Here is a 56581-nt window from a genome sequence, read left to right as displayed (position 1 = left end):
GCGCCGCTCTTGATCCCCACCGGCTCTGTTGGATAATGCGCGCCTTGTCAGCGTTCACGATCTTGCAGGTGCGGTGATGAGTCGGGGGAACAAGGAGCCGCTGTCCGATCGCGTCGCCAGGGCGGCCGAGGCAGTGCTGGCCGAACAACACTATGTCAGCGTCGCCGACCTGTTCTGTGGCCTCGGCTGGCTCGATGCGAGCTTGCTGGAGCAGTGGCGGCGCGGGCAGGTCGGCTCGCTGGAGGAGGTCACGCGCTCCGGTCTCCCGCGCATCAAGGAGGCGATGACGCATGTTCGTGCCTGGGCGCTCGCCAAGGGGCTGAGCCCGAGCGAGACCGCCTATGTCGCACAGACGCCACGCCGGCAGCCGCTGCGGTTCAGCCGCAGCAATGATCCGCAACTTGAAGAGCTGTTCCGGACGCACTGGGTCTCGCCGGCGCTCTCCGAGAAGAAGCGCGAGCGTGTGGCAGCGAAGGCGAGCCGGGTGCCGGAGCTGGTGGCGATCCTGCCGACGCGGGACGGTTGGAGCTGTCATCGCTGCGGCGGGACCGGCGATTTCCTGATGATGGAGGACGGTGGTCCGGCATGCCTCTCATGCGTTGGTCTCGGCGATCTCGTCTTTCTGCCCGCGGGCAACGCGCTGCTGTCGCGGCGGGCCAAGGCGAAGAGCAAGCGCCATGCGGTCGTGGTGCGCTTCAGCCGGACGCGTGGGCGATACGAGCGGCAGGGGCTGCTGGTCGAGCCGCAGGTGCTGGCCGAGCTGGGCAAGGACACCGCGTGAGCACGGCGCAGGACGCGCCGCCGATCGTCTCCATGATCCCGCCGTGCTACGATGCTCGTCCGGAGCGGGGCATCCGATGCGCCTGCTCCGGCGTTCTGCTGCGACAAATGAGGCCGCAATGTTCGTCGACTTGCCCGGTGGCTGGCCGCATGATCCGAAACCGGAGCCGCCGAAGCGGCGGCTGTCGCCGCGGCGTGAAAGGCTGCTGCTCGTGCTGATCGGCTTCAACATGATGCTGCTTATGGTCGCACCTATCGGCGGTGCCACGCTGATCCACTGGCTGGTCGCCGCACTCTCGCGCTGACGCGGCGCGAGCCGCCGAGCTGTCGAGGCCGGCCTACACCTTCATGTCGATCACGGTCCGGCTCATCTCGTCGCTCGCCTTCAGCACTTTTGCATTCGCGGCAAAGCTGTATTTGGCGACGAGCTGGCTGATCATCTCCTGCGCGAGATCGACATTGGGCGCCGCGACCAGGCCGTCCTTGTTGGCGAACGGCGCCGAGGGATCGTAGCTCGCTGTGGTCCCGGAGCCTGCACGGGTGATGGTCGTCTGCGTGCCGCCGCCGGCGACGTCGCTCTGCACCAGATCGAGCGGCACATAGGCTTTCGGGGCGCCCGCAGGCAGCGTGCCGTCGGCATTGGGCAGCGCGCCGGTGCTCCGCGCATTGGCGACGTTCGAGGCGGACACCTCGAGGCGGCGCGAAGCCGCGTTCATGCCGGAAACTGCGATGGTTGCGGTGGGGCTCATGGGACGCTTGCCGACGACGATGATCCCCGCAACTAAGCCCTGCGCGTGCCAAGCAAGCGTCAACATCGGCCGCGACATTCGATCGTTCGCGGCAAGGTTTCGTTGACCATCGGCCGGTCGCCAGCGGCGGCCGACGACGCTCAGGACGATCTGTTCTGATCGTCACGCAGCAGCGCCAGGGCGCCCGCCGCGTCGTCCGCGGCGGAGACGAGCACATATTCGCCGCGCGGACGCCGCCGGTGACGACGACCGCCCGCTTCGGGCACAGGCCGAAGCAGCTCGTCATGACGACGCGCGCGGGCTTCTCGCGGGGGCCACTGCCGCGCTCACGCTCTGATGTCAGCGCATGCTTGATCGCCTTCTTGATGGCCTTCTTGGTGGCCTTGGGGTCATCGCTGCGCTTCAGGCATTTGCGGCAGACGAGCACCGGCGCGGCGCGGTTGGGGCGGACGAGGGGAGGAACAGCCATGCCTCCCAGCTAAGCGGCCTCCCGAGACGCCGCATCCCTCATGGATGGGGAGCCGTCGTGCGGCCGGCGAGGTTCCGGGGCCAGCGCGCCGGTCGTTGCGCCGCAACCTGCCGAAGTTGGGCTATTGCCCATGGTCCGAGCATATGATCTGGTCTGGGCGAGGCTGCTGCGCCCGCCTGGGGATGGCGGCGGGCTTCGGTTCCCGGCGCCGCGGCCGCCATGCCATAGTGCTGGCCGATCCGCGTCGAGCCTCTGCTTGGCCGGGGTAGCAGCGACTGGAAGGAGACCGCGCGGCGTCATGGCGGGCAGCGACAGCGACAAATCACGGCTGGACGACGCCGCCCGCGCCGGCTGGCTGTATTTCATCGCCGGCCATACCCAGGACGAGATCGCCAGGATGCTGCAGGTGTCGCGCGCCTCGGCGCAGCGGCTGGTGTCGCTGTGTCTCGCCGAGCGACTGATCACCTTCCGGCTCGAGCACCCCATCGCGTCCTGCATGGCGCTCGCCGCCCAGCTCAAGGAGCGGTTTGCGCTGGTGCATTGCGAGGTGGTGCCGACCGACCCGGCTGCGCCCACCGGATCTGCAGGAATCGCCGAACGCTGCGCCAACCTGCTGGAGACGACGTTGCGGGCCGAGACGCCGGTCATCATCGCGCTCGGAACGGGGCGGGCGGTGCGGGCCGCGGTCGAGCGCGTCACGCCGATCGACCGCCCCGAGCACCAGATCGTCTCGCTGGTCGGCAACATCCTGGCCGACGGCTCGGCGAGCTTCTTCGACACCGTCGGCCGGCTCGCCGACCGCACCGGTGCGCGGCATTATCCGATGCCGCTGCCGTTCCTGATGGGCACCGAGGACGAGCGCGACCGCATGGTCCGGCTCGATGCCATTGCCAAGGTCAAGGCGGTGGCCGACAAGGCCGATCTCAAGCTGGTCGGCATCGGCCAGATGGACCAGAAGGCGCAGATGCATGTCGACGGCTTCGTCACCCGCGACGAGCTCACCGAGATGATGCGGCTCGGCGCCATCGGCGAGATCACCGGCTGGGCCTATGACGCCAAGGGCAAGGTAATCGTCGGCGGCACCAACCGCAGGCTCACCAGCATTCCACCCGAGGTGCCGGCGCGCGCCATGACCATCGCGGCGGCGCTCGGTCCGGCGAAGGTTCCGGCGATCCGCGCTGCGCTCAAGGGGCGGCTGATCAACGGCCTGATCACCGACGAGGCCACGGCGCGCGCCGTCCTGGCGTGATAGCCTTAGGCCTGCGCCGCTGACCTCTGCGGCAACGGCGGCTCTTTCAATCCAAGGTCATTTTCTTGTCGCGCCGCACAACCTGTGCGCGCCGGCGCACGCTTGACAAAGTCTGACCGGTGTTGTGAACATCAGCTCAGCCCGTGAGCATATGTTCACGCATCGCGGGATTGAGGGAGGACACCGTGAAGACCATCTTCACTCGGACGAGCATGCTTTGCGCGCTGGCAGGCGCTGCGCTCCTGACCGCGCCCGTCATGGCCGAGACCAGCCTGACCATCGCCACCGTCAATAATGGCGACATGATCCGGATGCAGGGCCTGACCAGCGAATTCACCAAGGCCAATCCCGACATCTCCGTGAAATGGGTGACCCTGGAAGAGAACGTGCTGCGCCAGCGCGTCACCACCGACATCGCCACCAAGGGCGGCCAGTTCGACATCCTCACCATCGGCACCTACGAGGTGCCGATCTGGGCCAAGAAGAACTGGCTGGTGCCGCTCGACAAGCTCGGCGCCGACTACGACGCGAACGACATCCTGCCCAAGATCAAGGATGCGGTCTCCGTCGACGGCAAGCTCTACGCCGCGCCGTTCTACGGCGAGAGCTCGATGGCGATGTATCGCACCGACCTGTTCGACAAGGCCGGGCTGAAGATGCCGGAGAGCCCGACCTGGGACTTCGTCATCGATGCCGCCAAGAAGCTCACCGACAAGCAGGGCGGCGTGTTCGGCATCTGCCTGCGCGGCAAGGCCGGCTGGGGCGAGAACATGGCGTTCCTGACCGCGATGTCGAACTCGTTCGGCGCGCGCTGGTTCGACGAGAAATGGCAGCCGCAGTTCAACACGCCGGAATGGAAGAAGACGCTGTCGACCTATGTCGAGCTGATGAAGGAGGCCGGCCCTCCCGGCGCCAGCTCGAACGGCTTCAACGAGAACCTGGCGCTGTTCAACTCCGGCAAATGCGCGATGTGGATCGATGCCACCGTGGCGGCCTCGTTCGTGACCAACCCGAAGGAATCCAAGGTCGCCGACAAGGTCGGCTTCGCGCTGGCGCCGAACACCGGCCTCGGCAAGAACGCCAACTGGCTGTGGGCGTGGAGCCTCGCAGTGCCTGCCGGCTCGCAGAAGGTCGAGGCGGCCGAGAAGTTCATCGCCTGGGCGACCAGCAAGGACTATCTCAAGCTCGTCGCCTCCAAGGACGGCTGGGCCAACGTGCCGCCGGGCACGCGCACCTCGCTCTACAAGAACGAGGAGTATCTGAAGGTCGCGCCGTTCGCCAAGCTGACCCTGGCCTCGATCGATGCCGCCGATCCGAACAAGCCGACGGTGAAGCCGGTGCCGTATGTCGGCGTGCAATACGCCGCCATTCCGGAATTCCAGGGCATCGGCACCGCGGTGGGACAGCAGTTCTCGGCGGCACTCGCCGGCTCGATGACCGTCGATGCGGCGCTGGCGGCGGCGCAATCGTCCACCGAACGCGAGATGAAGCGCGCCGGCTACATCAAATAGGCGCGCCACGTCCATCAGCTCGAAGCCAAAACTCCTCCCGAGCTGATCACTGGCGGCCATCCCTCCCCACAGGGATGGCCGCATTTTTTCTCTGCTCGAACGCGACATGCGAGACCCGTAGGGTGGGCAAAGCGAAGCGTGCCCACCGTCGGGCCGCGAACCGTGAAGACGGTGGGCACGGCGCTCCGCGCCTTTGCCCACCCTACGGCTAGCCATCAGCTCGTCATTGCGAGGAGCCGAAGGCGACGAAGCAATCCAGAGTCCCGCCCGTGTTCGGGATTGCTTCGCTTCGCTCGCAATGACAGCAATATCTGTCGAGCGAACAAGGAACGGCGGTCATGGCCACCAGACAGACGCAAATCCTCGCCCGCGCGCTGCTGTCGCCCGCGGTCATCCTGCTGTTCATCTGGATGATCGTGCCGCTGGCGCTGACGGTCTACTTCTCGACCCTGCATTACAGCCTGCTCGATCCCGGCTCGGAGAGCTTCGTCGGCCTCGAAAACTTCGAATATTTCCTCACCGACCCCGCCTTCCTCGCCTCGCTGCAGAATACGCTGGTGCTGGTCGGCTCGGTGCTGCTGCTGACGATCGGCCTCGGCATTCCCCTGGCGCTGCTGCTCGACCAGCCCGTGATCGGGCGCAACATCATCCGGCTGATGGTGATCGCGCCGTTCTTCGTGATGCCGACCGTCAGCGCGCTGGTGTGGAAGAACCTGCTGATGCACCCGGTGTCCGGCCTGTTCGCCTGGATCGCGACCTCGCTCGGGATGACGCCGATCGACTGGTTCACCGACGCGCCGCTGCTCGCGGTGATCTTCATCGTCGCCTGGCAATGGCTGCCGTTCGCCACCCTCATCCTGCTGACCGCGCTGCAGTCGCTCGACGAGGAGCAGAAGGAGGCCGCCGAGATGGACGGCGCCGGCGCGGTGTCGCGCTTCATTTATCTCACGGTGCCGCACCTGGCGCGCCCGATCACGGTGGTGATCCTGATCGAGACCATCTTCCTGCTCACGGTGTTCGCGGAGATCTTCGTCACCACCGGCGGCGGACCGGGCCTGCAGACCACCAACATCGCCTTCCTGGTCTATTCTCAGGCGCTGATCCAGTTCGATGTCGGCACCGCCTCGGCCGGCGGCCTGGTCGCCGTGGTCATCGCCAACATCGTCGCCTTCTTCCTGGTCCGCATCGTCGGCCGCAATCTGGAGGCGTGACACCATGGCGCGCAAGGTCACCGGACGTCATGTCGCAATCTCCACCGTGGCCGCATGGCTCGCCGGGTTCGTGATCTTCTTCCCCATCCTGTGGATGGTGCTGGCGAGTTTCAAGACCGAGCTGGAGGCGTTCGCGACGCCGCCGTCGTTCCTGTTCTTCCACTGGACAACCGAAAACTACGCCACGGTGCAGGAGCGCAGCGACTATCTGCACCACGCGCTGAACTCGCTGATCATCGCCGGCGGCTCGACCTTGATCGCGATGCTGATCGCCATTCCCGCGGCGTGGTCGATGGCGTTTGCGCCGACCACGCGCACCAAGGACATCCTGCTCTGGATGCTCTCGACCAAGATGATGCCGCCGGTCGGCGTGCTCGTGCCGATCTACCTGATCTACAAGAACTTCGGTCTGCTCGACACCCGCACCGGGCTGGTCTTCATCCTCTGCCTCGGCAACCTGCCGATCGTGATCTGGATGCTGTTCACCTACTTCAAGGAGATCCCGAAGGACATCCTGGAAGCGGCGCGGATGGACGGCGCCACGATCGGGCGCGAGCTGATCTACGTGCTGACGCCGATGGCGATCCCAGGCCTCGCCTCGACGCTGCTGCTCAATCTCATCCTCGCCTGGAACGAGGCGTTCTGGACCTTGAACCTGTCGACTCTGAATGCGGCGCCGCTGACGACCTTCATCGCCTCCTATTCGAGCCCGGAAGGCCTGTTCTGGGCGCGGCTGTCGGCGGCCTCCACGCTCGCGATCGCGCCGATCCTGATCATCGGCTGGTTCAGCCAGAAGCAGCTCGTGCGCGGGCTGACCTTCGGCGCAGTGAAGTAACGAAAGGCTGGGATCATGGGACGGATCACGCTGGAAGGTGTGCAGAAATCGTTCGGGCCGGTCCACATCATCAAGGGCGCCGATCTCGACATCCCCGACGGCGCCTTCGTGGTGTTCGTCGGCCCCTCCGGCTGCGGCAAGACCACGCTGCTGCGCCTGATCGCGGGGCTGGAGGACGTCTCCGGCGGCCGCATCCTGATCGACGGCAACAATGTCGTCGACGTGCCGCCGGCCAAGCGCGGGCTGTCGATGGTGTTCCAATCCTACGCGCTCTATCCGCATATGAGCGTGCGCGGCAACATCGCTTTCGGCTTGAAGATGGCCGGGCTGCCCAAGGCCGAGATCACCCAGAAGGTCGAGGCGGCCGCCGCGACCTTGAACCTCACGCCCTATCTCGACCGCAAGCCGCGCGAGCTCTCGGGCGGCCAGCGCCAGCGCGTCGCGATCGGCCGCGCCATCGTGCGCGAGCCCAAGGCGTTCCTGTTCGACGAGCCGCTGTCCAATCTCGATGCCGCGCTGCGGGTGCAGATGCGGCTCGAGGTGACGCGGCTGCAGAAGCAGCTCGGCACCACCGCGATCTATGTGACCCACGACCAGGTCGAGGCCATGACCATGGCCGACAAGATCGTGGTGCTGAACGCCGGCCGCATCGAGCAGTACGGCTCGCCGATCGAGCTCTATCAGCGCCCGGCCAATCTGTTCGTCGCCGGCTTCATTGGCTCGCCGAAGATGAACCTCATCACCGGCCCGGAAGCGGACAAGCACAAGGCGACCACGATCGGCGTGCGGCCGGAGCATGTCACGGTCGTCGACGAGGGCGGCGAGGGCTGGCCCGGCAAGGTCGTGATCGCCGAGCATCTCGGCAGCGACACGTTTCTCTATGTCGATGCCGGCGCGCTCGGCACGCTCACGGTGCGCGTCGTCGGCGAAAAGCGCCTCAGTGCCGGCGACGCCGTGACGCTGCGGCCGGAGCCGAACCGCATCTATCGCTTCGATGCCAACGGCAATTCGATCTTCGCATGAGAGGCGACGTCCCCTCCGGGCGTCAATGACAACAACGGACCACGACGATGTATCTGGAGAAATTCAAGCTGAACGGCAAGACCGCGCTGATCACCGGCGGCGGGCAGGGCATCGGGCTCGCCTGCGTCGAGGCGCTGGCGGAGGCGGGCGCGCATGTCGTGATCGCCGATCGCGACGCCAAGGCGGCGGCGGACGGGCAGGCGGCGATGAAGGCCAAGGGCTATGACACCGAGACCGCGCTGATGGACGTCACCAACTCGGCGCAGGTGACGAAGATTGCCGACGATCTGGTCGCGCGCTACGGCGGCCTCGACATCCTCGTCAACAATGCCGGAATCGCGCGCAGCGAGACGCCGGCCGAGACGGTCACCGACGAGCACTGGCTCAACGTGCTCGACGTCAACCTCAACGGCACCTTCTGGTGCTGCCGCGCCTTCGGCAGGCACATGCTGGCGGCGAAGAGCGGCACCATCGTCAATATCGGCTCGATGTCCGGCTTCATCGTCAACAAGCCGCAGGAGCAGTGTTTCTATAACGCCTCCAAGGCCGCAGTGCATCATCTGACCAAGTCGCTGGCAGCCGAATGGGGCGCGCGCGGCATCCGGGTCAACGCGGTCGCGCCGACCTATATCGAGACGCCGCTGAATGCCTTCGTGAAGAGTAATCCGCGCATGTACGACGCCTGGATCGGCGGAACCCCGATGGGCCGCATGGGGCAGGTCGAGGAGATCGCGTCGGTCGTCCTGTTCCTGGCCTCGGAAGCGGCAAGTTTGATGACCGGCAGCGTCGTCGTTGTCGATGGCGGCTACACTTGCTGGTAAGCTCGCGTCAAAATTGACGGGAGCGAAACATGCGGCAGGCTTTTGTCGGTGTCGATGTCGGCACAACCAGCACGCGCGCCGGGATTTTCGACTGTAACGGCCGCCTGCTTGCCGCGGCGCGGCATCCGATCCAGACTTGGCACGAGGCCGGCGACGTCGTCGAGCAGTCGTCCGACGACATCTGGCGTGCCTGCTGCGCCTCGGTCAAAGCCGCGCTGGCGGAAGCGGCTGTCGCGCCGGAGCTGATCAAGGGCGTCGGCTTCGATGCCACCTGCTCGCTGGTGGCGCTGGACCCATCGGGTGCTCCCGTCACCGTCAGCAGCTCCGGTGAGTCCGCCCGCAACGTCATCGTCTGGATGGATCATCGCGCGCTGATGGAGGCGCGCGACATCAATGCGACCAGAGACGAGGTGCTGCGCTATGTCGGCGGCTCGATCTCCCCGGAAATGGAGATGCCGAAGCTGCTGTGGCTGAAGCGGTATCTGCGCAAGAGTTTCGATGCGGCAGGCCACTTCTTCGATCTCGCCGACTTCCTGACCTGGCGTGCGTCAGGCTCTTTGGCGCGCTCGATGTGCACCGTCACCTGCAAATGGAATTATCTCGCGCATGAGACGCGCTGGAGCGCGGCCTACTTTCGCCGCATCGGGCTGGAGGATTTCGTCGCAGAAGATTTCGCGCGGATCGGCACCGAGATCGTTGCGCCTGGCACGCCGCTCGGCCGTGGGCTGTCGCAGGACGCGGCCGAAGAACTCGGACTGGTTGCAGGCACACCGGTCGGCGCGGCGCTGATCGACGCCCATGCCGGCGGCATCGGCGCGATCGGCGGCCGCGCGGCTGAGCGCAGCGAGGTCGATGTCTGCGATCGCCTCGCCTACATCATGGGGACTTCGGCCTGCATCATGGCGACGACGCGCGCTCCGTCCTTCGTGCCTGGCGTATGGGGACCGTACTATCAGGGCATGGTGCCGGAGTTCTGGCTCAACGAGGGTGGCCAGTCCGCTGCGGGGGCTGCGATCGATCACCTGCTGCGCTCGCACCCGGCGTCTGCCGAGGCCACGGCCGCCGCGCGTGCCGAAGGGCTCGACGTCATCAGCTTTCTGGAGAAGCGGATCATGGCGCGAGTGCCGAATGCCGGCGCCACTGCGCTGCTGGCGCAGGATCTCCACATCCTCCCTGAGTTTCTCGGCAACCGTTCGCCCTATGCCGATCCCGACTCGCGCGCCGTCATCGCCGGCCTCGATCTCGCTACCGATATCTCAGCGATGGAGCGGCTGTTCGTCGCAGGATTGTGCGGGCTCGCCTATGGCTTGGCCGACGTGATCGATGCCTTCGCCGCCAACGGCGTCAGCAGCCGGACGCTGGTGATGGCCGGCGGCGCCTCGAGCAGTCCGCTGGTGCGCCAGATCATGGCGGACACGACGGGGTTGACGGTGGCCTTGCCCGGCACCCAGGAGCCCGTGTTGCTCGGCGCGGCCATGCTCGGCGCGGTGGCGAGCGGCGGCTTTCGCTCGATCGGCGAAACGATGGCGTCGATGTCCTCGCTCGGCCGCCTCAGCGATCCGACCGATCCGGACGTCGCGGCCTTCCATCGCCGCAAGCGCCGCATCCACGGCCTGCTGCGGACGCTTGATCGCGAGAGCCGTTCCGTGATGCATGGGGTCGACGGGGAGGCATGACCATGATCCTGAGCTGCGGCGATGCGCTGATCGATTTCGTTCCGGCCAGATCGGCCGACGGCCGCGATGCCTTGCGGCCGGTGGTCGGCGGCTCGTGCCTGAACGTCGCCGTCGGCGTGGCGCGGCTCGGTGCGCCCACGGGCTTCGTCGGCGGCATCTCGACCGACCTGTTCGGCACCATGATCGCGGCGCATGCGCAAGGCTCGAACGTCGACCTCGGCTACGCGACGCGCAGCCCTGACCAGACCACGCTCGCTTTCGTGCGCCATGTCGGCAGCGAGGCGCAGTATGCCTTCTACGACGCCGAGACCGCCGCGCGGAAATGGACGTTCCGGCCGGGCAGCATCCCCTTTGCCGACATTGATGCCATCCATGTCGGCTCGACCACGCTGATCCACGATCTCGGCGCCGCGCAGACCCGTGCGCTGATCGCCGCCACGCAGGGCGCGGTGACGATCTCCTTCGACCCGAACTGCCGTCCGAATCTGGTGACTGATAAGGCCGGCTATCGCGCTGACATGGATGGGTTTGCCGCAAGCGCCGACCTGATCAAGATGTCGGATGTCGATTTCGACTATCTGCATGGCCACGACGATTACGCTGCGCGGGCCGATGCGCTGCTGGCGCGCGGCACCGGCCTGGTCGTCGTCACGCGGGGTCCCAAGGGGGCGCTCGGCTGGCATGCGCAAGCCGGCGCGGTCGAAGTCGCGGTCCCCCAGGTCGAGGTGGTCGATACGATCGGGGCCGGCGACACATTCCAGGCGGGGCTCTTGTTCGCGCTGCGCAAGCTCGGCCGCATCGGCCGGGAGGCCCTGAGGGGATTGAGCCAGACCGAATTGCGCAAGGTGCTCGCCTTTGCCGGGGCGTGTGCGGCCGTCACCTGCACCCGCGAGGGCGCCGACCCGCCGCGCTGGGACGACGTGGCTGCAACCTGGGATCGCCTGGGCTGAAGCACCCCATTGCACTCGTCATTGGGAACTGGTTGGCTGTTCCCTCGTCATATGTGAGTACCGGGAGACGGAGCGCGATCGCGAGACGCCCCTGTCCGGGCCGCGGAATTCTTGACGCGACAACGAGTTGCAGGGAGGAGAACCATGGCACCCGCCGCACGGACCGAGCCGCTGTCTCGTCACGCGCTGGCCTTCGTGTTGGCCGGCGGACGCGGCAGCCGGCTGCTGGAGTTGACCGACCGGCGCGCCAAGCCCGCCGTCTATTTCGGCGGCAAGTCGCGCATCATCGATTTCGCGCTGTCGAACGCCGTGAACTCCGGCATCCGTCGCATCGCGGTGGCGACGCAGTACAAGGCGCACAGCCTGATCCGGCATCTGCAGATGGGCTGGAACTTCTTCCGTCCCGAGCGTAACGAGAGCTTCGACATCCTGCCCGCCAGCCAGCGCGTCTCGGAGACGATGTGGTACGTCGGAACGGCCGACGCCGTGTACCAGAACATCGACATCCTCGAGACCTACAATACCAAATACATCGTCGTGCTGGCCGGCGACCACATCTACAAGATGGACTACGAGCTGATGCTGCAGCAGCATGTCGACCAGCGCGCCGACGTCACCGTCGGCTGCCTGGAGATGCCGCGCGAGGAATCCTCAGGCTTCGGCGTCATGCACATCAATGAGGACGACACGATCCGCGACTTCATCGAGAAGCCGGCCGATCCGCCGCCGATGCCGGGCAAGCCCGACAGGTCGCTCGCGAGCATGGGCATCTACGTGTTCGACGCCAAATTCCTGTTCGAGGAGCTGAAGCGCGACGCCGCGGACCCGAATTCCAACCATGATTTCGGCCGCGACATCATTCCCTACATCGTCAGGAACGGCCGCGCCGTGGCGCACCAGTTCTCGCGCTCCTGTGTCCGCGCCGCCCACGATCAGGGCAGCTACTGGCGCGACGTTGGAACGGTGGACGCCTATTGGGCGGCCAATCTGGATCTGACGGACGTCGTGCCCGAGCTCGATCTCTACGATCGCTCCTGGCCGCTCTGGACCTATTCGGAGATCACGCCGCCGGCCAAGTTCGTCCATGACACGGATGGCCGTCGCGGCGAGGCGACGTGCTCGCTGGTGTCCGGGGGCTGCATCGTCTCCGGTGCCCAGGTGCAGCGCTCGCTGCTGTTCACCGGCGCTCATCTGCATTCCTATGCCAAGCTGCAGAACGCGGTGCTGCTGCCCTACGTCAACGTCGCGCGCCATGCGCGCCTCACCAACGTGGTGGTCGATCGCGGCGTGCAGATTCCGGAGGGGCTCGTGGTCGGCGAGGATCCGGAGTTCGACGCCAAGCGGTTCAGGACAACGGAGAACGGCGTGACCTTGATTACCCAGCCGATGATCGATGGGCTCAATTCATGACGCCACTGCGCGTTCTGTCGGTTGCCTCCGAGGTCTATCCCATCGTCAAGACGGGCGGCCTCGCCGATGTCGTCGGCGCCTTGCCGTGGGCGCTGATGGCGGAGGACGTCGAGGTCCGCACGCTGATCCCGGGTTACCCCGCAGTCATGACCGCGCTGGAGCAGGCCAGCGAGATCAGCTCGCTGCCGAACTTCTTCGGCGGCAATGCCCGGCTGCTCGGCGGCAGCCATGGTGCACTCGATCTGTTCGTGCTCGATGCGCCGCATCTCTATGACCGCGAGGGCAATCCGTATTTGGGACCCGACGGCAAGGACTGGCCGGACAATGCGTTCCGCTTCGCGGCGCTGGCGCGAGCGGCGTCCTATATCGGCCTCGGCGCGGTGCCGGCCTTCGTGCCCGACATCGTCCACGGCCACGACTGGCAGGCCGGGCTCGTGCCGGCCTATCTGCTCTACAGCCACCGGCCGCATCCGGGCACGGTCATGACCGTGCATAATCTCGCCTTCCAGGGCCGCTTTCCGCGTCACTTCCTGCCGCCCCTCGGCCTGCCGCCGGAATCCTTCTCGATCTACGGCCTCGAATATTACGGCGACATCAGCTTCCTCAAGGCGGGACTGCAATTCGCCGACAAGATCACGACGGTGTCGCCGACCTACGCACGGGAGATCCAGAGCGACGAGCAGGGCATGGGCCTCGGCGGCCTGCTGCGCCAGCGCGCGTCCGACCTCGTCGGCATCCTCAACGGCATCGATACGGCGGTGTGGGATCCCGGCAGCGATTCGGCCATCCCATCGCATTTCGGCATCGAGCGGATCGAGGCGCGGGCACCGAACAAGGCGGCGCTGCAGACGCGCATGGGCCTGCAGGTCGCGCCGGAGACGTTCCTGCTCGGTGTCGTCAGCCGGCTGACGTCGCAGAAGGGATTGGACCTGCTGCTATCCTGCCTGCCGACCTTGACCGGTAGCGGGATTCAACTGGCCCTGCTTGGCGACGGCGAGGCCGAACTGCGCGACGCATTCCGCGCAGCCGCCGCCCACCATCCAGGACAGATCGGCGTCATCATCGGCTATGACGAGAGCCTGGCGCATCTCATTCAGGCCGGCTGCGACGCGCTGGTCGTGCCGTCGCGGTTCGAGCCGTGCGGCCTGACGCAGCTCTGCGCCCTGCGCTATGGCGCGCTGCCGATCGTCACCGCCGTGGGCGGCCTCGCCGACACCGTCATCGACGAGACCGAAGCCGGCGTCGCCGCAACGGGGTTCAAGTGCGCCTCCGTGACGGCGGAGGCGCTCGATCAGACCCTGCGCCGTGCCGCTGCGGCCTTCTACGCCTCGCGCAGCAACGCCGCGAACTGGACCCGCATGCAGCTCAATGCGATGCTGACCGACGTGTCGTGGCGGCACCGCGCCGGCCGTTATGCCGAACTCTACCGGCAGATCGTCGCGCAGCGGCGGCCGGCGGGTTGAAGGACGACTGCGTTACGACCACCGTCATTCCGGGGCAAGGCCGCGGGCCTTGAACCCGGAATCTCGATGTTGTCTTGCGTCCGTTCCTGAAATCTCGGGATTCCGGTTTCAATCGTCAACGTGTTGCCGCATCGCGGCTGCGCATTGACGATTGCCCCGGAATGACGGTGACATCGCGCTCCTTGTTGACGCAGTGCCAGCGGTCGCGGGGCTTGCAGCCCAGCCCAGCGCGCACCTCATGCCGATCCCGCTGGACGCCCAGAGGCGTGCAGCGGATAGTCCCGCCAGCTCCGATCAATATCCCTGCGCGAGACCTCATGACCGATACCCAGCCTTCCTCCGACTCCTTCGACCTGATCATCCGCGGCGGCACCGTCATCGACGGCACGCGCGCGCCACGTTTCGAGGCCGATGTCGGCATCAAGGACGGCCGCATCGCTGCCATCGGCGAGCTTGGTGGCCGCAAGGCTGCACGCATGATCGACGCCACCGGACGCATCGTTGCGCCGGGCTTCATCGACTCCCACACCCATGACGACAGCGCGGTGCTGGTCGATCCCGACATGATCTGCAAGGTCTCGCAGGGCGTGACCTCCGTCGTGACCGGCAATTGCGGCGTCAGCATCGCGCCGCTGAAGCCGGGCTCGCCGCGGCCGATGCCGCTCGGCCTGCTGTCGCCCGGCGACGGCCGGGTCGCAGAGTACGCCTCGTTTGCGGACTACGTGGCTGCGCTGCGCGCGGCACCGGCCGCCGTCAACGTTGCGCCGATGGTCGGCCACACCGCGCTGCGCGCCTCGGTCGTGAGCGACCTCGGCCGGGCCGCGACCGATGCGGAGATCGCCGAGATGCGCGCGCATGTGCAGGAGGCGCTCGACGCCGGCGCCATCGGCGTCTCGACCGGGACGTTCTATCCGCCGGCGGAGGCGGCGCCGACCGAGGAGATCATCGAGGTGTGCCGTCCGCTCACAGGCAGCGGCGGCGTCTATGCCACGCATATGCGCAACGAGGCGAACGAGGTGATCCAGTCGCTGGAGGAGAGCTTTGCCATCGGCAAGGCGCTCGACGTCCAGGTCGTGATCTCGCATCACAAGGTGGTGGGGCCAGCGAATTTCGGCCGCACCAGGGAGACGCTGCCGCTGATCACGAAGGCGATGAGCTGCCAATGCGTCGCACTCGACTGCTATCCCTACAACGCCTCGTCGACCATGCTGCACACCGACCCGGCCAAGCTGCAGGTCAAGGTCGTCGTCGCGGCCTCCGGACCCCATCCGGAAATGGCGGGTCGGGATCTCGCCGACATCGCCGCTGGCTGGGGCGTCGACCGGCTCGAAGCGGCAAAGCGGCTGCAGCCGGCGTCGGCGATCTACTTCGCGATGGACGAGGCCGACGTGCAGACCATCCTCGCCTTCGAGCCCACCATGATCGGCTCCGACGGCCTGCCGTTCGGCGAGCGTCCGCATCCGCGGCTCTGGGGCACGTTCCCGCGCGTGCTCGGCTACTACTGCCGCGAGCTCGAGCTGTTCTCGCTGGAGACCGCGGTGTGGAAGATGAGCGGGCTGACCGCGCAGAATTTCGGCATCAAGGGACGCGGCACGATCGCGGTCGGCAACCACGCTGACATCACGATCTTCGATGCGGCCAGCGTGCGTGACAGCGCGACCTATGATGACGCCTGCGTGCCGGCCGCCGGCATCGATGCCGTCATCGTCAACGGCGCGCTGACCTGGTGGCAGGGGGCGCACCAGAAGGCGCATGCGGGGCAGGTGATCACGCGCGGATCACTGCAGTGATCTACGCGGCCGGAGTCATCGCGCGCGCGAATTCCGGATAGCATTCGGCGAGCTCGTCGAGGATCCGGCCGCGGATCAGCTCGACCGTCGCCCGGTCCGGCGCGGGCGTCGGCGGCACGATCTCCGGCACCGCATAATCGAATCCGGTACGATCGCGCATGTCGTCGGCGGAGTAGCCCGGGTGCACCGAGCGCAGCCGGAAGCCGCCGCGATCGCGGTCGAAATCGAACAGCGCCAGATTGGTCAGCAGCGCATGCGGTCCGCCGCGGCGCTTCACCTCGGGCGTGGTCGCAGCGGCGCTGACGAAATCCACCTTCGGCACCAGCACGCGCGGCGAATGCTCCTCGCGAAACAGGATCACCCGCGGAATGAGATGGTAGAGATAGGCCGAGCCGAACGAGCCCGGCCAGCGCACATCCATCCGCGGATAGTCGCCGGTGCCGACCAGGTTGATGTTCCCGGCGCCGTCGATCTGGCCGCCGCCGAGAAAGAACGCGTCGACGCGGCCCTGCGCGGCGCAGTCGAACAGCTCGACGCCGCCATTGGTGAAGAAATTGTGCCGGCTCGAGCCGAGGATCGAGATGCGGACAGGCGGCTTGCCCTGTTGCGCGTTGCGTGCGCGCAGCAGCATTGCGCCGGCCGCCGGGATCGGCGACGAGGCGCCGACGGCGACATGGCGGATGCCATCGAGCAGGTCGGCGATGACGGTGATCAGCAGTTCTTTGCGTGCGCGCTCGTCGTGCATGGTCATGCCACCTCCTTGCAGCGGGTCAGGAAGGCGGAGAGATAGCTGCGAAAGCCCTCGTCGGTGCGCGCCATCGCGGCGTAGTGCGCCAGCTCGGCGCCATCGGTCTCGTACTCGTCCCACAGCGGCAGCGGCCAGGCCCCGTTCGCGGCCACCGCGATGGCATCGACATAGAGCGCCGGCAGCACGCCGGCGGCCGAGTCCTCGGTCGCCATCAAATCGCGATCGACGATACGCTCGACGGTGACCAGCGTGCGCTTCGCCGCATAGGCCATCGTCGCCAGCTCACGGTAGCGGCCGATGCGGACATTGCCGAAGCGGTCAGCCTCGGGGGCATGAAGCAGCGCCACGTCGGGCGTGATCGCCGGCACCACGACCACCTTGCCGGGCTCGCCGACCGGACTGTCGATCACCTTCCAATCGGGGCGGACCCGCAGCAGATCGCTGCCGATGATGCCGGCGATCGGCATGAACGGCACGCCCTTCTGCCCGGCCAGCAGGCCGGCATGGATCGCAGGGCAGGTGGCATCGCGCAGGCGGATGCTGCCGTCGCGCACGGCCGCGACGAAGCGCGGTGCGCCGCCGGCCTCGCCGAGCGAGACGGCGCTGGTTTCCACCACCGCGGCCACGCCGGCGCCGATCAGCAGATCGGCCTGGAGGCCTGATATCGGCACGCAGACGAGATGCAGCCCGGTGAGGCCGGCCTCGATCATGGCCGCCGTCGCCGCCATCGAGACGCCGGCACGGTCGACGGGGATTGCGATCGATTGTCCCGGTGCGATGGATGCGACGAGCGCCTCCAGGCCGACCATCTCCGTCATCGGCGTATCCTCCCGTTGTTGCTTTGCCGCGCAGTGTAGCGATGCCCCGCGGACGTGTCAGTGCTCGTATGCGATCGTCGAGCCGCGGATGATGAGCTCCGGCGCCAATACGATGTGGTCGGTCGCTGCCTCGCGCCCGGCAAGGCGGTCGAGCAGCAGCCGCGCCGCGGCTTCCCCCATGTCGCGCTGGGCGATCCGCACCGTGGTCAGCGGCGGCGCGACCATGTCGACGAACGGCATGTCGTTGTGGCCGACCACGGAGATATCACCGGGGCAGGTCAGGCCGCGCGCGGCGAGCGCGTCATAGACGCCGAGCGCCAGCAGATCATTGGCGGCGACGATTGCGGTTGGGCGCGTCCGCCGCGCGAGCAGGCGCAGCGCAGCCTCGCGACCCGCCGCACGCGTATAGGTTTCGACGGCTTCGACCGGCGTATGGCGGGCCGACAGTCCCGCAGCCCTGATGCTGGCCTCGAAGCCGGCGCGGCGGCGTGCGCCGGTCGAGATGTGCTGCGGGCCCGCGACGTGACCGATGCGCCGGTGGCCGAGCGCGACGAGATGCTGGACGGCGAGACGCATGCCGGCGGCATCGTCGCTGGCTGCCGAGGGCAGGAGTCCGGCGGCATCGACGCGATTGACAAGCACCACCGGCAGCGCTGCATCCAGGCAGTGCTTCACGACGTCGTCACGCAAGCTCACCGTCGCCAGTACCAGACCGTCGACGCCGCGCGCGATCAGCCGGTCGACGAGATCCCGCTCCGACCCCTCTGTGCCGGCGTCGGCCACGATCGTTGCATAACCCTGCGCGTGGAGATGATCGGCGATGCCGGACAGCATCGGCGGAAAGCCGGGGTCGGCGATATCCGGCGCGAGCACGCCGATCAGGCCGCTGCGTCCGGTGCGCAGGCCCTTGGCGGCCATGTTCAGCCGGTAGCCGAGCGCGTTGGCTGCGGCTTGGATCTTGTCCGCGACATCGGCAGCGACGAGGTGCTTCATCGCCGGGCTGAGCGCGCGCGAGACCGTCGAGGGATGCACACCGCAACGGGCGGCGACGTCCTTGATCGTCGGGCGCGAGGACGACGCATGCAGGCCTGCTGCCGGTCGCAATGTTCGTTTCATTCCCAGCCTCTGATGTCGCCGCGCAACGACGTTTTGATCATGCTATACCTTGACACGCTTTGCGTGTATGCAATAAATTCGGCTTTGCAATCGATTGCAATAGAACAATGGGAAACGTCCACATGACAGCGAGCGCGCTGAAGCCGCATCTGGTCAGCCCGGAGCATCTCGATCCGCATTGGCGCTGGGGGCGGGCGATTCCGTCGCATGGCCATGTCTCGGTGGATTTCGAGCGCCGCGTCGATTTCGACAGGTTGCGGCGCTACCGGCTGGCGCGGGCGCGCGCGGCGCTGAAGGCGTCGGGCTATGGTGCGCTGCTGCTGTTCGACGTCAACAACATTCGCTACGTGTCCGGCACCAAGATCGGCGAATGGGAGCGCGACAAGCTGTGCCGTTTCGCGCTGCTGGCCGGCGACGGCGAGCCGATCGTGTGGGATTTCGGCTCGGCGGCCGTCCACCATCGTCTGTTCTGTGACTGGCTGGCGCCGGAGAATTGCCGCGCCGGCATGCTCGGGATGCGCGGCACCGTGCCGCCGGCGGTCGGGCTGATGAAGGCGCATGCCGAGGAGGTCATGAGCCTTTTGCGCGCCGCAGGCGTTGCCGACATGCCTGTCGGCGTCGACCTTGCGGAAACGGCGATGTTCTTCGAGCTGCAGAAGGCCGGCATGAAGGTGGTCGATGGCCAGCAGGTCATGCTGGACGCGCGCGAGATCAAGAACATCGACGAGATCATGCTGCTCAACCAGGCCGCGGCCATGGTCGACGGTGTCTATCATTCGATCTACGAGCACCTGAAGCCGGGCGTGCGCGAGAACGACATCGTCGCGCTCGCCAACAAGATGCTCTACGAGATGGGCTCCGACGACGTCGAGGCGATCAACGCCATCTCCGGTGAGCGCTGCAATCCGCATCCGCACAATTTCACCGACCGCATCCTGCGTCCGGGCGACCAGGCGTTCTTCGACATCCTGCAGTCCTATCAGGGCTACCGGACCTGCTACTACCGCACTTTCAACGTCGGCCGCGCCACGCCGGCGCAGCACGACGCCTACAAGCAGTGCCGCGAATGGCTCGACAATGCGATCGCGCTGATCAAGCCGGGCGTCTCGACCGACACCGTGGCCAAGGTCTGGCCTAAGGCCGAGGAGTTCGGCTTTCCCTCGGAGATGGCGGCCTTCGGCTTGCAGTTCGGCCACGGCCTCGGGCTCGCTCTGCATGAGCGCCCGATCATCTCGCGGCTGGTCTCGCTGGACAATCCGATGGAGATCAAGACCGGCATGGTGTTCGCGCTCGAGACCTACTGTCCGGCGACCGACGGCTTCTCGGCTGCGCGTATCGAGGAGGAGGTGGTGGTCACCGACAAGGGCTGTCAGGTGATCACGCTGTTCCCGGCCGAGGAATTGCCGATCGCCAACCGCTACTAAGCGAAGCAGGTCAAAGGGAGTGACGCAAATGGCAGCGACGCATTCGCTCGGCTGGATCGGCATGGGGCGCATGGGCTATCCGATGGCTGAGCGCCTGCTCAAGGCCGGCCACAAGGTGTCGATCTTCAATCGCACCCGCGCCAAGGCCGAGCCGCTGGCGGCGAAAGGAGGCGTCATCGTCGATCATCCCCGCGATCTCGCCGCGTGCGACATCGTGTTCACGATGGTGTCGACGGGCAAGGATCTCGAGCAGGTCTATTTCGGCGACAACGGCCTGGTGGCCGCCAGTTCTGGATCGCGTCCCCGGATCCTGGTGGATTGCTCCTCGATCGGCATCGAGCAGTCGGAGGCGATCGCCGCCAAGCTCGTTCGACTGGGCTGTGAGTTCGTGCGGGCGCCGGTGTCCGGCAACGGCAAATGCGTCAAGGCCGGCAAGCTGTCGTCGGTGGTCTCGGGCCCCAAGGCCGCGTTCGAGGTCATCGAACCGTATCTGGCGAAGATCGCCGTCTCCGGCGTGTCCTATGTCGGCGAGGGCGAGCTCGCCCGCATCTGCAAGATCGCGCACAACGTGTTCCTCGGCGTCGTGATCCAGAACCTGGCCGAGATCACCATCCTGGCGCAGAAGGCCGGCGTGCCGCGCCATGCCTTCCTGAACTTCATGAACGCCAGCGTCATGGGGTCGACCTTCACCAGGTACAAGAGCAACGCGCTGGTCAATCTCGACTGGACCACGACCTTCACGCCGCCGCTGCTGCGCAAGGATCTCGATCTCGGCCTGTCGGCGGCGCGCCAGCTCGACGTCGCGATGCCGGTGACAGCCGCGACGCGCGAGGCATTGCAGGCCCATGTCGGCGCCGCCTCGCTGCAACCGGATCCCGCCGGCTATCTGGAGAAGGACTTTGCGGCGCTGCTGGAGACCGTCGCGCTCGCGGCGGGTCTCAAGCTGCAGCCCGAGAACGTGCCGATGCCGACGGGATTGGAGACGGAGGGATAACGTCCGTCAAACCGTCAGCGCCCGCCAGCGCGTGTCGCGCGCGGAGGGGCGGCGGTGCAGGCGGGCATCGAGCAGGTCGCGTGCCTGGGCCAGCGCGCCGCTGCGGATCAGCGCCAGGATGTAGGTGTCCTCGATCACCTCGCGCTGCGCGTGGCTGCCGCCGATGCGGGGGAGATCGCCGATGACGGGCGCAAGCTCGCGCGCGCATCCGCGCCAATTGTCATCGGCGAACGCACGCAGCGCCCGCAACATGTGCGGCACGATGCGCCCGGCCGGCAGTCTGCCCTCGGCCTGCCGCCGCTCGATCGCGGCAAGGCGTCCCTTGAGCGCGGCGCTGTCATGCGTCGCTGCCGCGATCATCACCAGATGCATCTCGGCGAAGGCCAGGGTCGAACCCGTGAAGCGCGTGCTCGCATAGGCCGCCGTGTCGGCCCATGCGTTGGGCGGCACCGGTTGCTCGTCAGCCATCAGCCGCCACAGCAGCGAGGCGCAGTCGGACAGGGTGTTGAGCGGCGGCGCCGAGTCCATCGTCGGCACCAGCACGTCGGTATAGACCGCCAGCGCCTTGTCGGCATCGCCCCGGTCCAGCGCGCCGAGCGCCTGGTGCCAGCAGATATGGCCATGCAGCATTCCGGTGCGGTCATAGTCGCCGATCCACCCCTCGACGAGCGCATCGGCCTCGTCCACCGCGCCGTCCTCGAACATCGCATGCAGCAGCGCATGCACGGCGTAGGCGTTGTGCCGGCGCAGCGCGAAGCTGCGCTCGGTGACGGCGCGGCCCTTCGCCAACTCGCCGGCCTCGGTCAGGGCCCAGCCATGGTTGGACATGAACCACCAGTCCTCGCCATAATCAGCGGCGAAGCGGTCGCAGAGGTCGCGGCGGGCGGCATCGTGATCGGCGCGGCCGGAGAAGGCGAGCAGGCCGAAAGCGCCGAGCGGGAGCGCCATGATCATGGCGTCCCGCGGCCAGTTCGCCAGATGCGCCAGGGTCGATGTCAGCGCGTCAGTGCCGCGTCCCTCGATGGCGAGCACCAGGGTCGCGACATGGCTCTGCTCGCGCGGGGTGCCGCGCTTGGCAGCGAGGTCGCGGGCCCGTGCGATGGTCTGCAGCGCCGCCTCGCGCTGCATGTAGATCGCGTGGATGCGGGCACGCGCCGCGTGCGCCAGCGCGAACTCCGGATCGAGCATGATCGCCCGCTCGAACGCGTCAGTGGCCCCGGGCCAGAATGCGAGCAGCAGATCCATGCCCTCGCGATAGGCTGCGGCCGCGTCAGTGGAGGCGGTCGACAGCGGCAGGCCGTAGCGATCCTCCTCCATCTCAGCCCACCCGCGGCCTGCGGCCCTCGATCGGATAGGCCGGATCGTTGTAGCCGGGCGTCGAGGCGTGGCCGGTCACGACCAGCCGGTCGATCAGCGCCTCGTCGTCGGCGGCAAAGGGATAGTCGAGCGCGCGGATGTAGTCGTCCCATTGCGCCTCGGTGCGCGGACCCGCGATCACGGAGCTGATGAAGCCGGAGTTGAGCACCCAGGACACGGCGAACTGTCCCGGCGTGAAGCCCTTCGTCTCGGCGTGACGCTTGATCTCCTGCGCCAGCTTCAACGATTCGGGCCGCCACTCGGTCTGCATCATTCGCGTATCGTTGCGGCCGGCGCGGGTGTCCGTGTCCGGCGGTGCATCGGGGCTGTACTTTCCGGTGAGCACGCCGCGCGCCAGCGGGCTGTAGGGCACGACGCCGAGGCCGTAATAGCCGCAGGCCGGCAGGTGCTCGACCTCGGGCATCCGGTTCATCGCATTGTAGTAGGGCTGGCTGACGACGGGGCGGTCGATGCCGCCTGCGTCGCAGAGATTGCAGATCTCGGCGAGCCGCCAGGCGCGGTAGTTGGAGACGCCGAAATAGCGGATCTTGCCCGCACGCATGAGATCGCCGATCGCGCGCACGGTTTCCTCGAGCGGCGTCGCGTGATCTTCCTTGTGCAGGTAGTAGAGGTCGATGTGCCCGGTGCCGAGCCGCCGCAGGCTTTCGTCCGCGGCCTGCAGCACCCAGCGCCGCGACAGGCCGGCGCGGTTGGGATCGTCGCCCATCGGATTGGCGAGCTTGGTGGCGACGATCCAGCGGTCGCGCTCGCGCGCGATGGCGCGGCCGACCACCTCTTCCGAGACGCCCTTGTTGTAGGCATCGGCGGTGTCGATGAAGTTGATGCCGGCGTCGCGCGCCTTGGCGATGATGCGGGCGGATGTCGGCTCGTCGGTGGGACCGCCGAACATCATCGTCCCCAGGCAGATCGGCGACACCTTCAGGCCGGAACGGCCGAGCTGGCGATATTGCATTCTTGCCTCATTTCAAACCTGCACCACCGCGGGCGAAGGGGATACGATAACTCTCTCAGCGCGTCATTGCGAGCGCAGCGACGCAATCCAGGGCCGGGTCGGGACTCTGGATCGCTTCGTCGCGACGCTCCTCGCAATGACGGAGAGGCGAGAGCACGGCTCACTCGCTCTTCAGAATCTTGAACACGCCCGAGGCCATCGCGATCACGCGATGTCCGGCCATGACCTCCGTGGTGATGAACACCAGGCTGCGGGTGATCCGCACCACATGCGGCCGCGACACCAGGGTCTCGCCGATCTTGCCGGACTCGACGAAATGCGTGTCGAACTGGATCGTCGCCATGTGCTCCTTGCCCGCGGCGTAGCGGGCCGTCATGCCGCAGCTGCGGTCGGCGAGCGTCATGATCACGCCGCCCTGAACCAGGCCGCGGCGGTTGTGGTGCTTGTCCTCGGTGACGATGGCGTACTCGTGGACACCGCCGACGACCCGCTGCCACAGCGGGCCGATCAGATGCAGGAAACCGGAGGTGTCGACGATCTCCCAGCCGTCGGACGTCATCCTGGCCGCGGCCGATTTCGTCATCGCTGAAGACCCTTCCCGTTGTGGCCCGAGCCGGCCTGGAGATCGTTTCATCTGTCGCCGGCCTGGTGTAGTCAAGCTGCATGCCGATGCCGTTCGACGATGCCACGAGGCGGAAAATCGCAAGCTGCTGTGCCGGTTTCGTGCGGCTGGAGGCGGCTGCGGCCTCGCTGAAGCGCGCCGCGGTGGTGATCGCGCTGGCGCCGCACCACGAGACCGGCGACACGGCGCTGCTGCTCACTCTGCGCGCTGCAGGGCTGCGCAGCCATGGCGGGCAATGGGCGCTGCCGGGCGGACGCTGCGACGCCGGCGAAACGACGGTCGCGGCCGCGCTGCGCGAGCTCGCAGAGGAGCTCGGGCTGATCCTGGCGCCGGATGCGGTGCTGGGTCTGCTCGACGACTATCCGACACGGTCGGGCTATCTGATTACCCCCGTCGTCGTATGGGCGGCCAATGGCCGCACGCTGCGGCCGAATCCGGACGAGGTCTCCTCGGTGCACCGGATCGGCCTCGACGCGATCACGGCGGATGACGCGTTCGATTTCACCGCGATCCCCGAGAGCACGCGGCGCGTCATCCGTTTTCACGCCCGCGAGGGTCTCATTCACGCGCCCACCGCAGCGCTGATCTATCAGTTCCGCGAGGTCCTGTCCGGCCGCGACACCCGGGTGCACGAGCTGGAGCAGCCGGTGTTCGCCTGGAAGTAGCCGCCGTTTCGGCTACAAGGGCGGCATGCTGCATCAGCCGATTCGCACCCTTGCCCTGATTCTCGCCTGCGCCGTTTCCGGCGCGCCGCCTTTGCTGGCCGCGGAACCCGGCTCACCGGTCGCGCCCCGCGAAGCTTTGGCGCAGATGGCATCGCCGGCTGCGATTGCGGAGTATCAGCGCAAACTCGCCGAATATCAGCAGGCGCGGGCGGAGTTTGACCAGGAGGCGGGCGCCTATTGGAAGGCGATCGCCGACAAGCGCCGTGCGCGCAATGCCAAGCGCCGCGACCGCCAGCCGATCGGGCTCGACGACTATGTGCTGGAGCAGCCGCCGGTCTACACCGGGCCGAAGCGGCCGGTGAACCCCGAGCCGGAACCTGAGGGTGAGCCGCGCGAGCGCAAGTACATCCCTGTGGTCGCCGACCTCGTGAAGGCGGCACAGGAGCATTTCCAATGGTCGCCGCAGCGCCCCACCAACGACATCGATTTCAAGCGCGCCTATGCGCGCTTCGCCGCGGCGTCGGGACTGACGCGCGAGCAGGCGGTGCGCGTCTATGCCTTCGAGACCGGCGGCAACGGCAAGCATGACTCGCAATCGGGCTTCAAGGGCAACCGCGCGATCTCGACGGCGATCGGCTACAATCAGCTATTGACCACCAACAGCGTCGAGCTTCTGGCCGAGCAGGGCCCGCTGTTCATCCGCCTGCTCGGCGAACGCGTGGCGCAGACGTCCGGCCCGGCGCGGGGCGCGATGGAGCACAAGCTCGCGGTCCTGAAGAAGATGGTCGCGATTGCGCGCTCCGTGCCGGACGACTGGTCGGCGCATGAGAAGATCGGCAATACGCCGCAGGGGTGGGCCATGCATGCGATGGTGCTCGACATCGACGTCGGGCCGATGCTGCAGACCCACAAGCTCTTGACCTCGGTGCTGTTCGCGCGCGCCAAGGGCTACACCCGGCCGCTTTCCGCCGCCGAGCTCGAGATGATGAATCTCACCGGGGACGGCACCGGCTTCGACATGGTGACGATGCCGCTCGAGATGCGCGATCAGGTTCCGACCGCCAACTTCTTCCAGCGCGGCGGCTACGAGCGCAATCCGGTCGCCGTTCGCCACAACACCGTGGCAAAGCTGCTTGCGGTGACGGATGCCAGGATGGACTCGCTCAGCGGCCTGCCCGGCGCCAAGGAGCTGGCGGCGGCGTTCTGAGGCTGCGCTCGCTCGCCTTCACTCATCCGCGCCGAACGAGAAGCTGCCGTCGCCGTCGAGATAGGGGGCCGTCCGCATGTAGAGCTGACCGTTCTGGCCGACGAAGAACAGCGTGCCCTTCGGCACCTTCTTGGCGCCCTTGAGCAGCATGTCGGCGTTCTTGGTGCCCATCTTGTAGGCGAGCGTCTTGCCATCCTTGCCATAGGCGTAGCCCATGTCGGGCTTCAGCTCCCACGGCTCCGGCGGTGCCGCGGGCGCCGCGCTGGCCAGTGCGCCCAGCGCACCGAGGGCGATAAGGGCTTTCAGAACCGGGCTCTTCATGTCCTCCTCCAATCGATGTCGTCTCGAACAAATCACGAACGCCGAGGCAGCGTCAACGTCGCCCCGTCGCAGCGCGGTGATCGTTGGCGGATTTTTAAATTCGCCGATCTCGCGATTATCCTGCAGCGTGGTTTAGAAACATAGGCCAAGAAAACACTTTGGGGATGATTCGGATGAGCCTCGTCACGAAGATCGGTTGGGTTGCGGCGTTGTCGCTGGTGACGTTGGCGTCCGCCCGGGCCGACGACTTCAAGCTGTCCAACAACCAACGCATCGCCTGCAGCCGCGGTCTCTCCGCCGGCAAGCTCAATACGGCCGTCTGCAAGTCCTACGCCTACCTCTTCAACGTGAAGACCTCGGAATATTTCCGCTGCCAGGTCTCACTGTCGCTGACCCGGGACAACAAGGAGGTCATCAACGTCCAGACCGACGGCGGCTGTACCAGGAAGCCGCGCGTGTTCGACACTGATTCCAAATATGAGTTCGACGCCACCGAGACCGAGCCGGCGAACACCAACTCCTTCTTCGGCAATGGCGGCTACTCGATCTGGGTGGCGGATGCGACCCAGCAGAAGGTGCGCGGCTGCATCACGATCTCGTCCGGGCTCGGCTCGGACATCTCCAAATGCCTCGACATGACGTTCCAATGATCGGTGGCCCCGCGAGGGAGGCGGCCCGCCGCATTGGGCTGCACCTGCGGTTCAAGCTGGTGATACTGTCAATGTAAGATTGAACGCGGGGCGCATCGGTCCCGGCCTTGCGCCGTGGGAGCGGGAGCGGCCGGTGCGCCAGTCTTTCGGATGGGTTGACCCAGCGCCCGCAGCCGTCCAATTTGCGGCAAAATCAATGGGAGGATCCATGCGTTTCTCGACATTCTCTGGCGCTGCAACCGGTTTCATTCTGGCAGCCGCCTGCCTGCTCGCGGCGCCTGCGGCGCAGGCGCAGAGCTTCATCAACGTGCTCACCGGCGGCACGTCGGGCGTCTACTATCCGCTCGGTGTCGCGATCGGGAAGATCTACGGCGACAAGATCCCCAATGTGAAGACCCAGGTGCAGGCGACCAAGGCCTCGGTCGAGAACCTGATCCTGCTGCAGCAAGGACGCGGCGAGCTCGCCTTCGCGCTCGGCGACTCCCTGAAGGCCGCCTGGAACGGCGAGGAGGAGGCCGGCTTCAAGACTAAGCTGGACAAGCTGCGCACGATCGGCGCGATCTATCCGAACTACATCCAGATCGTCGCGACGGCCGAGTCCGGCATCAAGACGCTGGCCGATCTCAAGGGCAAGAGCCTGTCGGTCGGCGCGCCGAAGTCCGGCACCGAGCTCAACTCGCGCGCGATCCTCGCCGCCGCCGGCATGAGCTACAAGGATCTCGGCAAGGTGGAGTATCTGCCCTTCGCCGAATCCGTCGACCTGATGAAGAACCGGCAGCTCGGCGCCACCTTGCAGTCGGCTGGCCTCGGCGTCGCTTCGTTGAAGGATCTGTCGACCTCGTCGCCGATCACGGTGGTGTCGGTGCCGAAGGAGGTCGTCGACAAGATCGGTGCGCCGTTCGTGGCGGCGATCATCCCGGCCAACACCTATACCGGCCAGGACAAGGACGTGCCGACCGCGGCTGTGATCAATTATCTCGTCACCAGCTCGGCGGTATCCGACGATCTCGCCTACCAGATGACCAAGCTGATCTTTGATTCGCTGCCGGAGCTCGCCAATGCGCATGCCGCCGGCAAGGAGATCAAGCTGGAGACAGCGGCGCAGGACAGCCCGGTGCCGCTGCATCCGGGCGCGATCCGCTACTACAAGGAGAAGGGCATCCTGAAATAAGGAGCTGCTCGCCCGGCCTTCCTTGCAGGCCGGATCATTCGCAACCGGCTGCGCGGGAAGCCCTCCGCGCAGTCTTGTCGTTCAGGTGATTGCGGCCATGGTCAGCAGCGCCTGATGGGCGCGTTGGGGGGATCATGACGATCGAAGCCGTGAACATGGAAACGCCGGTCAAGGTCGAGTTCGACAATTTCGAGCACGGCTTTCCGGAAGGCTTCGGCCCCGGCCGCTGGGGCTATCTCGCCTACGGCATCGGGCTCGCCTTTGCGATATTCCAGCTCTATGTCGCCGCCTTCAACTATCTGCCGAGCCAGGTCGTCCGCGGCGTCCATGTCGGCTTCCTGCTGCTGCTGACCTTCGGCCTGATCGGCAACTTCACCGCCAAGACCGATGCGGGGCGCATCGCGGGCTGGACCATCGGCGCCATCGGCTTCCTCTGCGGCCTCTATCAGTGGATCTTCTATGCGGATCTGATCGCGCGCGACGGCGATCCGACGCGCACCGATCTCGTGGTCGGAACCCTGCTGGCGGTACTGATCTTCGAGGGCACGCGCCGGCTGATGGGACTCGCGCTGCCGCTGATGTGCGGCGCCTGCCTGTTGTACTGGTTCTTCGGCCAGTATCTGCCGGCGCCGCTCAATCATCGCGGCTATGATTTCGATCAGGTGATTACACACCTCTCCTTCGGCACGGAGGGCTTCTACGGCGTGCCGATCTACGTCTCGGCGACCTACATCTTCCTGTTCATCCTGTTCGGCTCGTTCCTCGAACATGCCGGCATGATCCAGCTGTTCACCGACGTCTCGCTCGGCCTGTTCGGTCGCACCCGCGGCGGTCCGGCCAAGGTCGCCGTGTTCGCCTCCGGCATGATGGGTACGATCTCGGGCTCGGGCGTTGCCAATGTGGTGACCGTCGGCCAGTTCACGATTCCGCTGATGATCCGGTTCGGCTACCGCCGCGCCTTCGCCGCCGGCGTCGAAGCCACCGCGTCGATGGGCGGCCAGATCATGCCGCCTGTCATGGGCGCGGTCGCCTTCATCATGGCCGAGACGCTGGGAGTCGACTACTCGGTCATCGTCAAGGCGGCCGTGATCCCGGCCATCCTCTATTTCGCCTCGGCGTTCTGGATGGTGCATCTGGAGGCCGGCAAGCACGGCCTGACCGGGATGAAGCCGTCGGAGATTCCGAGCGCCTGGAAGGCGCTGGTGGCGCGCTGGTACCTCGTGCTGCCGCTCGCCGCGCTGGTCTACATGCTGTTCGAGGGCTTCACGCCGCTGTATGCGGGCTCGATGGGACTCGCGCTGACGGTGGCGCTGATCCTCGGCACCTCGATCACCATGGGCTTCTCCAACCAGGTGCTGCGTTACGTGTTCTGGATCGGGCTGGCGCTCGTCGTCGGCGCGCTGTCGCGCAACGGCCTGCAGATCGTGCCCGTCGCTTCCGTCGTCGTCGCGCTCATCGTCATCACCGGCTTCGTGCGCGGCGGCATGGGCACCTTGCACGCCTGCCGCGACTCGCTCGCCGAGAGCGCGAAGTCGGCGCTGACCGTCGGCATGGCCTGCGCCATCGTCGGCGTCATCATCGGCATGATGACGCAGACCGGCGTCGGCTCGATCTTCGGCAGCTGGGTGATCGGCCTCGGCAAGACCAGCCTGTTCGCGGCGCTGATCATGACCATGCTGCTGTCGATCCTGCTCGGCACCGGCATTCCGACCATCCCGACCTACATCATCACCGCGGCGCTGGCGGCCCCCGCGCTCGCCAAGCTCGGCGTGCCGTTGATCGCGAGCCACATGTTCGCGTTCTACTACGGCATCATGGCGGACCTCTCGCCACCGGTCGCGCTGGCCGCGCTGGCGGCGGCGCCGATCGCCAAGGAGAATCCGGACAAGATCGGTTGGGAGGCGATGCGGATCGCGCTCGCCGGCTACGTCATTCCCTTCATCTTCGTCTACTCGCCGGCATTGATGCTGCAGGCCGGCGACCCGATGGAGGCGCAGCTCGGCTTCCTGGGCGCGGTCGTCTATGCGAGCGTCAAGGCGCTGATCTCGATCGGCCTGTTCGGCATGGTGGCGATCGGCTTCCTGTTCACGCGGATGACCGTGATCGAGCGTCTGCTGGCGTTCGTCGCGTCGGTCTGCCTGCTCGGCGAATTTCCCTACAGTGACGTGCTGGGATTTGCACTGGCGGTGGTGATCGTGGCGTGGCAGTGGCGGCAGCGGCCGCCGGCTGCCGTGGCGGCCTCCGCTTGAGCCTCTGCCTCGCCTCATCAGGTGTGGTGAAGGCGCTGACCCTCGCCGGCTTCACTTTGGCCTGGACCCACTCGGTCGAGAAGACCGCTTGGCAGGAGGACTGGCGCGTCACGTCTGACGGTCTCGAACTGGTGCAGGCGCGCGTCAAGGGCTCTGGCGCGGGCATGGAGCCGCCGCCGGAAGCGCGGCTGGTCGACGGCTGGTTCCAGTGGCAGACCCAGCGGGGGCCGCTGTCGCGGATCGTGCTCGCCAATTCCGGCGCGGCCGGCGAGTGGCGCATCTGTACAGAGGGGCAATGCCGGACGCTGTCGGACATCTTCGGCCATGACATCGGCGCCGCGACCATCACGATGAGCGCCTGTAGCGAATAACGAACGAACGACGGGAGAACGCGATGGATCGTCTCGAGGGCAAGGTGGCGCTGGTGGTCGGTGCGGGCTCGATCGGACCGGGCTGGGGCAATGGCAAGGCCACGGCCGTGACCTTTGCCCGGCACGGCGCCAAGGTGTTCTGCGTCGACCGCAACAAGGACGCCGCCGCGGAGACCGCCTCGATCATTTCAGGCGAAGGCGGGCAGGCCGAGGCGTTCACCGCCGATGTCTCGAAGGCCGCCGAGGTCGAGGCGATGGTGAAGGCTTGCGTTGCCGCCTATGGTCGCATCGACGTGCTCGACAACAATGTCGGCATTGCCGAGATGGGCAGCGTGGTCGATGTCGATGAAGCGGAATGGGACCGCGTGTTCGCGGTCAACCTGAAGAGCGCCTATCTTGCCATGAAGCACGTCATTCCAGTGATGATCGCGCAGGGCGGCGGCTCCATCATCAACATCTCCTCGGTAGCCTCCATCCGCCAGGTCGGCATCTCCTATGTCAGCTACGGCGCCAGCAAGGCGGCGATGAACCAGATGACGCGCACGACCGCGGTCGAGTTCGCGCCGAAGCACGTCCGCGTCAATGCGATCCTGCCCGGGCTGATGAAGACGCCGATGGTCGAGCACTCCGCTGGGCTGGCTGCGAGCTACGCCAAGGGCGATGTCGAGGAGATGTGGAAGAAGCGCGATGCGCAGGTGCCGATGGGGCATATGGGCGATGCCTTCGACGTCGCCAATGCTGCGGTGTTCCTCGCCTCCGACGAGTCGCGCTATGTCACCGGCACCATGCTCGTGGTCGATGGCGGGTTGACCTGCAGGAGTTAGGTCTCGCCGCTCTCGTCATTGCGAGCGAAGCGACGTGTCCGCCGTAGCTCGAAGAGCGAGGGCGGAAGCAGTCCGGAGTCTCTCGGGAGCTCTGGATTGCTTCGTCGCCTTCGGCTCCTCGCAATGACGGTGGTGTGGAACGGCTTTGTCTTGTTGAGGGCTATTGCGCCATCGCCAGCATGCCGCCCGCGAATGCATGCCATGCCGAGGTCACGCTGATCGGCCAGTTCAGGAGCTTCACGGCGATCAGCGCGAGCCCGCCATAGACGTAGACCGGGTGGACACGTCCGAACGTGCGGCGGTCGTGGATGATGGCGACGACGAGCAGCAGGTAGGCGACGAAAGCCGGCGGGATCGTTACGAACACCGGCGGCGGGCCGAGCGGGCCGGGCGGCGCCAGGAATGTCAGGAACCAGCGCGCCACGGCGGCGTCGAGCAGCGAGATGCCGGCGAGCAGCATCAGCCGCTTGTGCGTTTCCGGCCGGCGCAGATGGACAACCGCGAGCGTAAAGACCACGGCAAAGAAGGCGATGCCGCTGAGCGGCACGATGGCAAAGGCGATGCCCTCATTGACCTGCCCCATTGCCGCAGAGCGCTTCATCGCCTCGATGGCAACGAGGAAGCCAAAGATCGTCATCGCCGTGGCGAGCGATACGCCGAAGATGCCGAGCGAGCGGTGCCGCGCCGTGCGTCCGGATGCGGCAAGCCAGCTCTGCAGCGCGAAATACAGAGTCCAGCTGAAGAACAGGAAGCCGTGGAAATGAATCACGGGCGCGCCGGAGAATGAGCCGCGGGCCAGTGGCAGCCAGTAGGTCGGTGCGAAGCCGATGATCGCAATGGCCATGCAGGCCAGAGCCATGTTGAAATAGAAATAGCGCGCAGGGGACGCAACGACGCCGCGTGCGTGCGAATTGTCGGTCAGAATAGTCATGCGGTTGTGTCTGCTGGGATCGCAACAGGTTCAAATGGCGACCGAGGGCATCGCCGGGGGCGCGCATCCACAACATCGCGAGGGGAATGCGCGGCACGACCACACGCATTTTTGTCGGGGCCGCAATCAGCTCGCGAGCGCCCGTTCGCAAGGGGCGCCTTCTGCAGGAAAGGACTGTCGCACCGCGGCTGCCGCTGTATAGTTGAAGTCGCCGCGGCGGCGGCTACGCCCGCGCCGTGCCGGATCGCCCACGACCTGAGAGAGCCATCTGCCTTGACCGCATCCGTCTCCTCATGGGCTGCAGCCGATCGCCGGGATGGGATGCTGCGCCTCGCTGCGCTTGTCACGCTCGGATGGCTGGTCTCGACCCAGGCCCATGCGGTCGGCGCGGCCGAGCCCGGCAAGGAGCCGGCGGTGGATGCCGGTGCCTGTATGGCGGCCTCGGAGGCGCGCGATGGCGACAAGGTGCTCACCGAATGCGGCGCCGTGATCGACAATCCCAAGGCCGCGAGGGCCGATCGCATCAACGCGCTGATCGCGCGCGCCTCGATCTTCATCACCAGGGGTGAGATCGATCGCGCCATCGCCGATTACGGCGTGACCTTGCAGCTCAACCCGACGCTCGCCAGCATCTTCAATGCGCGCGGCGAACTGCATCGCAAGAAGGGCGACCGTCCGAAGGCGCTGGCCGATTTCGCCGCGGCGCTGCGGCTCAATCCGGATCACGCCAGCGCCCGCAGCAACTACCACGCGCTCGCAATGGAGCTCGAGCGCCTGGGCGCGCAGATGGCCGTCGCGGGCAGGCCGAGCTTCAATTGCGCCATGGCGCGGCGCGCCGTGGAGAAAGCGATCTGCGCCGATCCGGAGCTCGCCAATCTCGATCGCGAGATCGACGGCGCGCAGGCCCGCGTCGTTCGCGAGGCGGCCGGCCCCGCCGCGGCACGCGCCCTGCAGCGCGAGCAGGACGCGTTCATCGCGCGGCGCAACGCCGGCTTTGGCAAGCCCGGCTACGATCTCAAGAAGGCGATGCAGGACCGCCTGCGGCGGCTGAACGGCGTCGACGGCTATTAGCCATCGGCGTGGCCGCTTGAACCGGGTTCCGGCCGGAGACGACAACGGGGGAGATCAGCGTCTCACCCGCAACAGTCGAAATTCGAGCCGAGTCCATGCCGATGCACGCTTTCATTCGTTCGATTTCATCCCGCTCGTCCTACCTCGCGCTGGGTCTTGCAGCCGGTCTTGTCCTTGGCCTCGGGGCCCAGCCTGCATTCGCCGCGGGCCCCGAATGCGCTTTGGGCAGCAAGGCGCCACCGTCCGAACTCATCACCGCCTGCTCGACCGCAATCGAGCAGGCATCGAGCTCGCCGAAGGATCAATCCATCGCCCTGGTTGCCCGCGCCGACGCCCGTGCGCGTACCTCGGGCGGCCTGACCCAGGCCCTGCAGGACCTCGACCGTGCCATCGCGCTCGACGGCAAGAATTCGCGCGCCTACCGGCTGCGCGGCGACCTGATGCGCGAAGCCGGTGGCGATGCCGGCAAGGCGACCGCCGATCTGAGCATGGCGATCTCGCTCGATCCGAATGACGCCGAAGCCTTTGAGCTGCGTGGCGTTGTCCATACCGAGCAGCGTCGTCTCGATCGCGCTCTGGCCGACTACGATCAGGCGATCCGGCTGAAGCCCGACTACGCGCAGGCCTATGCCGACCGGGGCGTCGCCTTCTACCTGCGCGGCGACAATGAGAAGGCCGTGCGCGACTATGACGAGGCGATCCGGCTCGACCCGGAACGGCCGCGCACATTCACCAATCGTGCCGCGGCCTACAAGAAGCTCGGCCAGTTGGACAAGGCGCTGGCCGATGACGACGAGGCGATCCGGCGTGATCCGAAGGTGTCGGAATATTACGACAATCGCGGTCTCACCTACGCCGCCATGAAGGAGTACGACAAGGCGATCGCCGATTATGACCAGGCGATCAGGATGGAGCAGCGGGCAAATTTCTTCACCAACCGCGGCGATTCCCATCAGTTCAAGGGCGAGCTCGGCGCGGCGCTCAGCGACTACGACGCCGCGCTGCGGCTCGATCCGAATTTCGCGCTCGCCTACAACAACCGGGCGGTGCTGTACAAGAAGATGGGCGAGCGCGCCAAGGCGCTGGCCGACTACGAGGCCGCGCTGCGGCTGGATCCCGGCAACGACAATGCCATCGCCGGCCGGCGCGTCGTGCTGGCCGAGATCAAGAAGTTCGGCGCCGAGCCGCCGCGTCCGTTGAATGCGCCGTCGGAGCGAAGCGGTCCGTCGTTCGATTGCGCCACGGCCGTGCGCGAGGTCGAGAAGGTCATCTGTGCCGACCCGCAGCTCTCGGTGCTCGATCTCGGCATTTCCGAAAGCTACGCCCGGCTGCTGAAGTCCTCGCGCGGCCGCGCCGCTGCCGCGCTGCGCAGCAGGCAGCGTGACTTCATCGCCGAGCGCAACGCCCGCTTCGGCAAGCCGGGCTACGACCTTCGTCTAGCCCTGCAGCGTCGCCTGGATACCCTCCGCGACGCAGCGCATTGATCCGGCCCGGAAAATGGCCCGGACGTCCGGCCCGCCTGATCTGGATCAATTCATGACGGCTTGAACTGTCGCTTTGTCCCGTGACAATAGTCGGGAATAAACACTGTTTGGGGAAACGTCATGAGCGCTGCGAGCCGCTATCACGAGGTCCATGCACGGTCGCTGCAGGACCCCGAAGGGTTCTGGGCCGAGGCCGCCCGCGCGATCGATTGGATCGAGCCGGCCAAAAAGATCTTCGATCCGTCGATGGGCGCCTATGGCCGCTGGTTCACTGGGGCCGTCGTCAACACCTGCTACAACGCGCTCGATCGCCACGTCGCCGCCGGCCGTGGCGAGCAGTTGGCGCTGATTCACGATTCGCCGCTCACCAGCTCGGTCACCAAGCTCACCTATGCCGAGATGCTGAAGGAGGTGCAGACGCTCGCCGCGATCATGCAGGATTTCGGCGTCGGCAAGGGTGACCGCGTCATCCTCTACATGCCGATGGTGCCGGAAGCGATGGTCGCGATGCTCGCCTGCGCGCGCATCGGCGCGGTGCATTCGGTCGTATTCGGCGGCTTCGCGGCCAAGGAGCTCGCCACCCGCATCGACGATGCGACGCCAAAGCTCGTGCTATCGGCGAGCTGCGGCATCGAGCCCGGCCGCATCGTGCAATACAAGCCGCTGCTCGACCAGGCGATCGAGCTCGCCGACAACAGGCCCAAGGCCTGCATCATCCTGCAGCGTCCCGAGCATGTCTGCGAGCTCAAGCCCGGCCGCGATTACGACTGGGCCGCGCTGCGGAAGTCCGCGCTCGCCAATGGCAAGGCGGCGCCGTGCGTGCCCGTGCTGGCGACCGATCCGCTCTACATCCTCTACACGTCGGGCACGACCGGCAAGCCGAAGGGCGTGGTGCGCGACAATGGCGGGCACCTCGTCGCGCTCAAATGGTCAATGGAGAATCTCTATGGCATCAAGCCGGGCGAGGTGTGGTGGTGCGCCTCCGACATCGGCTGGGTGGTCGGCCACAGCTACATCATCTACGGCCCGCTGATCCATGGCGCGACGTCGGTGATGTATGAGGGCAAGCCGGTCGGAACGCCCGATGCCGGCGCGTTCTGGCGCGTCATCAGCGACCACAAGGCGGTGGCGCTGTTCACGGCGCCGACCGCGTTCCGCGCCATCCGCAAGGAAGATCCCGAAGGCACGTTGCTGCGCAAATACGATTTGTCACAGTTCCGCACGCTGTTCCTCGCCGGCGAGCGCGCCGACCCGCCGACCGTGGAATGGGCCGAGCAGCAATTGAAGGTGCCGGTCATCGACCACTGGTGGCAGACCGAGACCGGCTGGTGCATCGCCGGAAATCCGGCCGGCCTCGGCCTCTTGCCGGTCAAGCACGGCTCGCCGACGGTCCCGATGCCGGGCTACCAAGTCGACATCGTCGACGAGGCGGCGAGGCCAGTGCCCGCCAACACCATGGGCTCGATCGTGATCAAGCTGCCGATGCCGCCGGGCTGCCTGCCGACGCTGTGGCAGCAGGAGGATCGCTTCAAGGAGTCCTATCTCAGCGAGTTCCCCGGCTACTACAAGACCTCGGACGCCGGCTACAAGGACGAGGACGGCTACGTCTTCGTGATGGGCCGCACCGACGACATCATCAATGTCGCCGGCCACCGGCTCTCGACCGGCGGCATGGAGGAGATCCTGGCCTCGCATCCGGACGTCGCCGAATGCGCCGTGCTCGGCATCAAGGATGCGATCAAGGGCGAGGTGCCCTGCGGCTTCCTCGTGCTCAAGGCCGGCGTCTCGCGCAGCCCGTCTGTGATCGAGAAGGAAATCGTGGCGCTGGTGCGCGACAAGCTCGGCCCCGTCGCTGCGTTCAAGCTCGCCATCACCGTCGGCCGGTTGCCGAAGACGCGCTCCGGCAAGATCCTGCGCGGCACGATCAAGAAGATCGCCGACGGCGAGCAATGGAGCATGCCGGCCACGATCGAGGATCCCAAGGTGCTCGAGGAAATCGGCGAGGCGCTGAAGAGCCGCGTCTGACGCGGCGCCGCTGAACGTGCCCCGGGCTTGACCCGGGCGCCCATTGTCGTCAAGCAACGGCGTCAGACCAGCCCGATTGACGAGAATGGAACGTTCGATGCGACAGACCTCCGCCCGCCTGGCCTTGGTGCTGATGGCCGTATTTTCGCTCACGGCCTGCGCCTCCCGCAACCAGGGTCCTGCAGTGGCGCTCGGCAATGACGATGACGATGCCGTCTGTCAGGCCGGCGGCAAGGTCGCGCCGGGCTCCGCCGAATATGTCGCCTGCCGCAAGGACCGCGACGTGCAGCGGCAACGCGCCGAGGCACGCGCCGATCGCCGGCAGCGCGATCTCGGCGAATACATGATGAACCATCCCGATCGGCCCTGAGCGCACGTGCAAGCGCCTCTCATGGCGCGTGACTTCGATGCAACAGTTGCGTGACATCGGCACTGCAACAATGCCGATTGATTGAGATCAAATCCAAGCCCATGGCGTCCCTGCCACATCTGTGACCGCAAGGCGCGGCTGTGCCCGCGCAGATGTTGCTCAAGGGTGGTTATGGGGACCTCGATGAACAGAATCTTGAAACTCTCGTCGTCGCTGCTGGTGCTGGCGGCGATCTGCGGAGCCACGGGCTCGGCGCAAGCGGCTGACCTGCAGGCGGCGCCGGTCTACACCAAGGCGCCGGTGGTCGAGGCGTGGAATCCGTGGATGCTTCGTGTGCGCGCGCTCGGCGTGCTGCCGGATGCTGGCGGCTCCACCGTGAACGTGACCGGCGTGCCGGCGCTGTCGTCGCCGAACTCCGGCCTGTCGATCTCCAACTCGGTCGTGCCCGAGCTCGACATCAGCTACTTCTTCACCAGGAACATCGCGGCCGAGCTGATCCTCGGCGTCACCCGGCATTCCATCGGCGGCACCGGCTCGCTCGACGGCCTCAACATGGGCAAGGCTTGGCTGCTGCCGCCGACGCTGACCCTGCAATATCATTTCACCGATTTCGGCGCCTTCAAGCCGTATGTCGGCGCGGGCGTGAACTACACGGTCTTCTTCAACCAGAGCGCCGCGAATCAGGTGTGGAACGGTCTTGCCGTCACCAACCTGCACATCTCCAACCAGTGGGGCGCCGCGGTCCAGTTCGGCTTCGACTACATGCTCGACAGGCACTGGGGCCTGAACGTCGACGTCAAGAAGCTGTGGCTGCAGCCGAACTACTCGGCGACCGTCAACGGTGCAATTCCGGTCACCGGCCGCGCCAACATCGATCCGTGGCTGGTCGGCGTCGGCGTCACCTACAAGTTCTGATTTTTTCAGTTCCTCCCAGACTGCCATGGCGCCGGCATCCCCGGCGCCATTTTTTTGGGAGGTTCGTTGGTCGCGGGTCTCGGGCCTGACCACGGCTGTCGTCCCGGCCTTGAGCCGGGACCCATACGCCGCAGCGCGAGCCAGGAACGGAAGGCTTAGTCACAACCGGCTCGGGCAGTTGCGCGATCCTGTGGCTGTGCGTCCCAGCGTTCGCCGGGACGGCAGCGAAGGGCGTGTCACGCGCCTTTGGCGATCCAGAGACGGACGCCCGCGTCCTACTCCTCGTCGTCCTGCTTCTTGCCGCCGATGGTCTTGAGCTTGGCGAACACGGCGTCGACGTTGAGATCGTCCTCGTCGCGGCCCGCCGGCTCGTACTCGTCCTTGCGCGTGGTCTCGGAGGCCGGGAGCAGGGTGGCGCCGCTGTAATTGGCGTCGAGCGGCTTTTCCTTGGCGGCACGCTGGACCTCGAAGTCGAGCTCGATCTGCGAGCACAGGCCGAGCGTCACCGGGTCCATCGGCGTCAGCGTCTGCGCGTTCCAATGGGTGCGGTCGCGCACGCTGGCGATGGTGGTCTTGGTGGTGCCGACCAGGCGCATGATCTGGGCGTCCTTGAGCTCGGGATGGTTCCGCACCAGCCAGAGGATGGCGCTCGGGCGCTCGTGGCGGCGCGACACCGGGGTGTAGCGGGGGCCCTTGCGCTTGGGCTGCGGCGGCAGCACCACCTTGCTCTCCTGCAGCCGGAGCCGGTAATTCGGGTCGCGCTCGGCCTTCTCGATCTCCTCACGGGTGAGCTGCCCGGTCGAGATCGGATCCATGCCCTTGATGCCCTGGGCGGCGTCCCCGTCGGCAATGGCGCGCACCTCGAGCGGGTGCATCTTGGTAAAATCGGCGACCTGGTCGAAGGTCAAGGCAGTATTGTCGACCAGCCACACGGCAGTTGCCTTCGGCATCAGCGGGGCGTTGCTCATGGCAAATCTCCTTTGTGCTCCGCCCCGGCCCTGGAGGCGAAACCTGCGGTCATCGGCGATGACGGGAATTGGCCCTATATAAGCCGTCCCGGGGGCATGGCGCAATGGCCTGGAGAAAACGGCCTTGACAGCGCTCGAAAGCAGTCCCAAGTCCTACCCAAACCAGTGTCAGACCCAAGCTCCTCGCGTATCGACCGCCCCCGCTTGCCGGCCCGGGGGTCCGTGGTCGCCGAAACCAGCCCGCAAAGATCAGCTTAGACCAGCCCCATGGCAGCCAAACCAGACCTCAAAATCGTGCTTTGCTCGCCGCGCGGCTTCTGCGCCGGCGTGGTGCGCGCCATCGACACCGTGGAGCGGGCGCTCGCCATCTATGGCGCCCCGGTCTATGTCCGCCACGAGATCGTGCACAACAAATACGTCGTCGACAGCCTGAAGACCAAGGGCGCCATCTTCGTCGAGGAACTGGCGGAGATTCCCGACAGTACCAACGCACCGGTGGTATTTTCGGCGCATGGCGTGCCGAAATCGGTTCCGGCCGAGGCCCAGGCGCGCAATTTCTTCTCCCTGGATGCGACCTGCCCGCTGGTCACCAAGGTCCACCGCGAGGCGGCGATCCACTTCAAGCGCGGTCGCGAGATCCTGCTGATCGGCCATTCTCACCATCCGGAGGTGGTCGGCACCGTCGGCCAGCTTCCGGCGGGCGCCGTGACGCTGATCGAGACCGCTGAGGACGCGGCGACCTTCACCCCGAAGGATCCCAACAACCTCGCTTTCGTCACCCAGACCACGCTGTCGATCGACGACACCAAGGATATCGTCGCGATCCTCAAGGGCCGTTTCCCGAACATCTCGGGCCCGCACAAGGAAGACATCTGCTACGCCACCACCAACCGCCAGCTGGCGGTCAAGAAGGTCGCGCCGGTGGTCGACGCGCTGATCGTGGTCGGTGCGCCGAACTCGTCTAACTCGCAGCGCCTGCGCGAGGTCGCCGAGCGCGAGGGCTGCCCGATTGCCGTGCTGGCCCAGCGTGCCTCGGACATCGACTGGGCGCGCTTCGAGGGCATCAAGAGCCTCGGCATCACCGCCGGCGCCTCGGCGCCGGAGGTGATCGTCGAGGAGATCATGGGCGCCTTCGCCGAGCGCTACGTGCTCCATGTCGAGACGGTCTCGGCGGCGGAAGAGAACGAATTCTTCCCGCTGCCGCGCTCGCTCCGGCCGGAAGCCGCGGCCGAGTAAAGGCGGCCGCTTCTTTTCCGCCCTCGGCGGCCTCTCGGCCTTGAACGCGGCGCCCGCATGCGCGATGAAGGGCGCAACGGGCCTGTTCGGTGACGAAGTTCGCATCGGAGAGGCGGGGGCAGGCGAACTTCGATAACTGGGATAGCGCATGGCGGTCTATACCGACGTCGCCGCCGACGAGCTTGCGGACTTCCTCAAGACCTACGACATCGGCGAGCTGCTCTCCTACAAGGGCATCGCCGAAGGGGTCGAGAACTCCAACTTCCTGCTGCACACCACCAAGGGCTCCTTCATCCTCACGCTGTACGAGAAGCGCGTGGCGGTGGACGATCTGCCTTATTTTCTGGGGCTGATGGCCCACCTCGCCGAGCGCGGCGTGAGCTGTCCGCAGCCCGCCCGCAACCGCGACGGGGCGGTGTATTCGAGCCTGTCCGGCCGGCCCGCGGCGATCATCAACTTTCTGGAAGGCATGTGGCCGCGCAAGCCGAACGTCACCCACTGCGCCGGCGTCGGCGCGGCGCTGGCGCAGATGCATCTGGCCGGACGCGACTTCCCGCTGGTGCGCAAGAATCCGCTCTCGGTCGCCGGCTGGCGGTCATTGTTCGCGCAGGCCGCCGACCGCGCCGACACGGTGCAGGCCGGCCTCTCCGCGCTGCTCTCCGCCGAGCTCGATCATCTCGGGCGCTCCTGGCCGACGCATCTGCCGGAAGGCGTCATCCACGCCGATCTGTTTCCGGACAACGTGTTCTTCCTCGGCGACAAGCTCTCGGGGCTGATCGACTTCCCGTTCTCCTGCAACGACATTCTGGCGTATGACGTCGCGATCTGCCTCAACGCCTGGTGCTTCGAGGCCGATCATTCGCTGAACGTCACCAAGGCGCGCGCCTTCTTCAACGCCTATGGCCGCGTCCGGCCGCTGTCGGAGGCCGAGTTGGAGGCGCTGCCGCTGCTGGCGCGCGGCGCGGCGATCCGCTTCCTGCTGACGCGGCTGGTGGACTGGCTCAACGTGCCTCCCGGCGCGCTGGTGAAGCCCAAGGATCCGCTCGAATATGTCCGCAAGCTGCGCTTCCACCAGGCGGTGACCAGCGTGCGCGACTACGGCATCGGTGGAGCCGTGGCGTGAGCGAGCATCCGGTCGTCAGCATCTACACCGATGGCGCTTGCTCGGGGAATCCGGGGCCGGGCGGCTGGGGCGCGATCCTGCGCTTCGGCGACAAGGAAAAAGAGCTCAAGGGCGGCGAGCCGCACACAACCAACAACCGCATGGAGCTGATGGCCGCGATCTCCGCGCTGGAAGCGCTGAAGAAGTCGTGCCAGGTCGAGCTCTACACCGACAGCCAATATGTCCGGCAGGGCATCACCGGCTGGATCCACGGCTGGAAGCGCAATGGCTGGAAAACCGCGGACAAGAAGCCGGTCAAGAACGCCGAGCTCTGGCAACGGCTCGATGCCGCGCTGAAGCCGCACAAGGTCAATTGGCACTGGGTCAAGGGCCACGCCGGCCACGCCGAGAACGAGCGTGCCGATCAACTGGCACGCGATGGCGTGGCGATGGCCAGGATGCAGAAGAACGTGCGGGGCTGAGGTCTTCTACGGTTGTGAGTTTGATCGTCATTCCGGGGCGACGCGAGAGCGTCGAACCCGGAATCTCGAGGTTCCGGGTTCGCTTCGCGCCCCGGAACGACTGATCATCTGCAGCAGTGCGTTGTTTACTTACAGCTGCCCGAGCAGCGTGTCGCCGCCGGAGACCTCGACCTTGCCCGGCGCGGCTTCGAGGTTCAGCTTGGTGACCTTGCCGTCCTCGACCAGCATCGAATAGCGCTTGGAGCGGATGCCGAGGCCGGCGCCGGACGCGTCGAGCTCCATGCCGATCGCCTTGGTGAACTCGGCATTGCCGTCGGCCAGGAACACCGCCTCGTCGCGCTGGTCGGTGTCGCGCTTCCAGGCGTTCATCACGAACGCATCGTTGACCGAGACGATCGCGATGGTGTCGACGCCCTTGTCCTTCAGCGCATAGGCGTTGAGGAAGATGCTCGGCAGATGCATCTTGTGGCAGGTGCCGGTGTAGGCGCCGGGCACCGCGAACAGCGCGACCTTCTTGCCCTTGAAGATGTCGTCGGTGGTTTTGACCTGCGGGCCCTCGCCGGTCATGACGCGGAATTGGGCCTGCGGCAGCTTATCGCCAACCTGGATGGTCATTCGAGTTACTCCTTCCCCTGGATGTGTCTTTTGAATGTGTCTTGCGCGGTGCGCGCTACACTATTCGGCGCGCCGGAAACGGCAACGGCCCGCCGTGATCACGTATCCGTCATCGCACGTCCCTCATCGCATGCCGGCGCTTGCGGCGCCAATGGACTCAGGCCGCCGCTGCCGGCTTCTTCTTCTCGTCGCGCAGCTCCCGGCGCAGAATCTTGCCGACATTGGTCTTCGGCAGCTCGGTCCTGAACTCGATCTGCTTCGGCACCTTGTAGTTCGTGAGCTGCTCGTGGCAGTGCTTGATGATGTCCTCGGACGTGAGGTCGGGATCCTTCCTCACCACGAACGCCTTGACGACCTCGCCGGTCTTCTCGTCCGGCAGCCCGATCACGGCGGTCTCCAGCACGCCCGGATGGGTCGCGATCACTTCCTCCACCTCGTTCGGATAGACGTTGAAGCCGGAGACCAGGATCATGTCCTTCTTGCGGTCCACGATCTTGATCGCGCCGTCCGCGGCCATCACGCCGATGTCGCCGGTGCGGAAGAAGCCGTCCGCGGTCATCACCTTGGCGGTTTCGTCGGGCCTGTTCCAATAGCCCGCCATCACCTGCGGGCCCTTGGCGCAGATCTCGCCGGGCTGGCCGAGCGGCACCTCGTTGCCGTCGTCGTCGCGGATCGACAGCCAGGTCGACGGCAGCGGCAGGCCGATCGTGCCGGTGAACTCGGTCGAGGTCGGCAGGTTGCAGGTCAAGACCGGCGCGGTCTCCGACAGGCCGTAGCCTTCGGCGATGCTGCAGCCCGTCACCTGCTTCCACTGCTCGGCCACCGGGCGCTGCACGGCCATGCCGCCGCCGTTGGAGACCTTCAGCTTGGAGAAGTCGATCTTGCGGAAGTCAGGATGATGCAGCAGGCCGTTGTAGAGCGTGTTGACGGCCGGGAAGGTGGTGACCTGATACTTCATCAGCTCCTTGATGAAGCCGGGGATGTCGCGCGGATTGGGGATCAGCAGATTGGCGCCGCCGGCGCGCACCGCGAGCAGGAAGCAGCAGGTCAGCGCGAAGATGTGGTAGAGCGGCAGCGCGCAGACGATCAGCAGCTGATCGACATGCGGCGGCTTGTCCATCACTGGCTGCAGCCACGCATCGTTCTGCAGCACGTTGGCGACGACGTTGCGATGGAGCAAGGTGGCACCCTTGGAGACGCCGGTGGTGCCGCCGGTATATTGCAGGAAGGCGACGTCGTCCGGACCGATGGTGGGCTTCTGGAAGCGCTTGCCGCGGCCGGCCGCGAGCGCATCGTTGAAGGGCACGGCACCCGGCAGCGAGAACGCCGGCACCATCTTCTTCAGGCGGCGGACGACGAGGTTGACGATCACGCCCTTGAAGCCGAGCAGGTCGCCCATGCTGGCGACGACGATGTGCTTGACCTGCGTGTGGCCGACCACCTGCTGCACCGTGTGAGCAAAGTTCTCCAGCACGATGATCGCTTCGGCGCCGGAATCCTTGAGCTGGTGCTCGAGCTCGCGCGGCGTGTAGAGCGGGTTGACGTTGACGACGGCGTAGCCCGCGCGCAGCACCGCGGAGATCGCGATCGGATATTGCAGCACGTTCGGCATCATCAGCGCGACGCGCGCGCCCTTGGCCAGCCCAAGGCCCTGCAGATAGGCGCCCAGCGCGACCGACATGTCGTCGAGCTCGCGATAGCTGATCGCCTTGTCCATGCAGATGAAGGCGCGGCGATCGGCGAATTTCCTGAAGCTCTCTTCCAGCAGGTCGACGAGCGACGGGTATTTGCCCGGATCGATATCGGCGGGAACGCCGGCCGGATAGTGCTTGAGCCAGATGCGCTCCATGACCCTTCCTCTCTGATCGTCTCTTGTTCGTGTATTGGCGTCCGCCAGCCTCGCTCGGGAAGCTGGCGGCGGCCAATATCGAATTTCCGGCCCTTCAAGGCAAGCGGCCGGCGTGTCGACGAAAGCGGCAGGGTAAGGAGGCCGGGCGGAGGCTGGGCCCAGTCGGCTGCGGCCCTATGGGCCGCGCCGGATCAGCCGTCCTTCGGCGCGGGCTTGCCGGCCGTCTTCGGCTTTGCGGCGGCCTTGGGCTTGGCGGGCTTGGGCGCGTCGGAGCCGGTCTTTTCCGCCGGTTTTGCGCCGGCATCGTGCTTGGCGGCGACGTGGCGTGCCGCGCCCGGCTTGGCCTCCGACGGCTTGGCCTCCGGCTTCGCCGCGGCCTTCGCATCCGCATCGGTCTTGGCGGCGGTCCGGGTCGCCGGCTTGGCATCCTTCCGCGCGGCGGCATGCGCCTTCTTGCCGCGGTGTCTGGCCGGGGTCTGAGCGTCGGCATCGGCGGCGACGGCGGCGATCAGCGCCGCGCCGGTGCGCGTCGGGCCGGTGTAGACCAGCACCGGCTCGGACGGGACGGGCGCCGCCGCCAGCAGCTCGGACGGCTTCATGGTCGGCGCCTGCAGGCCGGCGAGCAGGGTGCCGCCGGTCGCTTCGCCGTCGGCGCCGGCAACGGTGTCCTCGTCGTCGTCGCTGGCTGGTCGGTGGCGGCGGCCGTTGCACATGTCGTCACGCAGGTTGGGCGGCGTCGCGTCGACGGGGGCCAACTGATCGACTGTGCCGAGCGGCGATTTCAGCCAGCTCAACTGGTTGCCGTTGAAGCCGCGGTCCAGCATCTGGATCGCGCGCACGGCGCGCATCTGTCCCGAGGAGGCGCCGAGCACCACCGCGATCAGGCGCTTGCCGTTGCGGGTCGCCGACGCCACCAGATTGTAGCCCGAAGCGCAGATGAAGCCGGTCTTGAAGCCGTCGGCGCCGGGATAGCGCCCGATCAGCTTGTTGAAGTTCTGCACGACGCGGCGGCCGTAGCGGATCGACGGGATGTGCACGAAGTATTCGTACTCGGGAAGATCGCGGATGATGGCGCGCGCCAGGATCGCGAGATCACGCGCCGAGGTGATCTGGCCGTCGGCCGGCAGTCCGTTCGGATTGACGTAGCTGGTCTGCGTCATGCCGAGCTTGCGAGCGGTGTCGTTCATCATCGCCGAGAAGCCGTCGATGGAGCCGCCGACGCCTTCGGCCAGCACCACCGCCATGTCGTTGGCGGACTTCACCAGCATCATCTTCAGCGCGTTGTCGACGGTGACCTGCGTGCCGGGCCGATAGCCCATCTTCGACGGCGACTGTGATGCCGCGGCCGGTGAGACCGTGAACAGCGTGTCAAGCGTGATCCTGCCGTCCTTGACCGCCTTCAAGGTGACATAGGCCGTCATCAGCTTGGTGACCGACGCGGGATACCATGGATAGGTCGCGTTCTGCGCTTCCAGCACCTTGCCGGTATCGGCTTCGACGAGCAGCAGCGCCTCGGCGCTGGCCCAGCGGGGCGTGAGCACGAGAGCGGCAGCGAGAGCGATGATCTTGATCGGGGCGTAGCGGAACAACAGGCGAAGCGTCTGCACTGGTCTGGTCCGGTCCTTTGAGACCCGCCTCGCGCGGCGAGGTGGGCAAGCGGGCTTTCGGGTTTCAAGCGTGTCCGGCGCCGCTTCGGTTGCGGCAGGCCGCGAACCTATACCGGCTCGACGCTGGCGAACAGAGGCCAGCCATTCAATTCCACGATGAAAGCGTCCCGCGATCAGGTCTTGACGATGGTACCGTCGCGCTCGGGCGCTGCGAGAGTCGCGCGCGCGCTCTCCTGCACCATGAACTGGGCCTTCGCCAGTTCCGCGAAGTGGCCGCCCTTGGCGACGAGTTCATCGAACGTTCCGCTTTCGATCACGCGTCCGTTCTCGAACACGAGGATTCGCGTCGCGTTGCGGATGGTCGAGAGCCGGTGCGCGATCACGAAGGTCGTGCGTCCCTTCATCACCTCGTCGAGCGCCGCGTTGAGCTTGGCCTCGGTGACGGCATCGAGCGCTGATGTCGCCTCGTCGAGAATCAGGATCGGCGGATCCTTCAAGAGCGCACGCGCGATCGAGAGCCGCTGGCGCTCGCCGCCGGACAGCATGCGGCCGCGCTCGCCGGCATTGGTATCGAAGCCCTGCTCGGCGCGGTCGATGAAGTCGAGCGCCTGGGCGCGCGCGGCGGCGGTGCGAATCTCCTCCTCGGTCGCATCGGGCTTGCCGACCAAGAGGTTCTCGCGGATCGAGCGATTGAACAGCAGCGCCTCCTGGAACACGACGCCGATGTTCCGGCGCAGGGCCGCAAGCTTCAATCCGCGGACATCCATGCCGTCGATCTTGATGAAGCCGGATTGCGGATCGAAGGCACGATGCAGGAGCGCAATCGCGGTCGACTTTCCGGCGCCGGTCGGCCCGACCAGCGCGATGGTCTGGCCGGGCAGCGCGGTGAAGGTGAGATCCTCCACCGCCGGCCGCTTGCCGTCATAGGAGAACGACACATCGTTGAATTCGACCAGGCCCGAGAGCCGGCCGACGTCGATCGCATCGGGGCGGTCGCGCACCGCCGGCACGGCGTCGAGCACGGTGAAGAACTCGGCCAGCCGCGGCGCTTCCATGAACACGTTGTTGATGAAGGACACGACCTGCTCGAGCTTCTGGATCAGCATGGTCGCGAACGACACGAACATCACGATCTCGCCGACCGAGCTCAGTCCCTGCTGATGCAGCGCGATGCCGAGGGTGAAGATCGCCAGCACCGTGATGGTGGTGGAGGCGCGCGTGATCACCGTCACCAGCGCCCACCAGCCGAGCACCGGCATCTGCACCGAGAGCAACTGGCCGGCGACGTTGCGCAGGCCCTGCACCTCGGCTTCGATGCGCACGAAGCTCTGCACCAGCGCGACGTTGCCGAGCGCATCGGAGGCGCGCGCCGACAGGTCGCTGTAGTGCTCTTCGACCTCGCTCTGCATGCCGTAGGTCTTGCGCACCACCAGCGTCGTCAGCACCGTGAACACCACGCACAGCACGAACAAGAGGATCGCGAGCCGCCAGTTCAGATAGAGCGACAGCGGCAGCAGCACCAGCACCGACATGATGGCGGCGAAGTGCTCGCGGAAGAACGACAGCCACAGCTTCCACAGCGCGTCGGTGCCGTTGATCATCACCTTCATCAGTCGGCCGGAATGGGTGCCGGAATGGAACGTCAGCGGCAGCTGCAAAATGTGCTCGAAATAGCTCGTCAGCACCGCATGGCGCTGCCGGTGCGCCAGCCGGTCGGCCTGCAGCGCGACCCAGGCGCTGGCCAAAATCGTGAACAGGCCGAATCCGGCCCAGGCCGCGAGCAGCGGCCAGGCGGTGCTGGTCGAGGCGTTGCCGGAGAGCGAGTCGACAATGCGTCCGAACAGCACCGGCTCGGCGAACTGTGCCACCGCGAGGGCCAGGTTGGCGATCGCCAGAAACCAGCCCAGCCGCGCCTCCTTTCCGAGCAGATGGAGCACGCGGGCATAGATACGGAGCAGGGACATGGGCGGGGCGCTTCGTGTCGACAGTTGGAACCAGCGCTGGGTGCGCGCGGCGCCATGTTAGCAAGGGAACGGCCGCCGCGGCGAGCGCTCAGTTGACGAGCCGGCTGTCGGCGGGCGGCAGGAAGCTGTCGTCGAAGATGTCGGCGGGTTGCGGACGCTTGTGGTGGAATTTGCCGTCCTCGGCGAGCTGGTCGAGGGCCCGCTCGAACCGGGCGGGATCGATGCCGCCGATGCCGTCGCGGCGGACGTCCGGCGTCAGCACGTTGTCGACGAGCACGCTCTGCAGCCGCTGCAGCTCGAGCTCGCGCGAGCCGTCATCCATCCGGCTCACCACGTCGGCGATCGCGCCGGCAGGGTCCTTGATGGCAAGCTGCAGGCCAGACGTCAGCGCGCTCAGGAATCCCTTCACCGCAGCCGGCTGCTTGGCCGCAAAGCCGGGATTGACGATCACCGCATGGCCATAGGCCTCGCAGCCGTAATCGGCGAAGCGCAGCACCGCGAGATCGGCGGCAGGCACGCCGCGGTCGCGCAGATTGAGGGCCGACAAATAGGAGAAGCCGCTGACGGCATCGACCTGGCCGGCCGACAGGATCGGCTCGCGCACGGCCGCGCCGACGCGCGACAGCTTGATGGTCTCGGGCCTGAGATGGTTGTGCCGCGCGACCGCCGGCCACAGCCGGATCGAGAGATCGCCCTCGGCGACGCCGAGCGTCTTGCCTTCGATGTCGCCGAGCCCGTTGATGCCGCGGCTCCTGCGCGCGATGATCGCATAAGGCGCCCTGTTGAACAGCACGAACACGGCCTTGACCGGCTGGCTGTTGGACGCGTCGCGATAGCGGATCAGCTCGTTGATGTCGGCGAGCGCCATGTCGGTCTCGCCGGAGGCCACCCGCGCGATCGCATCGGGAGAGCCCTTGGCCGTGGTGATGGTGACGGTCACGCCCTCGGTGGCGAACAGCCCGCGGCTGGCGGCGAGGACCAGTGGCGCCATGCTGCCATCGAGCGGCCGATCCAGCGCGAACATGACGGCGACCGGACGTTTCGGCTCCGCTGCGAGGGCCTCGTGATCTGACAGCCACGCGGGCACCACGAAGGCCGCCAGGAGCGCCAAGCGCGCCAAAGCAAGCAGGGTGACGGGTCGTCGCATGCACATCATGTCACGCCGGTATTCGCAGGCCGTACCGGTCTTGTCACGCCGGTATTCTAATCAGTTCGCCGGCCGTCGCGGGATCGATATGTCAATTTCGTGACAATGTCGCTGTGTCGCTGCCGCTCGGGGCCGGCGGTGCCTGATCATGTCGGATCGAATGTGAACGGTCCATGAGTAAGGCCTGCGGCGATTTGCGGCTTCGACTTCGGGTTTCGCGAGGGGAACTGTGGACGCAGTTCGCGAGTTGGTACGCGAGATGAGATTGTACGGAGGATCCACATGATCGCACAGTGCGGAAGTTTTTCACGCTTTGGCCGTGCTACCGTCCTGGCGACGGTGGCCGCGGTGACTTTGACGGCCGTGCAGCCGACACTCGCCTTTGCCGGCTCCGCGCCGGCCGAGAAGGGCGTCGTCGCCAAGGCGGCCAATGATGGCGGCGTGACCGATGTCAGCGCGCGCCGGCGCCACTATCGCGGCAACGGCGGCGCGGCGGCTGCGGCGGCGTTCGCCGGCATCGTCGGCACCGGACTTGCCATCGCGGCGACACAGAACCGCCGTTCCTACTACGAGGACAACTATTACTATGGCCGGCCGGCCTATTACGGCTACGGACCGCGCTATCAGTATTACGGCGGCGGCCCCTATTACGGTGGCGGCTATTATCATCACCCGCATTGGTGATGTGAGATCGAATAGACGATCCGCCGGCCCCGCGCCGGCGGATTTTTTCTTGCCCGCCGCGAACGTTAATATGCGGACCATCGAATTTAACTATTGTGGCGGGATGACTGATTCGATCGAGCGGCTCTATCGCGCTGTCCTGGCGGCCAGGGATCTCGATCCCGCGCGATCGCGCACGGCCAAGCTGATGCAGCAGGGCACGGCCAAGATGGCCAAAAAGCTCGCCGAAGAGGCCATCGAGGTTGCGATCGATGCCGTCGGCGGCGACGCCCAGGCCGTGGTGCGCGAAAGCGCCGACCTGATCTACAATCTGGCCGTGCTATGGGCCGAGCTCGATGTCCAGCCCGAGGACGTCTGGCGCGAGATGGAACGGCGCGAGCTGATGCTCGGCATCGCCGAGAAGCTGCCGAAATCGCCGGTGAAGGTCGCCAAGGCCGCGCCCGGACGGGTGGCGGGGCGACCGATCGTCGCGGCCGAAAGCCGGACCATCCGCAAGCGGCACTAGTGTGGCGGTCCGATTCGGACCGGCATATGGGCCATGGACAAATCCTGCCCGGTTTGCTTCATCGCCACCATGCTCAGACGGATCTACGACTGGTGTATCGACGCCGCCCACAAACCGCATGCCATGTGGATCATGGCCGCGGTTGCCTTCGCTGAAAGCTCGTTCTTTCCGGTGCCGCCGGATGTGATGCTGATCCCGATGTCGCTGGCGAAGCCGCAGCGGGCCTGGCTGTTCGCCGGCGTCTGCACCGCGGCGTCGGTGGCGGGCGGCTTGGTCGGCTACGCCATCGGCGCGCTGCTCTACGACTCGCTCGGCCATTGGCTGATCCAGCTCTACGGCCTCGGCGGCAAGGTCGAGGCGTTCCGTGCCTCCTATGCCGAGTGGGGCGCCGTCATCATCCTGGTGAAGGGATTGACGCCAATCCCCTACAAGCTGGTCACGATCACGTCGGGCTTCGCCGGCTATAATCTGTTTCTGTTTATCGTCTGCTCGATCATCGCGCGCGGCGGCCGCTTCTTCATCGCCGCGATATTGCTCAACCGCTATGGCGAATGGATCAGGGTGCGCATCGAGAAGCATCTCGGCCTGTGGGTGGCGATCGGCGCGGCCGTGCTGGTGGCCGGCTTCGTCGTCGCCGTGAAGCTGATCTGATGCGGCCGCTGCGCCCGGGGCCGGGGGCAGGGGCGGCGCTGCTCGTCGTCGTCTCGGTTCTCTCCGCCGCCGCGGCATCGGCGCAAACGACGCCTTCCTTGGGGCTGCGAGAAGCGCCGCAACAGCCGCCGCAGCAGGCGCCTGCCGTCCAGCCGGCGCCGCCGTCCTCCAATCCGGGTCTGGTGGAGGAGTTCGGCAAGCTGTTCGAGAAGATGGCGATCATTCCGCTGAAGCGTCCGGAGGCCACGGCTGAGCCGCCCGCGAACGAAGGCGAGACGGCCGGCGCTCCCGCAGGCCCGCCGCGGCAAGCCGACCGGCCGGCTGCCCCGAACGGCGGCGACGCCGCACCGAGTGTGCTGAAGGAGACCAGTGACACGCTCTCGCGGCTCACCAAGCCCTCGACCATGATCTCCGGCCGCATCGTCTGTCCGATCGCCGCCAACGCCACGCCGGATTGCAAGCTTGGCGCCGACCGGCTGTGCCAGGGCAAGGGTTACAAGGAAGGCAAGAGCCTCAACACCGATTCCGCGGAGACCTGCTCGGCGAGGGTGCTGATCCCCGGTCGCCAGCGCAAGCCGGGCGATTGCCGCACCGACACCTACGTGACCTCGGCGCTCTGCCAATGACGCCGGCACGCCAGCGCCTCAACGCAAGACCCTGATCGGGCTTTTCCGGTCCCTCTGCGAGCGAATTGCCATCACGGCATGATGTCGGGCATGCTCGCGATCACGAGCGTTTCCGCATTTCACGAAGAGGAATTCCCATCCATGTCCATGCCCGCCTTGTTCAAGGGCCGCCTGTCGATCCCGGTGATCGGCTCGCCGCTGTTCATCATCTCCGTGCCCGACCTGGTGATCGCGCAGTGCAAGGCCGGCGTGGTCGGTTCGTTTCCGGCGCTCAACGCGCGGCCGGCCGCGCTGCTCGACGAATGGTTGGCGCGCATCACCGAGGAGCTCGCCGCCTATGATCGCGCGCATCCGGAACGCCCGTCGGCGCCGTTCGCCGTCAACCAGATCGTGCATCGCTCCAACAACCGGCTCGATCAGGATCTCGCGCTGTGCGAGAAGTACAAGGTGCCGATGATGATCACCTCGCTCGGCGCGCGCGAGGAGCTGAACCGGGCGGCGCATGGCTGGGGCGGCATCGTCTTCCACGACGTCATCAACCAGACCTTCGCGCACAAGGCGATCGAGAAGGGCGCCGACGGCTTGATCCTGGTCGCGGCGGGCGCCGGTGGACATGCCGGCACGATCTCGCCGTTTGCCTTCGTGGCGGAGACGCGGAGCTGGTTCGATGGCCCGATCGCTCTGTCGGGCGCGATCGGGAACGGCCGCGCCATCCGTGCCGCGCGCGTGCTCGGCGCCGACTTCGCCTATATCGGCTCGGCCTTCATCGCCACCAAGGAGGCGAATGCGGTCGAAGGCTACAAGCAGATGATCACCAGCTCGGGCGCCGACGACATCGTCTATTCGAACCTGTTCACCGGCGTGCACGGCAACTACCTGAAGCCGTCGATCGTCGCAGCCGGCCTCGATCCGGACAATCTCCCGACCTCTGATCCGTCGAAGATGAGCTTTGGCACCGATGCTTCGGGCGAGCGCGCCAAGCCGAAGGCGTGGAAGGAGATCTGGGGATCAGGGCAGGGCATCGGCGCCATCAAGGACGTGCTGCCCGCCGCCGAGCTGATCGCGCGCTTCAAGAAGGAATATGACGAAGCAATCGATCCGCCGCTCTAAGCGGCTCCGCGACGGACAAAAGAAAAGCGCGGCAGCCAGGGCTGTCGCGCTTTTTTGTTGAGGCCGCAACAAGCGGGCGAGCTATTCCAGCTCGATCGCCTGGAACTTGCCGCGCTCGTCGAGCGCCGTGCCCCAGATCTTGTGCGAGGCCTGGTGCTCGGCGCGGCCGAAGCCGAGCTTGGCGCCAAGACCGAGATCGATGTCACGCATGTTCTCCAGCGTGTCGATCAGCGCCTCGGTGTCGAGCTGCGGGCCGACCCGGCGCAGCGCCTGGACCAGCACGTTGGCCGAGACGTAGCCTTCGAACGACACGTAGGACGGTGCCTCGCCCGGGAAGTACTTCTCGAGCGCGCTCTTGTACTCGAGCACGGCGCTCGAATAGCCGCCGACGGCCGGCACCACCTGGGTGACGATGACGCCGCTGGCATAGCGCGGACCGAGCAGCATCAGCTCGTCCGAGAGCTCGGTCGAGCCGACGAAGGAGACGTTGGTGTAGATCATGTGCGGGAACAGATCGCGTGTCTTCTCGATGAACTTCGCCGCTGCGCGATAGGTTGCGACCATCACGATCGCCTTGGGCGGGTTCTTCAATGCCCGCAGCTGGTTGACCGCGTCGTCGACGTCGACCGTGTTGCGCTTGTAGTTGAGGCGCAAGATGGCCGTGTCGGCAAGGCCGAGCGAGCGGAAGGCCTTGGCCACACCGGAGAAGCCGGCATCACCATAGGCGTCCTGCTGCGCGAACACGGCGATGTCCTTGGCCGGCAGGCGGCGCAGCTTGACCAGATAGCGAACGACGGTGTCGGTCTCTTCGGCGTAGCTGGCGCGATAGTTGAACACGTAGCGATCCGGCGGATCGTTGCGCAGGAGGTTGGCGCCGGTGAACGCGCCGTAGAACAGCACGCGGCGCTGCAGGGCGTAGGGCATCGCCACGGCAGAGGTCGGGGTGCCGACATTGCCGACGAAGCCGAACACCTTGTCCTTCTCGTAGAGCTGCTTCATCGCGTCCAGCGTCCGCGACGGCTCGTAGCCGTCGTCGGCCGAATAGAGCCGCAGCGAGCGCCCGGCGATGCCGCCGGCGTCGTTGGCGCGGTTGAAGGCGGCCTCGATGCCCATCTTCATCTGCCGGCCGAGCTCCTTGGCAGCGCCCGAGAACGGAGCGGCGATGCCGAAGCGGATCTCGTTGGCGTTGACGCCCTGCACGTTGGTGGTGGACGCTGGCGGCAGTGTCGCGGTCGGTGCCGTCGCAGCCACGGCCGCGGACGGGGCGATCACCCCGGCGAGGCTGGTGGCGGTCTGGCTCGGCGCGCTTTGCCCGAGCGAGCGCTCGAGCTCGGCGAGCTGGCGGCCCGCGGCGTTACAGTCGGTCTGCGCCGCCCCCACGCGGTTGCGTCCATCGGCGACGTAGCCGTTGAAGACGCGGGTGAGCTCGTCACGATCCGAGCCGCCGGTGGAGGCCTCCCGGATCACCTCGCGAAACTTGTCGACAATGGCCTGAACGCGGCCCTGGTCGATCGCCTGACAGGCGGATGCTGCTCCCACGATCGGCCCGACCCGGCTCGCAAGATTACGCACCACATCCGCATTGGTGCCCGCCGCGCTGGCGGGCGTTGCGAGCAATGCCGCAACCAAGAACACGCTACAACGAAAGTTCATTGCCACTATCCCACTTTGGACCCCATCCAGGTCTTCCGCCTGGTGAATTGACGCCGTGTCTGCGACGGAGAAGACATAATACCGTCACCATGCACAGACCAGCCTTTCCTAAGAGCATGACCATTTCGGTAACCCGACACGCCTTTTTCCGATCATACTTTAGGACCTGCTAACGAAACGTCTTCACCAGTTCTTCCCCTTCGAAGCTAATTCTACTCAAGTTCGATTGCCTGATACGTGCCGGTTTCGTCGAGTGCAGTGCCCCAGATCTTGTGCGAGGCCTGGTGCTCTGCGCGTCCAAATGCGAGCGTCGTGCCGAGGCCGAGATCGAGGCTGCGCATCGATTCGAGCGTGTCGACCAGGCGCTCGGTGTCGAGCGGGCTGGTTTGCTTCAGCGCCTGGATCAAGATCGTCGCCGCGATATAGCCTTCGAGAGACGTGTAGTCCGGCGCCTCGCCGGGCGCGTATTTGGCCAGGGCGTTCTTGTAGTCGAGCACGAGGCTCGAATAGCCCGAAACCGCCGGCACGCCCTGCGTGACGATGACGCCGTTGGTGAAGCGCGGACCGAGCAGCTTCAGCTCGGTCGCGAGCGAGGTCGAGCCGACGGCGGACACGTTGGCGTAGATCAGGCCCGGCACCGCGTCGCGCGTCTTCTCGATGAATTTCGCGGCGGCGCGATCGGTCGCCACCATGATGACCGCCTTGAGTCCCGGCTTGTGCGCCTTGACCTGATTGACCGCCTCTTCCACGTCCATCGTCGCGCGCGGATAGTTGATGCGCGTCACGGCCTCGCCGAGGTTCAACTGTCGGTAGGCCTTCGCGACACCGGCGAAACCGTCGTCGCCGAATGGGTCCTGCTGGGTGAACACGGCGATCTGCTTGGGCGAGACGCGCTTCATCCTGATCAGGTAGCGCACCAGCGCGGCCGTCTCCTCGGCGTAGCTCGCCCGATAGTTGAAGACGTAGCGATCCGGCGGATCGCGTCGCACCACTGCTGCGCCGGTGTTCGGCGCAAAGAACAGCGTGCGGCGCTCCAGCGCATAGGGGATCGCCGCCTGCGAGTTGGCGGTGCCGACGTTGCCGATGAAGCCGAACACCTGCTCCTTGTCGTAGAGTTGCGTCATCGCCGCCAGCGTGCGGTTCGGATCGTAGCCGTCGTCGGCCGCCAGGAGACGGAGCATGCGCCCGTTGACGCCGCCGGCATCGTTGGTGCGTGCGAACGCGGCCTCGATGCCCTGGCGCATCTGACGCCCGGTCTCCTTGCGGATGCCGGAGAACGGCAGGACCATGCCGAAGCGGATCTCACGGTCGGTGATGCCGCGCACGGGACCCGCGGTGACGGCGCCAGTCGTCGCTTCGGCCTTGACCGGTGTGATCGGGGCCGTCGCCGCAGCCGGCTGGCCGAGCGAGCGTTCGAGCTCCGTCAGTTGCCGCTCCGCGGCGGCGCAGGTCGCCTGCGAGGCGCCCGTACGACTACGGCCCTCGGCGATGTAGCCATTGAAGCTGCGGGTCAGCTGATCGCGCTCGCCGTCATTGCTCGTCGCCTGGCGGATGGCTTCGCGGAATTTGTCGACGATGCTCTGGACCCGGCCCTGCGCGATGTCCGGGCAGGCGGACGCCTGTCCCACGATCGGCCCAACCCGGCCGCCAAGCTCCCGGACGACGTCGGGAGCCGCCGCCAAAGCGGGGCTCAAGGGAGCTGCGAAAACACTCCCGATGATCAACGCGGACCAACGCACGGCCATCGAACCTTCCACCTGCTCAGCTTGTTTCCAACCCTCTTCGTTCTACTATTCGTGGCATTTCGAATTAATGTCGGGTTTCACTGTCGCTCTTTTGTCGTGGTAGTTGAGGCTGTCTTGCCTCTAGCGGTATCCTATTCAAGTTCGACGGGTTGATAGATGCCGCTGTCGTCCAGCGCGGTGCCCCAGATCTTGTGCGAAGCCTGGTGTTCGGCGCGGCCGAAGCCGAGCTGCGTGCCCAGGCCGAGATCGATGTTGCGCATATTCTCGAGCGTTTCGACCAGTTGCTCGGTATCAAAGTTCGGACCGGCGCGCTTCAGTCCCTCGATCAGGATGCTCGCGGCGATGTAGCCCTCGAGCGAGGTGTAGTCGGCCGGCTCGCCCGGGGCGTATTTCGC

53 protein-coding genes (1 of these 53 cut by a window edge) are annotated in these 56581 nt (G+C 66.4%); 35 read left to right on the top strand and 18 right to left on the bottom strand.

Going from position 1 to position 56581, the window contains the following annotated elements; genetic code table 11:
* The first annotated feature begins 76 nt into the window (after nucleotides 1-76).
* Nucleotides 77-781, top strand: coding sequence for a hypothetical protein (locus QW868_RS13595; protein ID WP_316230742.1), 705 nt, complete (start codon nucleotides 77-79; stop codon nucleotides 779-781).
* Nucleotides 782-899: 118 nt separating this feature from the next.
* Nucleotides 900-1085, top strand: coding sequence for a hypothetical protein (locus QW868_RS13590; RefSeq protein WP_315736055.1), 186 nt, complete (start codon nucleotides 900-902; stop codon nucleotides 1083-1085).
* Nucleotides 1086-1118: 33 nt separating this feature from the next.
* Here the strand turns inward: QW868_RS13590 and QW868_RS13585 are convergent, their stop codons facing one another.
* Nucleotides 1119-1529, bottom strand: a complete 411-nt coding sequence (locus QW868_RS13585; protein WP_315736057.1) for a flagellar basal body rod protein FlgC — start codon at nucleotides 1527-1529, stop codon at nucleotides 1119-1121.
* Nucleotides 1530-2296: 767 nt separating this feature from the next.
* On the opposite strand from QW868_RS13585, the gene QW868_RS13580 reads away from it, so the two are divergent.
* The 11 genes from QW868_RS13580 to QW868_RS13530 all read left to right on the top strand — a co-directional run bounded on the left by QW868_RS13580 (nucleotide 2297) and on the right by QW868_RS13530 (nucleotide 15937).
* Nucleotides 2297-3247, top strand: a complete 951-nt coding sequence (locus QW868_RS13580) for a sugar-binding transcriptional regulator (RefSeq protein ID WP_316230741.1) — start codon at nucleotides 2297-2299, stop codon at nucleotides 3245-3247.
* Between the two features lie 212 nt (nucleotides 3248-3459).
* Nucleotides 3460-4758 carry a sugar ABC transporter substrate-binding protein gene (locus tag QW868_RS13575; protein ID WP_316230754.1) on the top strand — a complete coding sequence of 433 codons (1299 nt, stop codon included), beginning with the start codon at nucleotides 3460-3462 and terminating at the stop codon, nucleotides 4756-4758.
* A gap of 338 nt (nucleotides 4759-5096) precedes the next feature.
* Complete coding sequence (locus QW868_RS13570; RefSeq protein ID WP_315782912.1) at nucleotides 5097-5969, top strand: sugar ABC transporter permease; 873 nt, start codon at nucleotides 5097-5099, stop codon at nucleotides 5967-5969.
* A 4-nt stretch (nucleotides 5970-5973) separates the two neighbouring features.
* Entirely contained in the window at nucleotides 5974-6804 is an 831-nt protein-coding gene (locus QW868_RS13565; protein ID WP_316230740.1) for a carbohydrate ABC transporter permease, read from the top strand.
* Between the two features lie 15 nt (nucleotides 6805-6819).
* Complete coding sequence (locus tag QW868_RS13560; protein ID WP_315782916.1) at nucleotides 6820-7827, top strand: ABC transporter ATP-binding protein; 1008 nt, start codon at nucleotides 6820-6822, stop codon at nucleotides 7825-7827.
* Between the two features lie 47 nt (nucleotides 7828-7874).
* Complete coding sequence (locus QW868_RS13555; protein WP_316230739.1) at nucleotides 7875-8648, top strand: SDR family NAD(P)-dependent oxidoreductase; 774 nt, start codon at nucleotides 7875-7877, stop codon at nucleotides 8646-8648.
* Between the two features lie 29 nt (nucleotides 8649-8677).
* Nucleotides 8678-10324 (top strand): FGGY-family carbohydrate kinase, encoded by a 1647-nt coding sequence (locus QW868_RS13550; RefSeq protein WP_316230738.1) that lies wholly within the window; start codon nucleotides 8678-8680, stop codon nucleotides 10322-10324.
* Between the two features lie 2 nt (nucleotides 10325-10326).
* Nucleotides 10327-11274, top strand: coding sequence for a carbohydrate kinase (locus QW868_RS13545; RefSeq protein WP_316230737.1), 948 nt, complete (start codon nucleotides 10327-10329; stop codon nucleotides 11272-11274).
* Nucleotides 11275-11418: 144 nt separating this feature from the next.
* Complete coding sequence (glgC, locus tag QW868_RS13540) at nucleotides 11419-12684, top strand: glucose-1-phosphate adenylyltransferase (RefSeq protein ID WP_315736073.1); 1266 nt, start codon at nucleotides 11419-11421, stop codon at nucleotides 12682-12684.
* Complete coding sequence (glgA, locus tag QW868_RS13535) at nucleotides 12681-14147, top strand: glycogen synthase GlgA (protein ID WP_316230736.1); 1467 nt, start codon at nucleotides 12681-12683, stop codon at nucleotides 14145-14147. The genes glgC and glgA overlap by 4 nt, the downstream gene beginning before the upstream one ends.
* Before the next feature lie 317 nt (nucleotides 14148-14464).
* Nucleotides 14465-15937, top strand: a complete 1473-nt coding sequence (locus QW868_RS13530) for a D-aminoacylase (RefSeq protein WP_316230735.1) — start codon at nucleotides 14465-14467, stop codon at nucleotides 15935-15937.
* A 1-nt stretch (nucleotide 15938) separates the two neighbouring features.
* Here the strand turns inward: QW868_RS13530 and QW868_RS13525 are convergent, their stop codons facing one another.
* The 3 genes from QW868_RS13525 to QW868_RS13515 are packed head-to-tail and all read right to left on the bottom strand — an operon-like array spanning nucleotide 15939 to nucleotide 18619.
* The gene (locus tag QW868_RS13525; protein ID WP_316230734.1) at nucleotides 15939-16688 is read right to left on the bottom strand and encodes a CoA-transferase; all 750 of its coding nucleotides are present in this window, start codon (nucleotides 16686-16688) and stop codon (nucleotides 15939-15941) included.
* Complete coding sequence (locus tag QW868_RS13520) at nucleotides 16685-17503, bottom strand: CoA transferase subunit A (RefSeq protein ID WP_316230733.1); 819 nt, start codon at nucleotides 17501-17503, stop codon at nucleotides 16685-16687. Before QW868_RS13520 ends, QW868_RS13525 begins: the two co-directional genes overlap by 4 nt.
* Before the next feature lie 57 nt (nucleotides 17504-17560).
* Entirely contained in the window at nucleotides 17561-18619 is a 1059-nt protein-coding gene (locus QW868_RS13515; RefSeq protein ID WP_315782931.1) for a LacI family DNA-binding transcriptional regulator, read from the bottom strand.
* A 122-nt stretch (nucleotides 18620-18741) separates the two neighbouring features.
* On the opposite strand from QW868_RS13515, the gene QW868_RS13510 reads away from it, so the two are divergent.
* Together QW868_RS13510 and QW868_RS13505 are read left to right on the top strand one after the other, a co-directional pair.
* Complete coding sequence (locus tag QW868_RS13510) at nucleotides 18742-20043, top strand: Xaa-Pro peptidase family protein (RefSeq protein WP_315758877.1); 1302 nt, start codon at nucleotides 18742-18744, stop codon at nucleotides 20041-20043.
* A 19-nt stretch (nucleotides 20044-20062) separates the two neighbouring features.
* Entirely contained in the window at nucleotides 20063-21037 is a 975-nt protein-coding gene (locus tag QW868_RS13505) for an NAD(P)-dependent oxidoreductase (RefSeq protein WP_410051296.1), read from the top strand.
* Between the two features lie 6 nt (nucleotides 21038-21043).
* Here the strand turns inward: QW868_RS13505 and QW868_RS13500 are convergent, their stop codons facing one another.
* The 3 genes from QW868_RS13500 to QW868_RS13490 form a co-directional block, all read right to left on the bottom strand.
* Complete coding sequence (locus tag QW868_RS13500; RefSeq protein WP_316179441.1) at nucleotides 21044-22354, bottom strand: tetratricopeptide repeat protein; 1311 nt, start codon at nucleotides 22352-22354, stop codon at nucleotides 21044-21046.
* A 1-nt stretch (nucleotide 22355) separates the two neighbouring features.
* Nucleotides 22356-23366 carry an aldo/keto reductase gene (locus QW868_RS13495; RefSeq protein ID WP_316230731.1) on the bottom strand — a complete coding sequence of 337 codons (1011 nt, stop codon included), beginning with the start codon at nucleotides 23364-23366 and terminating at the stop codon, nucleotides 22356-22358.
* Nucleotides 23367-23526: 160 nt separating this feature from the next.
* Nucleotides 23527-23949 (bottom strand): PaaI family thioesterase, encoded by a 423-nt coding sequence (locus tag QW868_RS13490; RefSeq protein WP_315736104.1) that lies wholly within the window; start codon nucleotides 23947-23949, stop codon nucleotides 23527-23529.
* Nucleotides 23950-24029: 80 nt separating this feature from the next.
* Between QW868_RS13490 and QW868_RS13485 the strand changes: the two genes are divergently transcribed.
* Both QW868_RS13485 and QW868_RS13480 read left to right on the top strand, forming a co-directional pair.
* Nucleotides 24030-24653: a CoA pyrophosphatase gene (locus QW868_RS13485; RefSeq protein ID WP_316230730.1), complete on the top strand. Its 624-nt coding sequence runs from the start codon at nucleotides 24030-24032 to the stop codon at nucleotides 24651-24653.
* A gap of 25 nt (nucleotides 24654-24678) precedes the next feature.
* A complete protein-coding gene (locus tag QW868_RS13480; RefSeq protein WP_315782941.1) occupies nucleotides 24679-25860 on the top strand; it encodes a hypothetical protein in 1182 nt (393 codons plus the stop codon).
* A gap of 18 nt (nucleotides 25861-25878) precedes the next feature.
* Here the strand turns inward: QW868_RS13480 and QW868_RS13475 are convergent, their stop codons facing one another.
* Nucleotides 25879-26181 (bottom strand): hypothetical protein, encoded by a 303-nt coding sequence (locus QW868_RS13475; protein ID WP_316160959.1) that lies wholly within the window; start codon nucleotides 26179-26181, stop codon nucleotides 25879-25881.
* A 173-nt stretch (nucleotides 26182-26354) separates the two neighbouring features.
* On the opposite strand from QW868_RS13475, the gene QW868_RS13470 reads away from it, so the two are divergent.
* From QW868_RS13470 to QW868_RS13450, 5 genes are all read left to right on the top strand, one after another.
* Nucleotides 26355-26831 carry a hypothetical protein gene (locus QW868_RS13470; protein WP_315736112.1) on the top strand — a complete coding sequence of 159 codons (477 nt, stop codon included), beginning with the start codon at nucleotides 26355-26357 and terminating at the stop codon, nucleotides 26829-26831.
* Between the two features lie 208 nt (nucleotides 26832-27039).
* Nucleotides 27040-28002, top strand: coding sequence for a TAXI family TRAP transporter solute-binding subunit (locus QW868_RS13465; RefSeq protein WP_315797716.1), 963 nt, complete (start codon nucleotides 27040-27042; stop codon nucleotides 28000-28002).
* Nucleotides 28003-28157: 155 nt separating this feature from the next.
* A complete protein-coding gene (locus QW868_RS13460) occupies nucleotides 28158-30251 on the top strand; it encodes a TRAP transporter permease (protein ID WP_316161099.1) in 2094 nt (697 codons plus the stop codon).
* Nucleotides 30248-30622 (top strand): DUF1850 domain-containing protein, encoded by a 375-nt coding sequence (locus QW868_RS13455; protein WP_316179452.1) that lies wholly within the window; start codon nucleotides 30248-30250, stop codon nucleotides 30620-30622. Before QW868_RS13460 ends, QW868_RS13455 begins: the two co-directional genes overlap by 4 nt.
* Nucleotides 30623-30645: 23 nt before the next feature.
* Nucleotides 30646-31446, top strand: coding sequence for an SDR family oxidoreductase (locus QW868_RS13450; RefSeq protein ID WP_316230729.1), 801 nt, complete (start codon nucleotides 30646-30648; stop codon nucleotides 31444-31446).
* A 160-nt stretch (nucleotides 31447-31606) separates the two neighbouring features.
* Here the strand turns inward: QW868_RS13450 and QW868_RS13445 are convergent, their stop codons facing one another.
* Nucleotides 31607-32377, bottom strand: coding sequence for a hypothetical protein (locus tag QW868_RS13445; RefSeq protein WP_316230728.1), 771 nt, complete (start codon nucleotides 32375-32377; stop codon nucleotides 31607-31609).
* Nucleotides 32378-32698: 321 nt separating this feature from the next.
* Between QW868_RS13445 and QW868_RS13440 the strand changes: the two genes are divergently transcribed.
* From QW868_RS13440 to QW868_RS13420, 5 genes are all read left to right on the top strand, one after another.
* Nucleotides 32699-33448 (top strand): tetratricopeptide repeat protein, encoded by a 750-nt coding sequence (locus QW868_RS13440; RefSeq protein WP_316179680.1) that lies wholly within the window; start codon nucleotides 32699-32701, stop codon nucleotides 33446-33448.
* A 101-nt stretch (nucleotides 33449-33549) separates the two neighbouring features.
* Nucleotides 33550-34932, top strand: coding sequence for a tetratricopeptide repeat protein (locus QW868_RS13435; RefSeq protein WP_316230753.1), 1383 nt, complete (start codon nucleotides 33550-33552; stop codon nucleotides 34930-34932).
* Between the two features lie 120 nt (nucleotides 34933-35052).
* Entirely contained in the window at nucleotides 35053-36957 is a 1905-nt protein-coding gene (locus tag QW868_RS13430) for a propionyl-CoA synthetase (RefSeq protein ID WP_315797714.1), read from the top strand.
* Between the two features lie 97 nt (nucleotides 36958-37054).
* Nucleotides 37055-37327 (top strand): hypothetical protein, encoded by a 273-nt coding sequence (locus QW868_RS13425; RefSeq protein ID WP_315736121.1) that lies wholly within the window; start codon nucleotides 37055-37057, stop codon nucleotides 37325-37327.
* A 183-nt stretch (nucleotides 37328-37510) separates the two neighbouring features.
* Nucleotides 37511-38242, top strand: a complete 732-nt coding sequence (locus QW868_RS13420; protein WP_316230727.1) for an OmpW family protein — start codon at nucleotides 37511-37513, stop codon at nucleotides 38240-38242.
* Nucleotides 38243-38517: 275 nt separating this feature from the next.
* Here the strand turns inward: QW868_RS13420 and QW868_RS13415 are convergent, their stop codons facing one another.
* Nucleotides 38518-39210, bottom strand: coding sequence for a DUF1013 domain-containing protein (locus QW868_RS13415; protein ID WP_315736123.1), 693 nt, complete (start codon nucleotides 39208-39210; stop codon nucleotides 38518-38520).
* A 267-nt stretch (nucleotides 39211-39477) separates the two neighbouring features.
* Here QW868_RS13415 and ispH point away from each other — a divergent pair, with 267 nt between their 5' ends.
* The 3 genes from ispH (at nucleotide 39478) to rnhA (ending at nucleotide 42030) form a co-directional block, all read left to right on the top strand.
* Nucleotides 39478-40446, top strand: a complete 969-nt coding sequence (gene ispH / locus QW868_RS13410; protein WP_315716301.1) for a 4-hydroxy-3-methylbut-2-enyl diphosphate reductase — start codon at nucleotides 39478-39480, stop codon at nucleotides 40444-40446.
* A gap of 148 nt (nucleotides 40447-40594) precedes the next feature.
* Entirely contained in the window at nucleotides 40595-41569 is a 975-nt protein-coding gene (locus QW868_RS13405) for a homoserine kinase (RefSeq protein ID WP_316230726.1), read from the top strand.
* Nucleotides 41566-42030: a ribonuclease HI gene (gene rnhA / locus QW868_RS13400; protein WP_315736125.1), complete on the top strand. Its 465-nt coding sequence runs from the start codon at nucleotides 41566-41568 to the stop codon at nucleotides 42028-42030. The genes QW868_RS13405 and rnhA overlap by 4 nt, the downstream gene beginning before the upstream one ends.
* 129 nt (nucleotides 42031-42159) lie before the next feature.
* Here the strand turns inward: rnhA and QW868_RS13395 are convergent, their stop codons facing one another.
* From QW868_RS13395 to QW868_RS13375, 5 genes are all read right to left on the bottom strand, one after another.
* Entirely contained in the window at nucleotides 42160-42645 is a 486-nt protein-coding gene (locus QW868_RS13395) for a peroxiredoxin (protein WP_315758853.1), read from the bottom strand.
* A 157-nt stretch (nucleotides 42646-42802) separates the two neighbouring features.
* Nucleotides 42803-44494, bottom strand: coding sequence for a long-chain fatty acid--CoA ligase (locus QW868_RS13390; RefSeq protein WP_315797711.1), 1692 nt, complete (start codon nucleotides 44492-44494; stop codon nucleotides 42803-42805).
* Between the two features lie 191 nt (nucleotides 44495-44685).
* A complete protein-coding gene (locus QW868_RS13385; protein WP_315777843.1) occupies nucleotides 44686-46101 on the bottom strand; it encodes a D-alanyl-D-alanine carboxypeptidase family protein in 1416 nt (471 codons plus the stop codon).
* A 173-nt stretch (nucleotides 46102-46274) separates the two neighbouring features.
* Nucleotides 46275-48065 carry a glucan ABC transporter ATP-binding protein/ permease gene (locus QW868_RS13380; protein ID WP_316230725.1) on the bottom strand — a complete coding sequence of 597 codons (1791 nt, stop codon included), beginning with the start codon at nucleotides 48063-48065 and terminating at the stop codon, nucleotides 46275-46277.
* A gap of 88 nt (nucleotides 48066-48153) precedes the next feature.
* Nucleotides 48154-49218: an ABC transporter substrate-binding protein gene (locus QW868_RS13375; RefSeq protein ID WP_316230724.1), complete on the bottom strand. Its 1065-nt coding sequence runs from the start codon at nucleotides 49216-49218 to the stop codon at nucleotides 48154-48156.
* 276 nt (nucleotides 49219-49494) lie between these two features.
* On the opposite strand from QW868_RS13375, the gene QW868_RS13370 reads away from it, so the two are divergent.
* The 5 genes from QW868_RS13370 (at nucleotide 49495) to QW868_RS13350 (ending at nucleotide 52788) form a co-directional block, all read left to right on the top strand.
* Nucleotides 49495-49896, top strand: a complete 402-nt coding sequence (locus QW868_RS13370; RefSeq protein ID WP_315736131.1) for a hypothetical protein — start codon at nucleotides 49495-49497, stop codon at nucleotides 49894-49896.
* Between the two features lie 103 nt (nucleotides 49897-49999).
* Nucleotides 50000-50401: a phosphoribosyl-ATP diphosphatase gene (gene hisE / locus QW868_RS13365; RefSeq protein WP_315736132.1), complete on the top strand. Its 402-nt coding sequence runs from the start codon at nucleotides 50000-50002 to the stop codon at nucleotides 50399-50401.
* Between the two features lie 69 nt (nucleotides 50402-50470).
* A complete protein-coding gene (locus QW868_RS13360) occupies nucleotides 50471-51052 on the top strand; it encodes a YqaA family protein (RefSeq protein ID WP_316161100.1) in 582 nt (193 codons plus the stop codon).
* The gene (locus QW868_RS13355) at nucleotides 51052-51678 is read left to right on the top strand and encodes a hypothetical protein (protein ID WP_316230723.1); all 627 of its coding nucleotides are present in this window, start codon (nucleotides 51052-51054) and stop codon (nucleotides 51676-51678) included. Before QW868_RS13360 ends, QW868_RS13355 begins: the two co-directional genes overlap by 1 nt.
* 141 nt (nucleotides 51679-51819) lie before the next feature.
* Nucleotides 51820-52788, top strand: coding sequence for a nitronate monooxygenase family protein (locus tag QW868_RS13350; RefSeq protein WP_315736134.1), 969 nt, complete (start codon nucleotides 51820-51822; stop codon nucleotides 52786-52788).
* An 81-nt stretch (nucleotides 52789-52869) separates the two neighbouring features.
* On the opposite strand, the gene QW868_RS13345 is transcribed toward QW868_RS13350, so the two are convergent.
* The 3 genes from QW868_RS13345 to QW868_RS13335 all read right to left on the bottom strand — a co-directional run.
* Nucleotides 52870-54441, bottom strand: coding sequence for an ABC transporter substrate-binding protein (locus tag QW868_RS13345; protein WP_315736135.1), 1572 nt, complete (start codon nucleotides 54439-54441; stop codon nucleotides 52870-52872).
* 212 nt (nucleotides 54442-54653) lie between these two features.
* Complete coding sequence (locus tag QW868_RS13340) at nucleotides 54654-56186, bottom strand: ABC transporter substrate-binding protein (RefSeq protein WP_316230722.1); 1533 nt, start codon at nucleotides 56184-56186, stop codon at nucleotides 54654-54656.
* A 131-nt stretch (nucleotides 56187-56317) separates the two neighbouring features.
* Nucleotides 56318-56581: the 3' portion of an ABC transporter substrate-binding protein gene (locus tag QW868_RS13335; protein ID WP_316230721.1), read on the bottom strand. It continues 1347 nt past the right edge of the window; the window shows 264 of its 1611 coding nt (coding positions 1348-1611); the start codon falls outside the window, past its right edge; its stop codon occupies nucleotides 56318-56320.

This window comes from Bradyrhizobium sp. SZCCHNR1051, assembly GCF_032489615.1.
Lineage (GTDB): Bacteria > Pseudomonadota > Alphaproteobacteria > Rhizobiales > Xanthobacteraceae > Bradyrhizobium.
Note: the sequence above shows the minus strand (reverse complement) of the source record. Positions and strands in the feature narration are given on the sequence as shown.

Bases quoted from the DNA above. Each gene is read 5' to 3' on its own strand.
- QW868_RS13595 (WP_316230742.1), top strand. From the start codon at position 77: ATGAGTCGGGGGAACAAGGAGCCGCTGTCCGATCGCGTCGCCAGGGCG.
- QW868_RS13590 (WP_315736055.1), top strand. From the start codon at position 900: ATGTTCGTCGACTTGCCCGGTGGCTGGCCGCATGATCCGAAACCGGAG.
- QW868_RS13585 (WP_315736057.1), bottom strand. From the start codon at position 1,529: ATGAGCCCCACCGCAACCATCGCAGTTTCCGGCATGAACGCGGCTTCG.
- QW868_RS13580 (WP_316230741.1), top strand. From the start codon at position 2,297: ATGGCGGGCAGCGACAGCGACAAATCACGGCTGGACGACGCCGCCCGC.
- QW868_RS13575 (WP_316230754.1), top strand. From the start codon at position 3,460: ATGCTTTGCGCGCTGGCAGGCGCTGCGCTCCTGACCGCGCCCGTCATG.
- QW868_RS13570 (WP_315782912.1), top strand. From the start codon at position 5,097: ATGGCCACCAGACAGACGCAAATCCTCGCCCGCGCGCTGCTGTCGCCC.
- QW868_RS13565 (WP_316230740.1), top strand. From the start codon at position 5,974: ATGGCGCGCAAGGTCACCGGACGTCATGTCGCAATCTCCACCGTGGCC.
- QW868_RS13560 (WP_315782916.1), top strand. From the start codon at position 6,820: ATGGGACGGATCACGCTGGAAGGTGTGCAGAAATCGTTCGGGCCGGTC.
- QW868_RS13555 (WP_316230739.1), top strand. From the start codon at position 7,875: ATGTATCTGGAGAAATTCAAGCTGAACGGCAAGACCGCGCTGATCACC.
- QW868_RS13550 (WP_316230738.1), top strand. From the start codon at position 8,678: ATGCGGCAGGCTTTTGTCGGTGTCGATGTCGGCACAACCAGCACGCGC.
- QW868_RS13545 (WP_316230737.1), top strand. From the start codon at position 10,327: ATGATCCTGAGCTGCGGCGATGCGCTGATCGATTTCGTTCCGGCCAGA.
- glgC (WP_315736073.1), top strand. From the start codon at position 11,419: ATGGCACCCGCCGCACGGACCGAGCCGCTGTCTCGTCACGCGCTGGCC.
- glgA (WP_316230736.1), top strand. From the start codon at position 12,681: ATGACGCCACTGCGCGTTCTGTCGGTTGCCTCCGAGGTCTATCCCATC.
- QW868_RS13530 (WP_316230735.1), top strand. From the start codon at position 14,465: ATGACCGATACCCAGCCTTCCTCCGACTCCTTCGACCTGATCATCCGC.
- QW868_RS13525 (WP_316230734.1), bottom strand. From the start codon at position 16,688: ATGACCATGCACGACGAGCGCGCACGCAAAGAACTGCTGATCACCGTC.
- QW868_RS13520 (WP_316230733.1), bottom strand. From the start codon at position 17,503: ATGACGGAGATGGTCGGCCTGGAGGCGCTCGTCGCATCCATCGCACCG.
- QW868_RS13515 (WP_315782931.1), bottom strand. From the start codon at position 18,619: ATGAAACGAACATTGCGACCGGCAGCAGGCCTGCATGCGTCGTCCTCG.
- QW868_RS13510 (WP_315758877.1), top strand. From the start codon at position 18,742: ATGACAGCGAGCGCGCTGAAGCCGCATCTGGTCAGCCCGGAGCATCTC.
- QW868_RS13500 (WP_316179441.1), bottom strand. From the start codon at position 22,354: ATGGAGGAGGATCGCTACGGCCTGCCGCTGTCGACCGCCTCCACTGAC.
- QW868_RS13495 (WP_316230731.1), bottom strand. From the start codon at position 23,366: ATGCAATATCGCCAGCTCGGCCGTTCCGGCCTGAAGGTGTCGCCGATC.
- QW868_RS13490 (WP_315736104.1), bottom strand. From the start codon at position 23,949: ATGACGAAATCGGCCGCGGCCAGGATGACGTCCGACGGCTGGGAGATC.
- QW868_RS13485 (WP_316230730.1), top strand. From the start codon at position 24,030: ATGCCGATGCCGTTCGACGATGCCACGAGGCGGAAAATCGCAAGCTGC.
- QW868_RS13480 (WP_315782941.1), top strand. From the start codon at position 24,679: ATGCTGCATCAGCCGATTCGCACCCTTGCCCTGATTCTCGCCTGCGCC.
- QW868_RS13475 (WP_316160959.1), bottom strand. From the start codon at position 26,181: ATGAAGAGCCCGGTTCTGAAAGCCCTTATCGCCCTCGGTGCGCTGGGC.
- QW868_RS13470 (WP_315736112.1), top strand. From the start codon at position 26,355: ATGAGCCTCGTCACGAAGATCGGTTGGGTTGCGGCGTTGTCGCTGGTG.
- QW868_RS13465 (WP_315797716.1), top strand. From the start codon at position 27,040: ATGCGTTTCTCGACATTCTCTGGCGCTGCAACCGGTTTCATTCTGGCA.
- QW868_RS13460 (WP_316161099.1), top strand. From the start codon at position 28,158: ATGGAAACGCCGGTCAAGGTCGAGTTCGACAATTTCGAGCACGGCTTT.
- QW868_RS13450 (WP_316230729.1), top strand. From the start codon at position 30,646: ATGGATCGTCTCGAGGGCAAGGTGGCGCTGGTGGTCGGTGCGGGCTCG.
- QW868_RS13445 (WP_316230728.1), bottom strand. From the start codon at position 32,377: ATGACTATTCTGACCGACAATTCGCACGCACGCGGCGTCGTTGCGTCC.
- QW868_RS13440 (WP_316179680.1), top strand. From the start codon at position 32,699: ATGCTGCGCCTCGCTGCGCTTGTCACGCTCGGATGGCTGGTCTCGACC.
- QW868_RS13435 (WP_316230753.1), top strand. From the start codon at position 33,550: ATGCACGCTTTCATTCGTTCGATTTCATCCCGCTCGTCCTACCTCGCG.
- QW868_RS13430 (WP_315797714.1), top strand. From the start codon at position 35,053: ATGAGCGCTGCGAGCCGCTATCACGAGGTCCATGCACGGTCGCTGCAG.
- QW868_RS13425 (WP_315736121.1), top strand. From the start codon at position 37,055: ATGCGACAGACCTCCGCCCGCCTGGCCTTGGTGCTGATGGCCGTATTT.
- QW868_RS13420 (WP_316230727.1), top strand. From the start codon at position 37,511: ATGAACAGAATCTTGAAACTCTCGTCGTCGCTGCTGGTGCTGGCGGCG.
- QW868_RS13415 (WP_315736123.1), bottom strand. From the start codon at position 39,210: ATGAGCAACGCCCCGCTGATGCCGAAGGCAACTGCCGTGTGGCTGGTC.
- ispH (WP_315716301.1), top strand. From the start codon at position 39,478: ATGGCAGCCAAACCAGACCTCAAAATCGTGCTTTGCTCGCCGCGCGGC.
- QW868_RS13405 (WP_316230726.1), top strand. From the start codon at position 40,595: ATGGCGGTCTATACCGACGTCGCCGCCGACGAGCTTGCGGACTTCCTC.
- QW868_RS13395 (WP_315758853.1), bottom strand. From the start codon at position 42,645: ATGACCATCCAGGTTGGCGATAAGCTGCCGCAGGCCCAATTCCGCGTC.
- QW868_RS13390 (WP_315797711.1), bottom strand. From the start codon at position 44,494: ATGGAGCGCATCTGGCTCAAGCACTATCCGGCCGGCGTTCCCGCCGAT.
- QW868_RS13380 (WP_316230725.1), bottom strand. From the start codon at position 48,065: ATGTCCCTGCTCCGTATCTATGCCCGCGTGCTCCATCTGCTCGGAAAG.
- QW868_RS13375 (WP_316230724.1), bottom strand. From the start codon at position 49,218: ATGTGCATGCGACGACCCGTCACCCTGCTTGCTTTGGCGCGCTTGGCG.
- QW868_RS13370 (WP_315736131.1), top strand. From the start codon at position 49,495: ATGATCGCACAGTGCGGAAGTTTTTCACGCTTTGGCCGTGCTACCGTC.
- hisE (WP_315736132.1), top strand. From the start codon at position 50,000: ATGACTGATTCGATCGAGCGGCTCTATCGCGCTGTCCTGGCGGCCAGG.
- QW868_RS13360 (WP_316161100.1), top strand. From the start codon at position 50,471: ATGCTCAGACGGATCTACGACTGGTGTATCGACGCCGCCCACAAACCG.
- QW868_RS13355 (WP_316230723.1), top strand. From the start codon at position 51,052: ATGCGGCCGCTGCGCCCGGGGCCGGGGGCAGGGGCGGCGCTGCTCGTC.
- QW868_RS13350 (WP_315736134.1), top strand. From the start codon at position 51,820: ATGTCCATGCCCGCCTTGTTCAAGGGCCGCCTGTCGATCCCGGTGATC.
- QW868_RS13345 (WP_315736135.1), bottom strand. From the start codon at position 54,441: ATGAACTTTCGTTGTAGCGTGTTCTTGGTTGCGGCATTGCTCGCAACG.
- QW868_RS13340 (WP_316230722.1), bottom strand. From the start codon at position 56,186: ATGGCCGTGCGTTGGTCCGCGTTGATCATCGGGAGTGTTTTCGCAGCT.